A 55,839-nucleotide genomic window follows, 5' to 3' on the forward strand; every position below is an offset into this window, starting at 1 on the left:
GAGCTCGTCCCCCCCCTCGCGGGGGGGGGGGGGCTCCCCCCCCCCCAGGACACAACGAGATGAGCCCTGTTTGCGCCTTCCGCAAACAGGGCTCACCGCTGAATCTCGTGGGCGATACTGGGATCGAACCAGTGACCTCTTCGGTGTGAACGAAGCGCTCTCCCCCTGAGCTAATCGCCCGTCGTACGAACTTCCACGAGATCCCGGGGGTGGGCTCGTGGTGCGCGATACTGGGATTGAACCAGTGACCTCTTCCGTGTCAGGGAAGCGCTCTCCCGCTGAGCTAATCGCGCGCTGCGGAACTTCGTACTGGCGGAAGCATATCGGACGCGTTCGCGGGCGCGCGCGAGGGGGCCCCCTCCTCCAGGTTGCGGTGTGACCGGCCGCACGGGGGAAACCGCCGTGACACCGGGGTGCCGAAACGGGCAGACTGCAAGAGACAGCACGCCTTCGCGGCCGACCAGGAGAGCTCCCACCTCGATGACCGAAACCGTGTCCACCGAACCGTCCGAACTGCGGCCCCCGCCGGCTCGAGCGGGGCTGCTCATCGGCGTCCTCGTGCTGTCCGCGTTCGTGATGATCCTCAACGAGACGATCCTGAGTGTCGCGTTGCGCGACCTGACCGTCGACCTGCGGGTGCCGACCACGACCGTGCAGTGGCTGACCAGCGGGTTCCTGCTGACGATGGCGGTGGTCATCCCGACGACCGGGTTCCTGCTCGAGCGGTTCACGCCGCGGCAGGTCTTCCTCTTCTCGCTCTCGGCGTTCAGCCTCGGCACGCTGCTGTGCGCGCTCGCGCCCGGCTTCGGGATGCTGATGGCCGGGCGCGTCGTGCAGGCGTGCGGCACGGCGGTGATGCTGCCGCTGCTGATGACGACGGTGATGCGGCTGGTGCCGCCGGAGCGCCGTGGCGCGACGATGGGCACGATCACGATCGTCATCGCGGTGGCGCCCGCGATCGGGCCGACCATCGGCGGGGCGGTGCTGTCGTCGCTGGGCTGGCGCTGGATGTTCTGGATCGTGCTGCCGCTGTCGGTGGCGGCGCTGGTGACCGGGGCGCTGCAGCTGAAGCTGGACAGCGAGCCACGGCGGGTGCCGCTGGACGTGCCGTCGGTGCTGCTGTCCGCGATCGGGTTCGGCGGGGTGCTGTACGGGCTGTCGTCGACCGGTGAGCAGGGGGTTCAGCCGCCGGTGCCGGCGTGGGTGTCGATCGTGGTCGGGGTGGTCGCGCTGGTCGTGTTCACCTGGCGGCAGCTGCGGCTGCAACGCCGTGACCGGGCCCTGCTCGACCTGCGGCCGTTCACGCACCGCAGTTTTGTGGTGGCACTGGTGCTGACGGCGCTGCTGTTCGTCTGCCTGATCGGCGCGGCGGCGATCCTGCTGCCGCTGTACCTGCAGACGGTGCTGCACACGAGCACGTTCGTCAGCGGCCTGGCGGTGCTGCCGGGCGGGCTGGTGCTCGGCCTGCTGGGCCGCCCGGTCGGCGCGCTGTTCGACAAGGTCGGCGCGCGCCCGCTGGTGATTCCCGGGGCGGGGGCCGTGGCGGCGGCGCTGTGGCTGTTCACGACGCTCGGGGCGGGCTCGCCGCTGATCGCGGTGATCGGGATCCACGTGCTGCTGATGGCCGGGCTCGGGCTGATGATGACGCCGCTGTTCACCGAGTCGCTCGGGGTGCTGCCGGACCACCTGTACTCCCACGGCAGCGCGATCCTGGCAACGCTCCAGCAGGTCGCGGGCGCGCTCGGCACGGCGATGTTCGTCAGCGTGGCGACGCTGAGGAGCTCGGACGCCGCGGCGGGCAGCCCGGACGCTTCGGGCCTGCGAGCGGCGTTCGTGGTCGCGGGCTGTGTGGGGCTCCTGGCCTTCGCGGGCACCTGGCTGATCCGCCGCTCCCCCGGCACGGCAGCCACCGCGCCGAAGCACTGAGCACCACCGTCCACTGAGGACAAAAGTCCCGCTTCCGCTCGGCGAAGGCTGGGGGGATACCTGCGAGCGGAAGCGGGAGTTCGAGGTCGGTACGGGGGTCGCCTCGCGGCGAATGGCGCTACACGGCTCCAGCCGGACTGGTTTTCCGTGAAGGCAGTGGGTGAGGCCCGGGGACTCCGCCGTACCGACACCCTCTACAACGCCTCACTCCCGCTGGTGTTCCCCGACGTGACCCGGCTCATGCGAGCAGCCGGCCCAGCAACACGCCGAGACGGCCACGCTCCGCTGTGTTGAGGTCGCCGGTGAGGGGGGTCATCAGCTCCGCCACCTCGGCCGCGACAACGGCGGCCAGCCGGCGCCCCTCCGCCGTCAGGCCGACACGCACCGAGCGGCCGTCGTCGCGGCTCGCGTGGCGCTCGACCAGGCCGCGGCGGACCGCGCGGTCGATCAGCCCGCTCACCGACGACCGGTCGAGCCCGAGGTAGTCCGCGAGCTCCGCCATCTTCGGCGTGCGGTCGCGCAGGATCGCCAGCACCCGCAGCTGCGTCAGCGAGAAGTCGTGCGCGGCCGCCGCCTGGCTCAGCAGCGCCATCACCCGGAAGGACACCTGGACCAGGCCGTCCAGGACGTCGTCGGGTTCGGTCATGGTGTCAAGCTACCTTGAACCAGTTGGTACTGCCAGCTAATGTAGTGGGTAATACCAACTAAAGGAGTCACTATGCGCGCAGCTGTCGTGACCGCGTTCGGCACCCCGCCGGCCTGCCGGGACCTCCCCGAGCCGACCCCGCGGACCCCGGACGAAGTAGTGGTCGACGTCCTCGCCGCGGGCCTGCACCCGCGGGTCCGCTCCCAGGCCGACGGCTCGCACTACACCGGCCGCGGGGAGCTCCCGCTCGTTCCCGGCATCGACGGTGTCGGTCGCGCCCCCGACGGCACGCTGCGGTACTTCGTCCTGCCGGACACCACGATGGGCGCGATGGCCGAGCGGACCGTCGTCGACCTGCGGCGCAGCGTCGTCCTGCCGGAAGACGCCGACCCGGTGCTCGTCGCCGCGGGCATGAACCCCGCGATGTCGGCGTGGGTCGCCCTGCGCCGGCGGATCGAGTTCACCGCCGGGCAGGACGTCCTCGTGCTCGGCGCCACCGGCAACGCCGGCCGGCTCGCCCTCCAGGTCGCGAAGCGCCTCGGCGCCGGCCGGGTCATCGCGGCCGGCCGCGACCCGGAACGCCTCGCCGCGCTCCCCGCCGACCTGGCTGTCACCTTCGACGACCTCGGCCAGGCCGCGGACGTCGACGTTGTCCTCGACTACGTCTGGGGAGCGCCGACGACCGAAGCGCTGCGCACGATCGTCACGCACCGCGCCGACCGCGGCCGCCCGCTGACCTGGGTCGAGATCGGCTCGGTGGCCGGGCCGGCCATCGAGCTCCCCTCGGCCGCGTTGCGCGCGGCCCGGCTGCAGCTCGTCGGCAGCGGCCAGGGTTCGGTCCCGGCCCGCGACATCGTCGCCGAGCTGGCCCACCTCGTCGCCGAGCTCGGCGGCTTCCGGGTCGACGCGCGCACGGTGTCGCTGGCCGAGGTCGAGACCGCCTGGAAGGAGACCGGCGACCAGCGGCTCGTGGTCACTCCTTGACCTTCGGCGTGGCCCGGACGCCCGTGTGCAGGTACTGCTCGCCCGTCGGCAGGGTGTAGAACGTCGCCGACACCCAGCCCCGCATGCCGGCCGGGCGGTACACGAACTGGGCGGGGCCGACCGGGACCAGCTCTTCCTCGGTCGTCGCCTCCGGCATCAGCTCCGCGATCGGGCCGGTGACCGTCTGGCGCATGCGGATCCCGGACTCGCCGGCGAAGACCTCGACCCGGATCGAGGCGCGCTCGTAGGTCCCGAAGAAGCGGGACGCGTCGACCGACGGCGGCTGGGCCGCGGGCTCGATCGGGCGGGGCATCGCGACCCCCGCGAGCTCGGCGAAGATCTCGCGGTACAGCTCTTCGTACAGGTCGTGGCCGCTGCCGCCGTTGGTGAGCAGGGTGACGGCGAGGTCCTGGTCCGGCAGGACCCGCAGGAACGCCGCCTGGCCGATCGTGTTGCCGTCGTGGCCGTACACGCGGTGGCCGTCCCAGTCGAAGCGGATCCAGCCGAGGCCCCACGAGTCGCCGAGCGTGTCCTTGTCCGGCATCTCGAACTGCTCCTCGGTCATCATCCGGGCCGAGTCCGCGGAGAGCACCCGGGAACCGTCCGGGCCGAGGCCGCCGGTCAGGTGCAGGCGGGCGAACGCCAGCACGTCCGCCGGGGACGCCGTGATCAGCCCGGCCGGGCCCGCCGAGCGCGGGAGGCTCCACGCCGGCGCAGGCTGCGGCTCGCCTTCCCCGGCCGCCACGTGTCCCATCGCCGCGCGGAAGAGCAGTGCCTCCTCCGGCAGGGTGCCGGTGCGGGTCAGGCCGAGCGGGGTGAACAGCCGCTCGCGCAGCGCCGCGTCCCACGTCTTGCCGGTCAGCTTCTCGATCACCCGGCCGACGAGGATGAACCCGGAGTTGCAGTAGGACAGCGTCGCGCCGAGCGGGTGCGTCTGCGCGGCCTGGTCGAGCAGCGCGACGTACTTCTCGACGCAGTCGTCGCCGCGGCCGGTGTCGGTGAAGACGTCACCGTCGATGCCGCTGGTGTGGGTCAGCAGGTGCCGCAGGGTCACCTGCCTGGTGACGTCGGGGTCGGCCAGCCGCAGCTCGGGCAGGACGTCGGTGATCGGCGCGTCCAGCCGCAGCAGTCCTTCGTCGACGAGCTGCATCGCGACGGTCGTCGTCCACACCTTGCTGATCGAGCCGATCTGGAACACCGAGTCGTCGGTGACCTCGACGCCGGTGGCCTTGTTCAGCACCCCGCTGCTCGCGACGACCTCGTCGCCCCCGCGCAGGATGCCCAGCGCCGCACCGGGAACGCGGTGCTTGCGCGCGAGCGCGGCCAGGCGGCGCCGCCAGTGCTCGGCGTCGAGCGGCACGCGGGCCGCCCGGCCCGGCTCCCCCGCGTGCTGCTCGACCCAGTCGACGACCCGGCGGTTGAAGTCGACGCGGTGCGATGGCCGGCCGTCGAGGATGAACAGGTGCGACGCGCCCGGGTAGCGCACCAGCCGGGCCGGCACCCCCTGCTCGCGCAGCGCGGTGAACCACTGCTCGGCCTGCCCGGCCGGGCACCGGTCGTCGTCGGCGCCGTGCACGACGAGTGTCGGCGTGCGCACCTTTTCCACCTGGGCCAGCGGGGAAAGCGCCGCGTAGTGCGCCTGGTGCTCAGCCGGTGTGCCGCCCAGCTCCGCGACGCCGAGGTAGTGCCCGCTGTCGGACGTGCCCGCCATGCTGACCACGTCGCTGACCACCCCGCCGGCGACCGCCGCGGCGAACCGGTCGTCCCGGCTGGTCAGGTAGCACGTCATGAAGCCGCCGTAGCTGTAGCCGGACACGGCGAGCCGGCGCGCGTCCGCCACCCCTTCGGTGACGAGCTGGTCCAGCGGCTCCAGGAAGTCCTTCGCGTCGGCCAAGCCCCACGCGCCGACGGCGGCGGTGTAGAACGCTTCGCCGTAGCCGTCGCTGCCGCGCGGGTTGAGCAGCAGCACCGCCCAGCCGCGCGTGACGAGCTCCTGGTGGTAGACGTGCACCGCGTCGGCGCTGCCGTTCCACGCGTTGTGCGGGCCGCCGTGGATGTCGAGCAGCAGCGGCAGCGGGCCGGTGCGGGCCGGGTCGCGCAGCAGCCAGCCGTGCACCACCGTGCCGTCGGAGATGGTGAACTCCCGCTCCTCGCGGGGGAACAGCTCGATTTCGGTGTCGCCGTGCGCGGTGCGCACCTCGAGCTCTCCCCCGGGCAGGTCGACCGTCACGACCTCGCCGAGCGAAGACGGCGTTGTCAGCACGATCACGGCGGTGTTCCCGGCGACGGTCAGCCCGTCCACGGTGTTCCCGGCGCCGCCGACGACCCGCCGGGGCTCACCACCCGCGACGTCGACCGCGTAGAGGTGGGTGCAGCCGCGGTCGCGGGCGCAGAACAGCACGGTCGAGCCGTCGCCGGTGAGCTGCGGCAGTGCGCCCGGGTAGCCCGAGCCGCCCGGCATCACGTTCCGGTCGAGCGAGGCGGCGAGGTTGGTGGTTTCCCCGCCGTCGAGCGGCACCCGCAGCAACCCGAGGTGGCCGGGCGCGGTGTCGGCCCGGCCGATGACGAGCAGCGCGGCGCCGTCGGCCGTCCAGGAGACCGCGCCGCACATGCCCGCGCCGGAGCCTGCCAGCCGCGGCTCGGAAGCGGTGTCGCCGGGGTCGAGGACGTAGGCGCCGGACCGGAAGGTCAGGTCGGCGTCGGCGTCCGGGCCGGCCGGGAACGCCAGCCGGGCGCCGTCCGGCGACCACGCCGGGTCGCCCGCGTGCCAGTCCCCCGACGTTACCTGCCGGACCTCGCCGGTGGTGACGTCGAGAACGTGGACGTGCTTGCGGAACGTCCGCAGCAGGCCGGCGCCGTCGGCCTTGAAGTCGAGCCGGTCGGCGACCACCGGGGCGGCCGCGCGGCGCGCCCGGGCCGCGTCGTCGTCGCCCTCCTCCGCGACGAGGTCGACCGGGGCGCTGAAGGCGATCTCGGCGCCGCCCGGGCGCCAGACCGGGGTGCCCGCGCCGAGCGGGAGCGTGGTGACCTGCGCGGGCTCACCGCCGTCGGCGGGCAGCAGCCACAGCTGCGCCGGGCCGTCCTGGGCCCGCACGAACGCGACCCGCGTGCCGTCCGGCGACCACACGGGCGCGACGTCGCCGGTGCCGCGAGTGAGCCGCCGTGCCTCACCGCCGGCGGTGTCCACCTGCCAGAGCGAGCGGGTGACCTGGTCGGCGTCGCGGTCCGCGGTGCGCAGCACGTACACGATCCGGGCGCCGTCGGGCGAAACCGCGGGCTGTTCGGGGAGCGCGAGGGTGTGCAGGTCGTCGGTGCCCAGGCGTCGGGTCATGCGGATCTCCTTGGGGGATAACGGTCTCACGCGGCGAAGTGGCAGGCCGCGTGGTGCGGCCGGTGGGCGGCGTCGGCGGCCGGGTCTGTGCTGACGCAAAGCGTCCGTTCGGTGTGCACCAGCGGGCCGATCGGGCACCGCGGGTGGTAGCGGCAGCCGGGCGGCGGGTGGTGCGGGTCGGCGGGTTCGGTGTCGGCGAGCGGATCGTCGGTGTCGGCGAGCAGGGTGCGATGCGCCGAGGGTGCGGCGGCGAGCAAGTCCCGCGTGTACGGGTGCTGCGGGTCGGTCAGCACCTGTTCGGCGGGCCCGGCTTCGACGATCCGGCCGAGGTACATCACGGCGACGATGTCGCTGACGTACCGCACCACCGCGAGGTTGTGGGAGATGAACAGCATCGACAGCGACAGCCGCCGCTGCACGTCCCGGACGAGGTTGAGCACCGCGCCCTGCACCGAAACGTCGAGCGCCGAGGTGATCTCGTCGGCGATCAGCACCTTCGGCTGCCCGGCCAGCGCCCGGGCGAGCGCCACGCGCTGGCGTTGCCCGCCGGAGAGCTGCCCGGGCAGCATCGCGGCGCGGTCCGGGTCGAGCTGGACCAGGTCGAGCAGCCGGGCCACCTCGGCTTTCCGCCCGGGGCCGCGGGGCATCGCCTCGGCGATCGACTCGCCGATCGCCATCCGCGGGTCCAGGGAGGAATACGGGTCCTGGAACACCATCTGCAGCGGACGACGGCGAGGCAGCCGCCGCACGTCGACGCCGTCGAGAAGCACCTGACCCGCGCTGACCGGCGCGAGCCCGACCGCGGCCCGGGCGAGCGTCGACTTGCCCGAGCCGGACTCGCCGACCAGGCCGACCACCTGTCCGGAAGGGACGGTCAGGCGGACGCCGTCGACCGCGGTCAGCTTGCCGTAGCGGACGCTCACCGCGTCGAACTCGAGTGCGCTCATGCGGCACCTTCCTCCCGCGACTGTCCGGAAAGGACGCTCACCTGCGGGTGCCAGCACGCGACGCGGTGGCCGTCCGCGGCCGATTCCAGCACCGGATCTTCGACGCGGCAGCGGTCCGACGCCAGCGGGCAGCGGGCGGCGAACGCGCAGCCGTCCGGCACCTGGTCCGGTTCCGGCGGGCGGCCGGGGATCACGGCCAGCGGCTCGTCGCGGTCGGTGGCGAGGTCCACTGTGGTCGCCAGCAGCGCGCGTGTGTACGGGTGCTGCGCGGGGCTCCCGGTCGGCAGGTCCTCGACGACCCGCCCGGCGTACATCACCAGCATCCGTTCGCACGTCTGGGAAACGACCGCGATGTCGTGGCTGATGAGCAGGATCGCCGCGCCCTCGGTCTCGCGGGTGCGGGCCAGCAGGCGCAGCACCTGGCGCTGCACGGTGACGTCGAGGGCGGTGGTCGGCTCGTCGGCGACGATCAGCTTCGGCTCCCCCATCAGGCCCATGCCGATCATCGCCCGCTGCCGCATGCCGCCGGAGAACTCGTGCGGGTACTGCCGCGCCCGGCGGCGCGCGGCCGGGACGCGCACCGCGGCCAGCCGGTCGACCGCCCGGGCGAACGCCGCCCGCCGGGAGAGGCCGTGGTGCTGTTCGGACACCTCGGCCAGCTGCCCGCCGACGCGACGGGCCGGGTTGAACGACGTCATCGGGTCCTGGAACACCATCGCCAGAGAAGTACCGAGCTCGCGGTCCGACGTCCGGTCCACCGGGGTCCCGGCGAACTCCAGCCGGTCGGCGGTCACCACACCGGGCGCTTCGATCAGGCGCGACACCGCCAGCGCGGTCAGGCTCTTGCCCGAGCCGGACTCGCCGACCACACCGATCGCCTCCCCGGCGCGGACGCTGAAGCTGACCCCGCGCACCGGCACCGTCCACCCGTCCGGACGCGGGAACGCCACCTGCAGGTTCTCGACGACGAGCACGGCGTCGGCCGGGACCTCGGCGGCGACCGCGGGCCGCGGGACCGGCAAGGGTCCCGCCGCCCGCCGCGACGCGCGCGTCCGGACGCCGACCACCCCGGCCACCGTCTCGCCGACCAGGTTGAACGCCAGCCCGGCCAGCACCACCGCACCGCAGGGCGCGAGCGCGGCCACCGGGTTGAGGTAGATCCCGTCCAGGCCCTCGCGCAGCAGCCGTCCCCAGTCGTAGTCCGGGGCCTGCACACCGATCCCGAGGAACGACAGCCCGGCGAACGCCAGCAGCGCCGAACCGGCCCCGATGGTCGCGTTGACGACCAGCGGCTCGCCGATGTTGGGCAGCACGTGCCGGGCCAGCAGCCGGATCCGGCCGACGCCGGACACCCGGGCCGCGGCGATGTAGTCCCGCCCGGCCACCGACGCGGACAGCGTCTGCACCAGCCGGGCGAACGCCGGCGCCACCGCGAACGCGATCGCCAGCACCGCGCCGTGCGTGCCGACCCCGAAGATCACCGCGAGGAACAGCGCCAGCAGCAGCCCCGGGAACGCGACCGCGACGTTGACCGCCGCGGTGAGCAGCCGGCCCGCCCAGCGCGGCAGCACCGAAGGCAGCGTCCCGAGGAGCACGCCGGCGGCGACACCGATCGCCGTGGCCAGCACCGCGAGCCCGACCGAAAGCCGGGTCGCGACCAGGGTGCGGAAGAACAGGTCACGGCCGAGGGAGTCGGTGCCGAACCAGTGCGCCCCGGACGGGCCCTGGCCGATCGCGTCCGTGTCGATCGCCGCGGCGGCGTCACCCCACAGCAGCGGGGCCAGCACCGCGAGCAGGACGACCCCCGCCAGCAGGACCGCCGAGCACGCGCCGACCGGCGTGCGCACGGCCGCCACCCAGACCGAACCGCGTCGCGCCATCTCACGCCTCCCGAATGGCCGAGCGCGGGTCGAGCAGCCCGAGCACGACGTCGACCAGCAGGTTCACCAGCAGCACGCCGACGCCGTAGACGAGCACGATCCCCTGCACCAGCGGGTAGTCCTTCTGCAGGATCGAAGCGACGATCGTCGAGCCGAGGCCGGGCCAGGCGAACACGTTCTCCACGAGCACCGTGCCCGCCACCATCCCGGTCAGCATCAGCCCGCCCAGGGTGAGCGTCGCGGTCAGCGCGTTCGGCAGCGCGTGCCGGACGTACACCAGCCGCGCGGGCAGCCGCTTCGCCCGCGCGGTGCGGACGAAGTCGGCGCCCAGCACCGAAAGCAGCTCCACCCTGACCATCCGCGCGAGCACCGCCGCCGGCCCGACCGCCAGGGCCGCCACCGGCAGGACGTACGCGCTCACGTCGTCGCGGCCCGCCACCGGGAACCAGCCGAGGCCGACGGCGAGCAGCGCCACCAGCCCGACCGCGACCAGGAACTCCGGGACGGCGGCGAGGAACACGCTCACCGACGTGAAGCCCAGCTCCGCGCCCCGGCGACGGCCGCCGCGGGTCAGCACCGCGAAGACGACGCCGACGGGGATCGCGACGACGACCACGACCGCGAAGGCCAGGACCGCCAGCTGCAGGGTCGACGGCAGCCGGTCGCCGATCACCTGCGCCACCGGCTGCCCGCTCGCCATCGACGTCCCGAAGTCCCCGGAGAGCAGGTTGCGCACGTAGTGCCCGTACTGCACCCACAACGGGTCGTCCAAGCCGAGCGCCGCCCGCTTGGCCGCCACCAGCTCGGCCGGCGCGGTGAGGCCGAGCGCGGCCCGCACCGGGTCACCGGGGACGAGGTGGATCATCAGGAACGCCGCGGTGAGCAGCGCCCACAGCGAGACGGCGAACCGGGCGAGCCGTCGCGCGGCGAACGCCGGCCACGGGCTGCCCCGCAGGCCGGCGGGCGCCGCCGCCGTGGTCATTTCGCGTACATCCGGATCGACGACGGCGTCACGCTGCCCTGGCTGATCTCGAACTTCGCGCCGCTGGCGTAGGTCGGCACGACGGAGTCGAAGTAGGGCACCGCGTCCACCCGCTTCACCAGCGCGGTCTCCGCCGCGCTCCAGTCCGCGCAGCTCGCGTCGCCGGACTTCGACGCCGCCTGCTGCGCCGCCTGCTCGTAACCGGGGTTGCCGATGTGAGCGAAGTTCGTGCCGTCGGGCGCGGCCGGGCCCGAGACGAACGGCACCAGCTGGCTCGGCAGCGAGAACCCGACCGGGGCCAGCGACACCTCCCACTCACCGGTGCCGAACAGCACCTGGCTGAGGCCGGGGCTGTCGACCGCCTTGAGCGTCACGTCGGCGCCGAGCGCCTTCCACGTCTGCTGGACGAGCTCCGCGGTCGGCGCCATGGTCGGGCCGAGCTGCGTGCCGTAGAGGACGGTGAGGGAGAGCTTCTTCCCGTCCTTCGCGCGCACGCCGTCCGGACCCGCCTTCCAGCCCGCCGCGTCCAGCCCGGACGCCGCCGCGGCCGGGTCGTGGGCCGGCAGGTTGCCGGCGACGGTGTCGCCAGGGCACACCTTCGGCTCGTTCGTGATCATGCCCTGCGACGGCTTGCCGGCGCCGCTGGTCAGCACCTTGCCGAGCTGGGGCAGGTCGAGCGCCTGGGTGAGCGCCCGGCGGACGGCTTCGTCCTGCCCGGGCCGCCCGGCCACCTGGTTGTAGAAGACCTCGCCCATCGGGGCGGTGAAGTCGCCGTGGAAGAGCTTGCGCGCCTCCAGGCGCTGCCGGTCCGGCCCGTTGATCGCGGCCGCGCTCAGCTCGCCCGACAGCAGCAGGTTCGTCGCGGTCGTGGTGTTGGGGATGACCCGCACGACCACCTTGTCCGGCAGGCCCGGCTCGGCCTTCCAGTCGCCGGGACCCCACGTGTAGTCCTTGCGGCGGGTGAACGTGTAGTGGTCGTTGGGCACGGACTCGGTGACGGTGAACATCCCGGTGCCGGCTTCGCCCTTGGCGAGCAGCTTGCGGTCCGCGAGGCCCTTGGCGCAGGCGATCGGCACGCCGCCGACGTTGCGGGCCAGGAACGCGTCCGGCTTCCCGCTGGTGACGGTGATCGTGCCGGCCGCCGCGTCCGCGGTCGCCTTGGTGCCCGGGGCGATGTACAGCCCGGCGATGGGCGACTTGTTCGCCGGGTCGCCGATGAAGTTCACGTTGGCCGCGACGTCGGCGGCGGTCAGCGGGCTGCCGTCGGCGCAGGTGAGGCCCGGGCGGAGGGTGAACGACGCCGTCGTCGTCGACGCCTCCCACTTCGCGGCCAGCCCGGAGACCAGCTTGCCGTCGCCGTCGAGGTTCAGCAGCGTGTCGTAGAGGAAGCGGTCGGTCTGGATGGCCACCGACAGGACGGTCATGTGCGGGTCGAGGCTGCCGGGGTCGGAGCCGACGGCGAGGCTGAACGTCTTGCCGTCGACCGGGGTCCCGTCGCCGGCGCCGGCGCCGCCCGATCCCCCGCAGGCGGTCGCGCCCAGGGCGAGCACCCCGAGCAGGACCACCGCGGTCCGTGGTGTGGTCATTCAGATTCCTTCCGCAGGTGGGCCACGGCGAGGCGGGCGGCCTCGCCGATCGCGGCGTCGACGGCGGGTTGCCGCTCGGCGAGGGAGTCCGCGCGGGTGAAGACGGCGACGGCGAACCGGCGTCCGTCCGGAAAGGACACCACGCCGGCTTCGTTGCGGACCGCCGGCAGGGTGCCGGTCTTGGCCGCGACCGTGACGTCGGAGGGGAAGCCGCCGGAGATCCGGTGCGGCCAGATCTGGCGCGCCAGCATCGACCGCACCCGTTCGCACGCCGCGGGTTCCGCCGCGCGGTCGGTCCAGAGGGCGTCGAGCAGGGTGGTGGTCTCCCGGGGGGTGGACGCCGACGTGCGCTCGGGGTCGAGCACCGCGAGCTTCCACGTCTGCTCGGGGGTCGCACCGGCGAACACGGCGTCGAGATCGTCGTCTTCGCCGGCGCCGAGGTCGGCCGGCACCGAGGCGAACAGGTCTTCGCAGCAGCCGATCAGCCGGGTGCGGCGCAGGTCCAGGTCCGCGAGCACCCGGTCGACGGCTTCCTGGCCCACGCGGTGGAACACGACGTCGGTGGCGGCGTTGTCGCTCATCGTCAGCATGAACAGGGCGAGGTCGCGCCAGCTCATTTCGACGTCGTCGGCGCAGCCCGCGGTGCCGATCCCGCCGATGCGGTAACGCTTCCCGACCCGCGTCCGCTCGGTTTCGTCCAGCCGCCCGGCGACGACTTCACGGGCGTAGGCGACGGCGACCGCGATCTTGAACACCGACGCGAGCACGACCGGGTCGTCCGCGCCGAGCGCCACCTCCGGGCCGCCGCCGATCTCCTGAGCGTGCAGGAAACCCCGCGCGCCCGCGGCGGTGAAGACCCCGGCGATCTCTTCTTCGACAGCGCTCATGCGCTCACCCGCCGGTCGGCCCGGCCGGTGTGCAGGTACAGCGCGTGCCCGGCGCCGTCGTCGCCGACGAACGCGTGCGGCAGGTACATGCCCTGCATCGGCTCGGCCAGGATCAGCGTGTCGCCGTTCATGGCGACCAGCTCGGTCTTCTCCGGGCCGGCCAGCTCCGCCAAGATCCCCTTCGGGATCCGCTCGACCCAGATCCGGCCGTCGTCGTCCTGGCTGACCTTGATGTCCGCGACGGACGACGCGTAGTCGCCGACGTAGCGCGTGGCGTCGATGCGCGGCGCGGCCGGGTCCGGCACCGGCGGCACGGCGAGCGTGATCCCGGTGAGCTCCTTCAGCAGGTGGCCGACGACTTCGGTGTAGACGGCGACCGGGCTGCCGCCGTTGGTCAGCAGCGCCACGGCGACGTTGTGCTCCGGCGCGACCCGCAGGAACGCCGACTGGCCGATCGTGCCGCCGTCGTGGCCGACGACCGCGCCGCCCGGCCAGTCGAACAGCGACCAGCCGAGGCCCCACGCATCGCCCATCAGGCCGAGGTCGGGCAGCTCCACCCGGCGTTCCCGCATGGCGCGGGCGCTTTCCGCGCTGAGCACGCGGGTCCCGTCCGGGCCTTCGCCGTCCTTGAGGTGCATGCCGGCGAACGTCACGAGGTCACGCGGGCGCATCGCGAGCATCGAGCCGGCCGGGGCGTTGGACGGCGCCAGCGCCCACATGCCGGCGGGTTCGGGCTCGGCGCCGGGCTTCGGCGTGAGGTGCCCGAGCGCGGCGCGGAACCGGATGGCCTCGTACGGGCTCGCCGCGGCGTGCGTCAGGCCGAGCGGGGTGAACAGGTGCTCGGCCAGGCAGTCGTTGAAGCTCTTGCCGCGCAGGACCTCGATCACCCGGCCGAGCACGCAGAACGCGGCGTTGTTGTAGGAGAACATCTCCCCCGGCGGGAACAGCTGGGGCACGTCGCCCAGCGTGGCGACGTACTTCTCGACGCAGTCGGCGCCGCGGCCGGTGTCGGTGAAGATGTCGCCTTCGAAGCCGGACGTGTGGCACATCAGCTGCCGCACGATGATCCGGGCGGCGGCGTCCGCGTCGGCCAGGACGAACTCCGGCAGGTACTGGCGGACCGGCTCGTCGAGGTCCAGCGCGCCTTCGTCGACGAGCTGCATCGCCAGCGTCGTCGTCCAGACCTTCGTGATGGAGCCGATCTGGAAGAGCGAGTCCACGTCGGCCTCGACGCCGGTGCCCTTGTTGAGCACGCCGGCCGCGTGGTCGATGACCTCGCCGCCGGCGTAGACGGCGACGGACGCGCCGGGCACCTGGTGCTCGGCCAGCAGGGCGGGGAGCCGGCGTTCGAGCCAGGCGGCGAGTTCGGTGAGCTTCGACATGGTTGCCTCTCGTCCGACGATGGGGGAACCGGCGATGCCGGGATGCTAGGACGCGGACCGGGGCCGCCGATTCGTCGAAACCGACGAGACCCGGGGAAACTTTCATCCCGGCGGACGAATCACCGCCGGCGGCGCGAACGGAACCGCAGCGACGGCGCGGCGCGCACCGCCGCACCCCCGACCGCGAGCCGGATCCTGACCTTCGACGCGGCCACCGCGGCCCGGAGCGCGTACGCCCGGACCCGGGCGGTCACCGCGTCCACTGTGGTCATGACGCGAGCCAGGACCGGGCGGTGGTCACGGCAGCGAGCCGCTCCGGGATCGGGGTGACACCGAGGCCCGGCCCGGACGGCACCGGCAGCCGACCGCCTTCGAGCACGAACGGTTGTGTGATGTCCTCGGTGTAGAACCGGTCCGACGCCGAGGTGTCGCCGGGCAGGGTGAAGCCCGGCAGCGAGGCGAGCGCGACGTTGGCCGCGCGGCCCAGGCCGGTTTCGATCATCCCGCCGCACCACACCGGGACGCCGTGCGCGGCGCAGACGTCGTGCACGCGCCGCGCCTCGAGGTACCCGCCGACCCGGCTCGGCTTGATGTTGACGATCCGGCAGGCGCCGAGCTTGATCGCGTCGGCGGCCGAGCGGGCCGAGACGATGGACTCGTCCAGGCAGATCGGCGTCCGGATGTGCTTGGCCAGCTCGGCGTGGCCGAGCACGTCCTCCTCCTCGAGTGGCTGCTCGATCAGCAGCAGCTCGAAGGGGTCGAGCCGCTGCAGCTGCGGCACGTCCGACAGCGTGTACGCGGTGTTCGCGTCGACCTGCAGCAGGATGTCGTCGCCGAAGCGCTGGCGGACGGCGCGCACCGGCTCGACGTCCCAGCCGGGTTCGATCTTCAGCTTGATCCGGACGTACCCGGCGTCGAGGTAGCCGCCGACGACGTCGAGCAGCTTCGGGATCGTGTCCATGATGCCGACCGACACCCCGCACGGCACGGAGTCCTTTGTGGATCCGAGCGCGGTGGCGAAGGAGACGCCGTGCGCCCGCAGCTCGGCGTCGAGCACCGCCATCTCGAGAGCGGCCTTCGCCATCCGGTGGCCCTTGAACTTCGCGAGCAGCGGCGCGACCTTGTTCGCGGTGAGGTCGCCGGCCGCCAGCAGGGCGGGGACGAGGAAGGTCCGCAGCACGTGCTCGACACCGTCGACGTACTCCGAGGAGTACAGCGGGTCGACCATCGCGCCGCACTCGCCCCAGCCTTCGCCTTCGGAGGTCACCGCACGCAGGAGCAGCAGCTCACGCTCGGCCTGTGTGCCGAACGACGTCCGGAACGGCGCCACGAGCGGCATCCGCACCCGGCGGACCTCGACACCGGTGAGTTTCACGACGCCTCCCTCGTGACCACGTACCAGCCGGCCCGGTCGAACCCGGTTACCCCGGCGCCGCCGGCCATCAGGCCGCCCAGCACCTCCCGCAGCGCCACCCGCCACGCGCGGCCGCGCTCCGGGTCGGCCCGCCGCAGCGCTTCGATGTCCGGCGGCACGGCGACGAGCACGACCGGCGCGTCGGCGGGACCGGCGACCGGGCCGCCGTCGGGGCCCGCCGCGAGCGCGACCGCGGCCCCCTGGTTCTTCAGCGTCCCGGCATCGAGCCGGACCGGCTCGGCTCGCGCGGCCGCCCGCACCGGCGGGCTGGCCAGGTCCCAGACGGCCATCAGCCGGTCGGTGTCGCCCGCGCCGTTGATGCCGTCGTGCATGGGGCCGTAGAAGTCGGGCAGGTAGTGCTCGGGCCGCGCGGCGAGCTTGGTCAGGTTGAAGTGGGCGTTGCGCCGCACCAGCGGGTCGAAGGTCCACGAGATGACCGGGACGTCCTGGTGCAGCGCCCACGCGCGCTGGTGCAGCTTGAGCGCGAAGCCGATGCCGCGGCCGTGCCCGGCCGTCGCGACCCCGGCGATGTGGCTGTGCAGTCCTCCCTTGGCCGGCCCGCCGAAGAACCCGAAGCACGCGCCGAGCAGTTCGGGCCCGTCGAACGCGCCGGAGACGTAGTTGCCGGCCGAGACCATGGCCCGCAGCAGTTCGGACGTCACGGGCTGGTTTCCCGGCGCAGGGCGCCAGATCGACTCGAAGAGCCGGGTCACGGCGGTCAGGTCGGCGACCTCGGCCAGGGTCCGGACCTGGACCCCCGAGGCCGTGGCGGCGGTGGCCGCCGCGGCGGCCGCCTCGTCCCGCAGGAGCGGGGCTGTGTTCGTCACGACGTCTGTCACGCCCACCATCCTTTCCGGACTGCCGGGCCGGGTCACCGTTGTCCCGCAACGGATTCACCCGGCGCGTTCGTCGGCGCGGACGAACTCCGCTGCGCCAGCACCGTTTTGGTGAGCGCGGTGAGCAACGCGGTGCGCGCGGGCAGCTCCGCGACGAGGACGTGCTCGTCGTCGGCGTGGGCTCCGCCGCCGACCGCGCCGAGGCCGTCGAGCGTCGGAATCCCCAGTCCCGCCGTGAAGTTGCCGTCCGACGCGCCGCCGACCGCGGCCTCGGCGAGCGGGCCGCCGGCGAGCTCCTGCGCGAGCTTGAACAGGTCTCCCGACGCCTTCCTGTCCAGGGGCGGCCGGTTGATGCCGCCGGTGATGCGGATCCGCGCGCCGGCCAGCACCGGTTCGAGGCTCCGCACGGCGCGGTCGACGCGGTCCTGTTCGGCGGTGTCCCACACGCGCGCGTCGACGGCGACACTGGCGGCGGCCGGGACGGTGTTGGTCGTCGTCCCGGCCGTCAGCGCGGTCGGCACGACGGTGGTCCCGCGGCCGGGGTCGGCGAGCGCGGCCACCGCGAGGAGCTGGTGGGCGACCTCGATCCCGGCGTTGATCCCCTTTTCCGGCTCGAGACCGGCGTGCGCGGCGCGGCCGTCGACCTCGATCCAGTACCGGGAAACCCCTTTGCGGCGTGTCTTCAGCGCGCCGCCGTCGGCCGAGGCTTCGAGCACGAAGACCGCGTCGCAGCTTCGCGCCTCCTCCTCGATGAGCGGGCGGGACAGCGGTGAGCCGATCTCCTCGTCCCCGGTGACCAGGATCGACACGCCGGCGCGGTCGGGCAGCGCCGCGACGGCGTGCAGCGCCATCACGACACCGGCTTTCATGTCGAAGCAGCCGGGCCCGCGCAGGACGCCGTCCCGGACCTCGAACGGGTGAGTGCGCAGGGAACCCAGCGGCCACACGGTGTCGTGGTGGCCGAGCAGCAGGACCCGCGGCGGGCCTTCGCCGAACCGCCAGCGCAGGTGCGTGCAGCCGTCGGTGACGAGGAAGTCGGGTTCGGCGCCCAGCAGACGCCGGCCGACCCCGGCGACCACTTCGGCACTGCGTGCGACGGCTTCGTGGTCGTCCGACGGCGATTCGCAGCGGACGAGCGTCTCGATGTCGCCGATCACCGCGGCTCACCTCGCAGCGGCCGACCGGGCAGCGCCTCGGTGTCGAGTTTTCCTTCACTCACCACGGGAACTCCCGCGACGAACAGGTGCCGGACCCCGGCCGAGGGCCGCGTCGGGTCGGCGTACGTGGCGGTGTCGGTGACCGTCTCCGGGTCGAGGACGAGGATGTCCGCGTCGGCACCGGCGCCGAGATGGCCCTTGCCGCGGGCCGCGGGCGCGACGTCGTCGAGGATCCGGGACGGCAGGGAGGAGCAGCGGCGGAACGCTTCGAGCCAGCTCCAGGCGCCGGTTTCGCGGACCATCAGCCGCAGGGTCTTGGTGAAGGTGCCCGCGGTCCGCGGGTGCGTCGTGCCGCGCGGCGGCAACGGCCACTCGGGGCTTTCGGAACGGCCGTCCGGCCAGAACACCGGCATCGCGTCGCTGGCGACCACGGCGTCGGGGAACGCGAGAGCCTGGTGCAGCAGGCCGCGTTCGCGGGGATCGGTTTCGTCGAGGAACTCCAGCAGGCACGGCGCCCCCGGGTCTTCCCGGCGCAGCTGACGGAGACGGGCTTCGTCGCGGACGCGCTCGCCGGTCTCCAGGATGACCACGCTGGACGGCTTGAGCCCCTTCATCCGCAGGCGTTCCGGGTCGATGAACGCGGCGCCGACCGCGGTGCTGCCCGCGCCGTACGGGTAGGCCTCGACGGTGACGCGGGAGCCTTCGCCGCGGGCGGTTTCGAGGGTGGCGAGCACACGGTCGATGTGCTGCCCGGACGTGCTGTTGACGTGGCAGTGGTGCATCGCGGCGCCGGTCTCCCCGGCGGCCGCGACGACCTCCACCGAGCCGTCGACCGGGATGGCCGGGTCGACCTCGACCAGCTCGCGGACGTGGGTGTAGGTGGGCACGCCGGCCTTCGCGGCGAGGTGCGCGACGGCGAGGAACTCCCCCGGTTCGGTCGCGGGCGCGTAACCCATGAGGATGCCGATGCCCAGGGCGCCGTCCGCGAGCTCGGCTTCGAGCAGCGAGAGCCACGCGGCGAGCTCGGTCTTGCTGGAACTGCGTTGCCACCGCGGGTTTCCCAGCACGGCCAGCCCGCTGGCGATGCTCGCGTCGGGCGCGATGTCCGCGAGGACCTGGGCGCGGGCGGCGCCCCAGGAGGCGGAGAAGCCGTAGTGCAGCGGCCGCCCGGCCGCGGCGGCCTCGGCGTAGGCCCGCTCGACGGGCATCAGCCCGGCTTCGAGGTCGAGGGCGGTGGTGACGCCGTCCATGGCCTGCAGCCGCTGCCCGGCGATGGAGTGCACGTGGCTGTGGAGGTCGACGAAGCCCGGCCCGACCACGAGCCCGGTGACGTCGACGACGGTGGCGTCCGGCGCTTCGAGATCCGGGCCCACGGCTTCGACCCGGTCGTCGTTCAGGAGGACGTCGGCGATGCCGTCGAAGCCGCTCCCGGGGTCCACGACCCGGCCGCCCCGCAAGAGTGTCCGCATCGGGCTGACGTTAGGAGGATTCCGGGCGGCGCCGTTCGTGCGCGCCGACGAACCGCGGCGGCGGGATTGATCCGCGCGGACGAACCCGGGCTCAGGAAGCCGGGGTCACCGGGGCCAGCAGCAGGCCGGTGATCGCGTCGATCAGCCCCGAACCCGCCTCGTCCCAGCTCGCCCGGGGAGTCGCCATGCCCTCGGCCAGCGCCCGCTCGCGCTCCGCCGTCATGTGGATCATCAGCTGGCGGGCCATGTCACCGCGCTCCGCCCGGACATCCGCCGGGAGGCCGTCGAGACACCGGTCGAGCCCCTCGACCGCGCGGGACAGCGCCGGTGACGACAGCGACTCCTCCGCGATGATCTCCCGCAACGCCGGGTCGGTCATCACCTGGGCGCTGAAGCGGGCGAACCACGTCGGCGCGCCCAGCTCACGCAGGTACGTCGTGCTCGGGCGGACCAGGCAGGCCACCCAGTCGCGCAGGTCCCCGTCCCCCTCGATCGCCTCGACGAGGCCGGCGCGCAGCCGTTCGATCCGCTCGGAGTGCTTGCGGACGATCGCGCGGACCAGGTCGACCTTCGTGCCGAAGTGGTAGTTCACCGCGGCGTTGTTGCCCTGCCCCGCGGCCTCGCTGATGTGCCGGTTGGACACCGCGTGCACCCCGTGCTCGGCGAAGAGCCGCTCCGCCGTCACGAGGATGCTTTCCCGCGTGGCACTCGCGCGGTCCGCCTTGACGTTCATCCGAACCACCTGGTCAGCCTGGTCGTTTACCGGGCCTCACCTTAGGGGAGCCGTCCGCGGTGGCGGGAATCCGGTGGACCCTGGCCGGACAGCCACTGGCCGGTCCCGGCCGCGGTTCCTACCGTCGGAGCCCATGATCGCCATCCTGGCGCCGATCCTGATCGGCCTGCTCTACGTCCTGCTGAACTCCCTCGTCGCCGAACCGCACCGGCGAAAGCTCAACGCGGTGGTCGTCGCCGGCGCGGGCGCCGCCTACCTCTCCGGCGGCGCGCTCGGGCCGTGGGAGGTCGTGTTCTGCGCCGTCATGGCCTACCTCGGCTTCCGCGGGCTCGACTCGTGGACCTTCATCGGCATCGGCTGGCTCCTGCACACCGGCTGGGACGTCGTGCACCACCTGAAGGGCCAGCCGATCCTGCCGTTCGCCCACGACTCGTCGTTCGGCTGCGCGATCTGCGACCCCGTCATCGCGATCTGGTGCTTCACCGGCGGCCGCTCGGTCACGGCGGAGCTGCGCTCGCGGTTCCGGCGGGTTGGCGCGCCGGAACCGCGGGTACCCCGGTGAGCGCCGACCCGAGGAGCCACCATGAGCGCAGACGTCGAACGCGCCGCGCACGCCTTCTGCCCGCGATGCCACCCCGACCCGCAGCCGGGTGAGGTGCTCACCGCCCTGTGCGGGGCGCGGCACTCCTACTGGGGCCGCCGCGACCAGCGGGTGAACACCTGCCCGGCGTGCGTGACCCTGGCGGCCGCGAACGTCTACCGGTGCGGCCACCCGGGCGCGTAGCTACCCGGCGGACGCTCCCCGCACCGGGACCATGATCACGAACTCGCGGCGCGAGTGCCGGATCGTGTGCCGCACCTCGCCGGTCGCCGCGAACACCTTCGCCGCGCGGATGACCACCACCGAAACCGGGGCGGCCCGGAACTGCGGGCCGCCGGCCCGGCTCATCCCCGCGGGGACGACCCGGGCCCCCGCGAGGGGTCCGGCGGCGCCTCTTCGGACGCGGACCGCCCTCCCGGCACCACGGCCGACGCGAGCAGCGTGACGAGCGGAACCCAGGTCCGGATCGTCCTGCGCATTGTTGCCTCCCCTGTGACGTGACGCGGCACAGCGTCACCGCAGGGTCGTGTGCAAACCTTGCGGGTTTTCTGCATCACGCTGGTCCGGCGGCCGGAAACCGCCGTTTCGTCACGGTGCGTGTTCGCTCGGCAACGCGGTTTCCTGCCCCCACTGACCTGGCCGCGCTCTCGGCGTCCGCTACCTGAGCACGGCGCTCGGCACGTCCCTGTTCAGCGGCTAGCCCAGTGCGGACAGCGGCACCGCGAACACCGCCCGCCCGCACGTCTGGCCCTGCGCCTTGCAGTCGGCCGTCGACCACTCCGACTGCGACCACACCAGCCCGGTCGACCAGTCGTAGGTGAGCGCCTCCGGGTGGACCGCCCAGCAGGCCGCCGTGGACCCGCAGGTCGCCGACGTGCTCGCCGCGGTCGTCTGGGCCCAGAGCTGGCCGTTGAGCGTCGCCGAGCTGTGCGCGACATACCACTTGCCGTTGTGGGACAGCACGCCCTGCATGTTGCCCACGGAGCTGCGCAACGCCTCGGTCGCGGTCCCGGTCAGCAGGTAGTCCGTGCCCATCGGGTAGCGGTAGAGGCGGCCGTGGAGACTCTGGTCGGAGAAGTACTCCGTCGTCACGAGGCCGGCCGGGGTCGTGCTGCGGTCCAGGGAGATCGAGGAGAAGCACGGCACCCCGGTGTCGGAGGCCATGCTGCAGGTGCCGCCCGCGTAGCTGTAGTAGCCGACCTGCATCATCGCGTACTTGTAGGTCCACGCCGCGTACCCGCCGGCCGTCTTGCCGATCGTGTTCGACGTCGTGTCGGTCAGCTGCAGGATGTGCTTGGTGCTGAAGACCCGGATCGCGGTCGAGGTGTTGCCGACGGCGGTGACGTAGATCTTGTCGCCGTACCAGGCCATCCCGCCCATGTGCGCCTGCGCGCCGGAGAAGCTGCTGCCGGTGCTGTTCGGCACGGCCAGGTACATCATCCGGTGGGCGGCCGAGGCGGGGTCGTTGTAGTTGACCACCTGGATCCGGGCGTCGTTGTAACGGCCGAGCGCGTCGGTGCCGTGCCAGCCGGACAGGATGATCTTGTCCGCGCCCCACATCCCGTCGTCGTCGGCGTCACCGGAGGTCGTGATGCCCTGCGGGACCCAGGTGGTGCTGCCCGCGCGTTCGGCGTCCCAGCACAACGACTTCGTCGCCACCGGCGCCTTGGGCAGGGCGGCCTTCTCGGCGCTCGTGCAGCCGGTCATCGCGTAGCTGGGGTCGTTGACCACGGTGTTGAGGCTGACGTTCGGCAGCGCGTTGTCCAGGGCGGTCAGCGCGGCGGCCGGTGTCGCGTGCCAGACGAGGTTCTGCTTGGCCGTCGTGGTCAGCGGGTCGCTGTAGGCGGCGCTCGCCGTCCCGGGCAGCGCCAGCGCGCCGGCGACCACGGCCAGCGCGAGGAGGAGGACTTTCGGAGTTCGCATGGCGGCATTACGCCGGACTCGGGTCCAAAATCCGTACAACGATCGTACTAGTCGGCCAGCGACAGCACCGTCCGCGCCTGTTCGACCATGGCGACGTCGAGGAAGGTCCCGTCGGCGAGGGCGATCGCGCCGACCCCGGCGGCCGTCGCGCCCGCGACCCGTTCGATGACTTCGCGCGCCCGGGAAACCTCTTGCGGGGTCGGCAGGAACGCCGCGCGGATCGTCGCCAGCTGGACCGGGTGGATCGCCGTGCGGCCGCGGAACCCGAGCGCCCGGCCCGCCCGGCAGGACGCCGCCAGCCCGTCGAGGTCACGGACGTTCGCGTACGCCGACATCGCGGGCGGCGACAGCCGCGCCGCCCGGGCCGCGACGATCACCCGGCTGCGCGCCCAGGTCAGCCCGGCGTCGTCGGCCACGCCCAGATCCGAGCGCAGGTCCGCCTCGCCGAGCCCGATCGACGCGATCCGCGGGGACGCCGTCGCGATCGCCAGCGCCCGTTCGACGCCCAGCGCCGACTCGATCAGCGGGTGCAGCGCCCGGCCCGGCACCGCGGCTGCGATCGCCAGGACCTCCTCGGGCGACTCGACCTTCGGCAGCCGCACGCCCACGTCGAGCGGCAAGCGCGTGACCGCGGCCAGGTCGGCTTCGTGCCACGGCGTGCTGGGGTGGTTGACCCGCACCTGCACCGGCCGCGCCGGCGAGGCGAGCAGCTCCGGCACGTTCGCCCGGGCTTCGTCCTTGCGCGCCGGGGCGACCGCGTCCTCGAGGTCGACGAGCACGACGTCCGCCTCGGACGCCAGCGCCTTGCGCACCCGGTCCGGACGGTCGGCCGGCGCGTAGAGGAAAGTCAGCGGCGGGCTCACACCGCACCCCGGTCCCGCAGCTCGGCCACCCGCTCCGGCGAGAACCCCAGCTCGCCCAGTACCGCGTCGGTGTCGGCGCCGTGCGGACGTCCGGTGAAGCCGATGACCCCGTCGTGGCCCGAGAGCCGGAACAGCGGGCCCTGCATGAGCATCGGCCCCAGCTCGGGGTCGTCGATCTCGTGGATCGTGCCGAGCGCGCGGAACTGCGGGTCCGCCACGATGTCGGCGGCGTCGTAGATCGGCGCGACCGCCGCCTGCGCCGCCTCGAACGCGGCGACGACCTCGTCGCGCGTGCGCCGGCCGATCCACTTGCCGACGGCTTCGTCGAGCTCGTCGGCGTGCCGGGCGCGGTCGGCCCCGCTGGCGAACCACGGCTCGTCGGCCAGGTCCGGCCGCCCGACCATGCGGACGACCCGCTCGGCGATCGACTGGGCCGACGTCGACACCGCGACCCACTGCCCGTCGGCGGTGCGGTAGGTGTTGCGGGGCGCGTTGTTCGTCGACCGGTTGCCGGTGCGCGGCTGCACGGTCCGCAGCTGGTCCCAGCGCGTGATCTGCGGGCCGAGCATGGCGAGCATCGGCTCGATGATCGCGGTGTCGACCACCTGCCCGCGTCCGGTCTGCTCGCGCGATGCGAGGGCGACCATGACCGCGTACGCCGTGGCCAGCGACGCGACGCCGTCGGCGAGCCCGAACGGCGGCAGCGTCGGCGGGCCGTCCGGCTCCCCGGTGGTCGCCGCGAACCCGCTCATCGCCTCGGCGAGCGTCCCGAAGCCGGGCCGGGTCCGGTAAGGACCGAGCTGCCCGAAGCCGGTGACCCGCGCGAGCACGAGCCGCGGGTTCCAGTCCGCCAGCTCGTCGTACCCGAGCCGCCAGCGTTCCAGGGTGCCGGGACGGAAGTTCTCGATGACGACGTCGGCCGTGGCGGCCAGCGCGAGGAAGACCTCCCGGCCGCCTTCGCTGCCGAGGTCGGCGGTCACCGTGCGCTTGTTGCGGCCGAGCGTCTTCCACCACAGGTTGACACCGTCCTTCGCGGCGCCGTGCGTGCGTGACGGGTCGGGCTTGCGCGGGTGCTCGACCTTGATCACCTCGGCGCCCATGTCACCCAGGTGCATCGCGGCCATCGGACCGGCGAAGAGCGTGGACGCGTCGACGACCCGCAGACCGGCCAGCGCCCCGGCGGCGGGATCACGGGAGACCGTCACGCCGTCACCTCCCAGGCGCACCGGAAGCCGACGGTCGCACTGCGCGCGAGGCCGAAGCCCGGGAGCAGGAGCTTCACGGTGTAGTCCGGTTCGTGGCGGCCGCCTTCGACGTACCATTCGGAGCCTTCGGCCCGGTAGTCGCTGCCGCCCTTGAGCATCACGAACCGGGTCCGGCCGTCGGAGTGCTCACTTTCGGTCCAGTTCCACACGGCCGGGGTGCCGCGGCGGAGCCGCTCCCCCGCCAGCTGCCATTCGTCTTCGGTCGGCAGCCGGCCGCCGCGCCAGGTGCAGTACGCGCGGGCGTCGTCGAGGTCGACGTGGGTCACCGGCTCGTCCGGGGCTCCCGGCTGCCTCGGCTCCCGACCGGTGGCGGCCAGGAACTCCGCGTACTGCGCGTTGGTCACTTCGGTGACGCCGACCGCGACGGCCGTGGCCAGCTCACCCTCGCGCTGCAGCGTGCGGGCGTCGTGCAGGCGCGGCGGGAGCGGCTTCCATTCGTCCACATAGGGCGCCCCCTGGTACATCCCGGTTTCGCGGGCGCGGTACCGCACGGTCAGCACGTACGGCCCGGCCGGGACGACAACGGCGTCCGGCTCGGGTGTTCCGGTGGTCCTTTGTGGACTCACTCGGGTCGCGACCCGGTGCGGGAAGCCGGCGTCCGGGTCGTGGGGCAGCGCCGGGAGGTCGGGCCGCCACCCTTCCGCGGTGGCGCCGATCCCCCGCGCCGGTACGCCGCCCAGGAGGTCGATGCCGGGCAACGGCCCGTGGTAGTCGGTGTCACCGCGGTTGACGAACGTCCAGAGGACCTTGTCGTCGAGTTCCCACTTCGACGCGTAGACCCCGGCCGTCTCCGCTTCGGACGGCAGCTCGGCGAGCGGTGTCCAGTCGCCGTCGAGCAGCAGGTCCTCGGCGGCACGCTGGACGGCGACCATCCGGCGCACGGTGGCGGCGTCCCGGGGTGACCAGCCGACCCACACCCCGAAGACGACCTCCCACACCATGACCCCCACGCCGTTGAGCCACGCGGACTGCAGCTCTTCGGTGTGGTCGCGGTGCCAGCGGCGGACGTGGTGCTGCATGTGCCGCCGCTCGTACCAGTGCGCCCGCAGGACTCCGGGCACGGGCGAATCGGCGAAGAACTGGGCCCACGACGCCGCGTGGTCCTCGATCCGCTCGACCGCCAGCTTGGACTCGCCTTCGAGCACGATGCCCGGCCGGGCGGCTTCCAGGCGCTCGACGAAGTCCGGTTCGGCCTTCTTGAGCGTGTCGAGGAAGACGCCGTCGGCCTGGAGGTCGGCGACCAGGGACGCGAGTTCGGTGAGGTCGTCGCCGCCGCGGCGGGTGCCGACGTCCCAGGGGTTGTAGTCGACGAAGACGTGCAACCCGTTCTCGTGCAACGTGGCGACCAGCTCGGTCAGGCCGGGGACGTCGCGGTAGAAGTCCCACTGGTTGCGGTCGTCGAGGCCGATCACCGGGTAGGCGTGCCAGAGCACCACGGCGTCGAGCCCGCCGAAACGCTCCTGCGCGTCGGCGAGGAACCGCCCGGGGGTGAACTTGCGCTCCTCGAACGAGTAGAGCAGCTCGTCCCACAGCCAGACTTGGGCGACGGTGTGGCAGGTCGCGGCCCACGCCCCGCCGGGACGCTCGTAGGCCGCGCCAGTGTAGGCGTGCCGCTTCCGGGCGTCTTCGCGCCACGCGTGCAGCTTCTCCCGCCACGCGGGCCGATCGGCGGGATCGGCGGGCGCGGCGAAGATCTTGGCTTCGTCCAAATCGGACAGCGGGCCGCGCACTTCGGTAGGCCGGTCGATCGGCCGCGGGACGAGCGGGTCGAACGTGAAGGTCATCGTGGTTTTCCTCCGACCGCCAGCGCGGCGACCTCGACGGCGGTGGGCACGGCCTCCTGGGCCCCGGGCCGGGTGACGGCCAGCGCGCCGGCGGCCGACGCCAGCCGCGCGGCCTCGGGCAGGTCGCGGCCCTGCGCCAGCGCGGCCGCGAGCACCCCGCAGAACGTGTCGCCGGCGCCGGTGGTGTCGACGGCGTCGACGCGGATCCCGGGCACCCGCACCGGTTCGTGGTCCTGGCGGAGCACCACACAGCCTTCGCCGCCGAGGGTGACGACCACGGCGGGGACGCGTTTGAGCAGCGCTTCGGGCTCACCGGCGAGGTCGGCGGCTTCGTGCTCGTTGACCACGAGCAGGTCCACGGCCGCCCACAGCTCGTCCGGCAGCTCCCGGGACGGCGCGGCGTTGAGGATCAGGAGCGCGTTCGGCCGCCGCGCCGCGGCGGCCGCGGCCACTACGTCGAGCGGGATCTCCAGCTGGGCCAGGACGACGTCGGCTTCGGCGATCCGTTCGGCTTGCGCCGCGCCGATGCGGACGTGGTCGTTCGCCCCGGGGGCGACCACGATGGCGTTCTCGCCGTCCGGGGAGACGGTGATGAACGCGGTCCCGGTGGGCGCGTCGGCCCGTTCGATCAGATCGGTCCGGACGCCGGCCCCACCGAGCGAGACGAGGATGAGGTCGGCGGCTTCGTCTTCCCCGAGCGCGCCGACGAAGGTGGTGTCGGCACCCCCGGCCCACGCGGCGGCGACGGCCTGGTTCGCGCCTTTGCCACCGGGACTGCGCCGGAGCCGGCCACCGAGGACGGTCTCCCCGGCCTGGGGCGGCCGAGGAGCGTCGACGACCAGGTCGACGTTCGCCGACCCGACAACCACAACCTTGCCGGTCATGACACCTCCGCCAGCGCCGCCGTGCGGGCCGCCAGATCCTCGATCCGCCGCTCCCCTCCCGGCAGCGACGTCGCGATCCGGCCGTCCAGCGGCTTCGCCCAGTACTCGTCCACCCCGCTCAACGCACCCACCACGCCGCCGACCGTCGCGGCCGCGGAGTCGGTGTCCCAGCCCGCCGTCACCGCGATCGCGATACTCGGCCCGAACTCCCCCGCGCCCTTGGCCAGCGCGTAGGCGACCACCGCGGCGTTGTTGAGCACGTGCACCCAATGCAGCTCGCCGTAAGCCGCGTGCAGCCGGTCGAGTCCACTTCGGACATCACCCGAAACCGCCGCGTCCCGTCCCAGCTCGACGGCCGAAGCCAGCGCGCTGCCCGACGGGATCACCGACGCCGCCGCGTCGAGCACCTCGTCCACCGTGTCGCACACCATCGCCGCCGAAGCGAGGCCCGCCGCCCACATCGCGCCGTACACGCCGTTGCGCGTGTGGCTCAACCGGGCGTCCGTCCACGCCAGCCGCGCCGCCGAGCGGACGTCGCCGGGGCAGATCCAGCCGAACACGTCCGCGCGGATCAGCGCGCCGATCCACTCCCGGAACGGGTTGTGAAAAGTCGCGGTGTCCGGACGCGCGTCCAGCAGGTTCCGGTACGCCGCCCGCTCCGCGGTGAACACCCGGCCCGCCGGGAGGTTGTCCAGCCACAGCTGCGCGACGTCGCCGGTCGTGAAGTCCCGGCCTTGGGACTCCACCAGGGACAGTGCGAGCATCGGATAGTTGAGGTCGTCGTCCTCGGGCATCCCGGCGATGTTCTCCTCGAGCGACGTCGGGGCCGAGCGCCGGTTCCACGGCCACCGCGCGGCCACCTCGGCGGGCAGACCCACCGCCGTGAACCAGCCCGAAAGCGGCCAGCGGCCGGTCGCGCGGAGGATCTCCTCGATGCCGTCGCGCGGGATCTTCTCCACCGGCTTGCCGAGCAGGCACCCGGCCGCCCGGCCGGTCCACGCCCCGAGCTCGCGGTCACGGGAGCCACGCGGCAGCGAAGGCGCGACCGGCAGCTCCAGCTCGTCCCACGGCGGCTCGGCGGAAACCACGGAAAGCTCGTCGAGCAGCTCCCGCGCCAGCGCCCGCAGCTCGGGACGCGCCGGGCCCGCGCCGCTCACCGCCGGTGTGGGGTCACCGCCGGCGGCGACCCACCGGTCCCGCGCCGCGGTGACGTCCTTGCCCTCCGCCCGGGACTGCACCAGCTCGTGCGGGAGCAGGTCCTCGGGCTGGGCCCAGGTCAGCCTCACGCCGTCTCCTCGAGGAACGCGGCACGCGCCTGCGCGCGCTTCCGGTCGGCCCGCAGGATGTCGGCTGCCGCCGAGGCCAGCAGGTGCCCGGTCTCCCGCAGGTCCATCCGGCTGGCGTCGCCGACGTCGTCCACCCAGTCCTTCGGCACGACGGCGGTCCCGCCGAGCCCGGCGCAGACCGCCGCCGCCATGACGGCGATCGAGTCGGCGTCACGGCCGTAGTTCACGGCGGCGAGCACCGCCCCGCGGAAGTCGCCCCGGTGCGCGAGCACGAACGCCAGCGCGGCGGGCAGCTCCTCGATGGACTTCGTCCGCGACGGCCGCCGCGCGTCGAGGGACATCTGCCGGTAGTGCGGTCCCACCGAGTCGAACGGCGCGACCGTCTCCCGGACGAGCGCGGCCAGCTCCCGTTCTTCGGTGTCGGTGGCCGGGGGGACGGCCCGGCCACCGAACTCCGCGACGACGGCCCGCAGCGCCGCCGCGGTCCCGTCGTGGGCGACCTCCAGCGCCGCCGCGACGACGTCGTCGAGCGACGCGCCCGGCGCGACCGCGGCCGCCACCATCGCGGCCAGCACCCCCGCCGCCTCCCGGCCGTAGCTCGACTGGTGCGCGGCGGTCAGGTCGATCGCCTCGGCGTACGCGGCCCGCGGGTCACCCGCGTTCACCACGCCCACCGGGGCCACGTACATCGCCGCACCGCAGTTGACCACGTTGCCCACACCCGCTTCCCGCGGGTCGACGTGTCCATAGTGGAGTCGGGCGACGATCCACTTCTCCGCGAGGAACACCCGCTGCAGCAGCAACGCCGTCGACTCCAGCTCCGGCACCCAGCGCGGCTCGCCGATCATCAGCGGCACCAGGTCTTCGGCCATCGCGTACGCGTCGAGGTGCTCACGGCGCTTCGCGTAGACCTCGACGAGCGCGCGCGTCATGAGGGTGTCGTCGGTGACGTGCCCGTCGCCCTTGTGGTACGGCGCGATCGGGCGGGCGTCGCGCCAGTCGGCGTACCACGGCCCGACGATGCCGGTCACCCGGCCGCCGTGCCGCTCTTCGATCTGCTCGGGCGTCCACCCTTCGGTGGCGCCACCGAGGGCGTCCCCGACGGCCGCGCCGGTGATCACCGCGACGGCCCGGTCTTCCAGCCAGGTCAAGAATCCGCTCCTGTCACTTGCTGACGCTCTTCCAGCCGTCTTCCAGCTGCTTGGCCAGGCCGGCCGCGTCGATCTTCTGCCCGAGGAACTGCTGGTACGCCGGGGTCGCGACGGTGTCCTTCCACTGCGCGTACTTGCCGGCGAACAGGTAGGGCGCCGAGGTCAGGTACTCCCCCGACGCGAGGATCGCGTTCCAGCCGTTCTTCGCGCCGAGCTTGGCCGTCAGCGCCTGCCGCGCGGACGTCGTCGGCGGGATCAGCGCGTCGGCCTCGTTGATCGCGGCGAGGTTTTCGGTGCCGGTGAAGAAGTCCACGAACTCCGCGGCCTCCTTGACGTGCGCCGAGTCCTTGTTCACCGAGAGGGTCTGCGGGTTGGCCGCCTGCGCGGGCCCGGCCGAGCCGGCCAGCGGCGGCAGCACGACCCAGTCGAAGCCCTGCGGCGCGTCCTTCGCGATGTTGGCCGCCTGGTAGGAACCCTGGACGGTCATGGCGACCTGACCGGCGTAGAACGGCGCGAGCGCCTTGGTGCCCGACTGCGTCAGCGTGACCGGCAGGATCGACTTGTCCTGGTGCGCCATGGCGTCCACGAGCTGCGGCAGCGCCTGCTCGCCCTGGCCGACGCTCAGGTTCGCCTTGTCCCCCGTGCCCTCGAAGTACTTGCCGCCGAACCCGGGCGCCAGCGCGACGAACGCCGCCGTCGGGCTCGACAGGCCCCAGCCGAGGCCGAACCTGCCGTCCTTGGTGGTCGCCTTGGCGATCTGACGCAGCTGGTCCCAGCTCATCGTGGCGCCGGTCGGGACCGTGACGCCGGCCTGCTGCAGCTGGGTCTTGTTCGCGAAGACCACATAGGACTGCAGCTCGGTCGGGGCGGCGATCACCTTGCCGTCGACGGTCACCGAGTCGAGCACCCCCTTGGGGATGTCGCTGCGCTTCTGCTCCGGCAGGTACTGCGTGAGGTCCGCGAGGTAGCCGTCGGTGGCGAACGGCGCGATGCCCGCGGCCTCGTAGTGCACGATGTCCGGCGCGGTGCCCGCGTTGAACTGGGTGATCAGCTTGTCGTAGACGCCGTCCCAGCCCGCCTGGACGATCTTGACCTGCGTGTCCGGGTGGGCCTTGTTCCAGTCCCCGACGATCTTCTGCGTCGCCGCGATCGCGGCGGGCTGGTCGGACAGGGACTGGAAGGTGAGGGTGACGGGGCCGTCCCCGCTGTCGCCGCTCCCGCTGCCGCACGCGGCGAGCAGCAGGCCGGTGACCGTCAGTGCGGTGGCTGCGAGCAAACGTCGTGTCTTCATCGACCGACCTTTCGGACTTTTCTTCGGGGGAAGGAGGGTCATCCCTTCACCGCCCCGGCCATCAGGCCGCTGGTGAGCTTTCTCCGCAGGATGCTGAAGAAGACGATGCTGGGGATGGCCGCGAGCGCGGCGCCCGCGGCGAGCGGGCCGAGGGCGACCTTGCCCTCGCCGCCGACGAACATGTTGAGCGTGATGGGCAGGGTGTAGTTCTCCGGCGACTGCAGCAGCACCAGGGCGAAGAAGAACTCGTTCCACGACGAGACGAAGCTGAACATCGCCGTCGCGACCACCCCGGGCGCCAGCAGCGGGAACACGATCGTGCGCAGCACGGTGAGCCGGCTCGCGCCGTCCATCGCGCCCGCTTCCTCGAGCTCCACCGGGATCGCCGCGACGTACCCCTGCAGCATCCAGAGCGCGAACGGCAGCATGTACGTCGTGTGCACCAGGGTCAGCCCGGCCAGGTTGTCGGCCAGCCCGAGCGTCCGCAGGATCAGGAACAGCGGCAGGATGATCAGCACCACCGGGAACACCTGGCTGACCAGGATCCAGCCGACGCCGGCGGCGCGCACCCGGCCCTTGAGCCGCGCGAGCACGTAGGCGGCGGGCACGGCGATGAGAACCGACAGCGCGGTCGACGCGAGCGCGACGACCAGGCTGTTGGCCGCGGACCGGACCAGGCCCTGCTTCTCGAAGGCCTCGGTGTAGTTGTCCCAGTGCCATTCGCTCGGCAGCAGGCTGACCGTCAGCGAGTTCAGCTCACCCGAGGACTTCACCGACGCGGAGATGAGCCACAGCAACGGAAAGCCGAGGAAGAGGATGTAGAGCGCGAGGGCCGCGTACTGGGCCGGGCGGACGAGGACCCGCATCAGCGCCCCTTTCCGGCGCGGTCGTCGCGGAACTGCGACCGCAGGTAGACGGCGAGGATGAGGACGACCACCACCACGAGGACCAGCCCCATCGCGGCGGCGTAGCCGATCTCCCGGTTCTTGAAGGCTTCGAGGTAGATGAACAGCACCGGGACCATCGTCTTGCCGCCCGGCCCGCCCGCGGTGAGCACGTAGACCAGCGAGAACGAGTTGAAGTTCCAGATGAAGTTCAGCGAGGTGATCGAGGTGACGATCGGGCGCAGGCTCGGCCAGGTGACCGCGGTGAACCGCCGCCACGCGCCCGCGCCGTCGACGGCCGCGGCTTCGTGCAGCTCGGCCGGGATCTGCTGCAGGCCGGCCAGCAGCGTCACCGTCGTCTGCGGCATGCCGACCCAGACCCCGACGACGATCACCGCGGGCAGCGCCGTGGAGAAGTCGCCGAGCCAGTTGACGTCGTCCGGGAGGCCGACCCCGCCGAGGAAGGCGTTGAGCGGGCCGCCGTTGGCCGAGTAGATCATCTGCCACATGATCGCCACGACGACCGGCGGCATCGCCCACGGCACCAGGGCGAGCACCCGCGTCAGGCCTTGCAGTCTGAGGCCCGAGTCGAGCAGCAGGGCCAGGCCCATCGCGGCGGCGAGCTGGAGCAGGGTGACGCCGACGGTCCAGATCATGCCGATCCGCAGCGAGTCCCAGAACAGGGTGTTGCCGGCGAGCTTGGTGAAGTTGTCGACGCCCGCGAAGCCGTAGTCGGGGTGGCGCACCAGGCGCGCGTCGGTGAAGGCCAGGAAGATCCCGACGACCAGTGGCGCGACGCTCAGCACGAGGATCGGGATCAGCGACGGCAACACGAGCGCGATCGCCTCGCGGCGGCGGGTGCGGGCCATGGCCGGCTTCCGCCGCGGCGGCGCGGGCGACGGGCGCGTCAGGGTCGCGGTCATCGGGCGCCTCCGGTCGACTCGCGCACCATCAGCTCCGGGCCGACGGTGACCTGCTGGGCCTCGTGGTCCGGGTCGTCGGCGAGCTGCAGCATGATCCGCGCCGCCGCGCGCCCGCGTTCGGTCGAGCCGAGGGACACACTCGTCAGGCTGGGCTGGAAGACCCGGCCGAGCTCGGTGTCGTCCATCCCGGTGATCGCGACGTCTTCCGGCACGGACAGCCCGAGCTCGCGCACCGCCCGGATGGCCGCGATGGCGAGCAGGTCGTTCGCCGCGACGAGCGCGTCCAGCCGGCCGCGGGCGAGCAGCCGCCGGGCCGCTTCGAGCCCCGCGGTGACCGTGAAGTCGGCGGCGGTCTCCTTGTCGACGCGCTCGGCGGCGATTTCGGCCGCCACGGCGTCGAAACCCCGCTGCCGCGACGCGCCCGGCGTGGTGTCGACCGGGCCGTTGAGGAACCCGATCCGGCGACGGCCGATCGAGTGCAGGTGGCGGACCGCCTCGCCGATCCCGCCCGCCGAGTCGGTGGAGACCGAGCTGATGCCCTGCTCGTCCAGCGCCCGCCCGATCACCACGACCGGCACCGGCGCCTGCTGGATCTCACGGATCAGCCGGTCGTCGGTGCGCAGCGGGCTGACGATCATGCCGTCGACGAACCCGCTGTTGAGGCTGCGGACCAGCTCGGTCGTCGACGTCGCGGTGTCGCCGGTGCTCATCACGACGACCCGGTAGCCGTGCGGTTCGAGGACCTCGTGGATGGCCCGCATCATCTCGACGTAGACGGGGTTGCCGATGTCGGCGACCGCGAAGGCGACCTGGAAGGTCTTCTTCAGCCGCAGCGACCGGCCGATCGCGTCCGCGCTGTAGCCGAGCTCGGCGGCGGCGGCGCGGACCCGCTCGACCATCGCGGGGCTGGCGCCGGTCCCGTGCAGCGCGCGCGAGGTCGAAGCCAGGGAGACCCCGGCCCGATCGGCCACCTGCAGCAGCGTGGCGCGTGTTGACGTCATCGTCGCCTCAACCTCGGGAGTACGTTCTGGAAACGTTTCCAACTTCGGAAGCCGGAACTGGAAACGTTTCCAATCGGATTAATCCTGATACTGACACCCGTTCGGCGGTCGTGTCAACACGCCCGCGGTGCGCGCCTGGGCGGTCACGCCCAAACCGCGCAAGGGGCGCACAACCTCCCGCATCCTGATACGGCTCGACCCTCGCCGCCCCGGGTGCCGATAGTGGTGACGTGCTCGCCTCCCGTGCCCCCTTCACCCTCCCCCGGGCCGAGCGGACCGGGACGCGGGTGTCCTATCGCGACGCGCTCGTGGCGCCCCTCGCCGGCTACCGGCCGCTGCTGCTCGACCTCGTCGTGCCGGCCGGGCCGGCGCCCGCCGAGGGCCATCCCGTCGTGGTGTTCCTCTACGGCGGCGCGCCGGCGGCCGGCTCCCACAAGCACAGCCGGCTGGGCGACCAGGTGACGGACCGGCTGGTGGCGGCCGGGTTCGCCGTCGCGCGGGCGCAGTACCGGCACGGGCGCGAAGCTCCTTTTCCCGCGCAGCTCCACGACGTGAAGGCCGCCGTCCGGTGGGTGCGGCACCACGCGGACGAGCTGGCGCTCGACGCCGGGCGCGTCGCCGCCTGGGGTCATTCGGCGGGCGGGTACCTGTCCGCGATGCTCGCGGTCACGGCGGACGAGCCCGATTTCGACGGCGACCTCGGCATCACCGGACCGTCCAGCTCCGTGGGCGCGGCGATCGTGTGGAGCGCGCCGACCGACTTCACGCACATCCCGCCGCCGCCGGAGGGGTTCGCGCTGCACAACAGCGGCCACGACCCGCACGACTGGCGGCCCGGCACGACGGCGAGCCCGCTCTTCCACGCGTCGGCGGGCTCGGCGCCGCTGCTGCTGGTGCACGGCACCGACGACGTCGGGATCCCCATCGCCCACAGCGAAGCGCTGGTGGCGGCGTACTGGCGCGCCGGCGCGGACGCCGACCTGATCCGGCTCGACGGCACCGGCCACTTCTACGGCGAGCGGAAGCTGCAGCAGGTCACCGGCGACGGGATCGCGTTCCTCCGCACCCACCTCGGCTGAAGGTCAGCGCAGCCGCCCGATCACCTCGGCGAAGTAGGGCATGTCCGGCTCGAAGACGCTGAAGTAGCTGATCCCGAACCGGTCCCGAAGCTGCCGCAGCCGATCCGCCGCCTCGTCCGGCGAGCCGAGCAGGACGCAGGGCAGCCGGGTCGCCTGCTCGTCGTCCGTCACGCCGGTCGCGCCGCGGACCCTGCCGAGGGCGAGCTCGTCGCGGTTCCGGGCCGCCGCGACCAAGAGCAGGTTGAGCTCGACGTCGCGGTCGCCGGCGGCCTCGCGCACCACCTCGATCCGCCCGGCGAGCAGCTCCTCCGAGCCGCTCGTCTCGGGCGGGAGGCTGACGATGTCGGCCTCGCGCCCGGCCAGCCGCAGCACGCGGTCGCCCGCGCCGCCGACCATGATCGGCGGGATGGGCTTGTCGGGCTGCTCGGCCAGCAGCGCCAGCGTGCCGGCGAGGGTCCGTTCGAGGCGCTGAACCCGCTCGGCGCCGGTGCCGAACGGCACGCCCGCCGCCTCGTACTCGGCTTCCAGGTACCCCGCGCCCAGCCCCAGCTCAAAACGGCCGTCGGTCAGGCGGTGGATGTCGGCGACGTCCCGGGCCAGGTAGCCGGGGTTGAGGACACCGGTGTTGAGCACGTAGGTGCCGACCCGCAGGCGCGTCGTCGCCATGGCCGCGGCCACCAGGGCCGGGAACGGCGCGGGGCAGCCGACGAGGTGGTCGACGACCTGGAGCACGTCGAACCCGGCGTCTTCGACCGCACGCGCGCGGTCTTGCCACTCCTGCCGGGACTCGACGTTGAACAGGCTGACACCGAAGCGGAACGGGCGGTCACTCATGGGTACAGGCTGGCACACTCCGTCACTCCTCGCGCAGGTGCTCCAGGCTCGACGTCCGCCACAGCGCCGGAAGCGTCACCAGCGTGACGGCCAGGACCGCCGCGGCGGCGGTCGCCGAAAGGACGCCGATCATCCCCGCGTCGACGGCCATCGGGCGGTGCAGCACCAGGGTGAGCAGCGCCCAGTCGAGCCCGAGCCCGGCGAGCACCGCGACGACGACGGCCACCGCGACCGGGATCGCCAGCTGCCAGACCAGGGACCGGGCGAGCACCCCGTGGCCGACGCCGTTCGCCCGGAGCGTGGCGAGGCTGCGCCGCCGTTCCCGGAGCTGCTCGAACGCCGCGATCAGCAGGCTGCCCGCGGCGAGCAGCAGGACCAGGACCGAACCCACCGACAGCACGCGGGTGATCAGCGCGTAGGTGCCGTCCCGTTCGGTGCCCAGCGAGCTGACGTTCCCGTTCCAGCCCACGGTGTTGCGGATGGCTTCCACGAGCGCCGGGTCCGCGGCGGCGATCGTCGCCGACGCCGACAGCGCGACGGCCTTTGCGGTGGCGAGCGCGGCCGGGGTCACCAGCAGCTCCATCGGCCCGTCGCCGGGCGCCAGGTGGAAGCCGTCCACCGGAATCGTCCACTGTGGAGTGTCCGAGTGCCGGGTGAAGGAGACCTGCTCGCCCGGGGCCGGGCGGTGGCCGCCGGCCGCGGGTGTCCCGGCGGCGAAGACGTCACCGTCGTGGCAGTCCGCGAGACCCAGTTCGGCGCAGGTCCCGACCAAGACCGGAGTCTGCTGCCCGGCCTCGGTCCGGACGAGGCCGCGGGTCCGCACCGGCACGTCGCCGAGCCCGGGCAGGCGGTGGAGGGCGGCGGTGAAGGCCTGGGCGTCGGGGACGGTGGTGGCCTGGAAGGTCGCGAGGACGCGGACGGTGGTGGGCGGCGGCCGGTCGCTTTCGGCGCGGGCGTAAACACCTTGCAGGGCAATGGATCCGGTGAGCACCACGGCGATCCCGCTGACGAGCCGCGCGGCCGTCGCGGTGTCCAGCTGGATCCGGCGGACGGCCAGCAGCCAGGCCGGCGAACCGCCGCGGAGCCGGCCCGCGAGCCGCTCGACGAGCCACGGCAGCAGCGCCGGGACGGCGCACAGGACCAGGGTCACGCCGACGACGACGGCGGGGTCCAGGGCGTCGGGCTCGCTGCTGCCCACGCGGGTGGCCATGAGCCCGCCACCGGCGACCGCGGGCAGCAGCCGCCACCAGAACTTCCGGCGCAGCCGGGTGCCGCGCCGCACGACGCCCAGCGGCTCGATGACCACCCGCCGCAGCGCGAAGACCGCCGCCGCGGAGGCCAGCAGGGGAAGGAGAAGCAGGACCGGGATGCCGAGCCGCCAGTCGGGCACGACGTCGTCGCCGAAGATTCCGCCACGGAAGGCGGACACGGTGATCTTCGGGACGAGCAGCCGCACGAGCAGGAACAGCGCGCCGCCGACCACGAGCCCGGCGAAGGAGCCGAGAAGCGCTTCCCCGGCGGCGATCCGGCGCACCTGGCCACGATCGGCGCCGACCAGCCGGAGTGCGGCGAGCCGCCGGTCCCGGGAGGCCGCGGCCAGCCGGGTGCTCGTGACGACGAAGACGAACACCGGAACGAGACAGGTGGTCGCGCCCACAACGACGAGCAGCAGTTCGATCGCGTCGAAGCCCCGCCGGAAGGGCTCCCCACCGAACCGCCCCACGGCGGCGGCCTCCGGCTGCCCGGCGACGGTGTCGGAGCCGAGGTAGAAGTAGAGCTCGTTCGGCCCGGTGAGCCCCGCGTCGCCGATGGTGCCGATGACGCGCTGCGGGAAGCGAGGCCGCAGCAGCTCACCGTCCGGCGAGGCGAGAAGAGCGACGAGCGCCGGAGAAAGGACGGCTTCCCCGGGCCCGGGCAGCCGCTCGACACCGGGTGCGGCGGGTGGGTGCGGGCCGGTCGGCTGCACGAGGTAGCCCTCCAGGCCACGGCCGCGGAACTCGTCGTCCCGCTGGACGGCGAAGACCGGATCAACGCCATCGACGGCTTCGGCGATCGGCATCCGCGCGGCCCCACGATCGCCTCGAGCGCCGAGCATGTGCGGAAGGGAGGTGGCGGCGAGGAGAACGGCAACACCGAGCCCCACACCGACGGCGGTCAGGCTGAGGCGAAGGAGGGCGGTCCGGGCGCCTCCCCCGCCGAGGGCGAGGCGAACGCCGAGAAGAAGGTCGGCTGTCCAGCGGCGGATCATCGGGATACCTCGGGAGTCGGGGCGCCGGACGTGCGCGCCAAGCCTCCGAGCCGCAAGTCATTTGGGCTACGGCGGACCGCCGCGAACCTCCAGCCACCGCGCGGCAAGTCAACGGGCCGATGCCGAATCCCGCCGGCCCTCCGGCCGCCCAGCCCGCCCACCAACGCCACCTCGCGGCCGAGCCGCAGACCGCTCCTCCCCCACCCGGTCATCGGGTCATCTCCAACTCTCGAGTCCGGCCGTCGCGGACCACCACTTCACGATCCGAGTACGCCGCCACCCGGGCCTCGTGGGTCACCAAGACCACCGCCGTGTCGCGCTCGCGGGCCGCCGTCGTCAGCAGCTGCATCACCTGCTCGCCGTTGAGGGAGTCCAAAGCACCCGTCGGCTCGTCGGCGAACACCACCCGGGGATTCGTCACCAGGGCTCGGGCCACCGCCACCCGCTGGCCCTGGCCACCGGACACCTCACCCGGCCGCTTTCCCGCCACCTCCTCGAGATCCAGCTCCGCCAGCATCGCCCGCGCTCGCGGTGTTGCCGTCCGGGCGCGGTCACCGTTCAGGCGCATCGGCAGCGCCACGTTCTCCAGGCACGTGAGCTCCGGGACCAGCTGGCCGAACTGGAAGACGAACCCGAACTCCGTGCGGCGCAACGCCGATCGCCCGCGGTCGGTCAGCGCCGCCAGATCCGCGCCGTGGTAGCGGACCGTGCCGGCGTCGGGCCGGACGATGCCCGCCAGGCAGTGCAGGAGCGTGGACTTGCCCGCCCCCGACGGCCCCATCAGGGCCACGATCTCCCCCGCGCGCACCCGCAGGCTCGCGCCGCCCAGTGCGTCGGTGGGCCCGTACGCCTTCCGGACGTCCAGCGCCTCCAGCAGGACCTCGCTCACGCGATCTCCTTCGCCAGCTGGTCGAGCCGGGCCGCCGTCAGCTCCAGCCAGCGGAGGTCGGCCTCCAGGTGGAACAGCGCGTGGTCGCAGATCAGCTGGTCGACCAGGTCACCCGTGGTCTTGCGGCGGGTCAGCTCGCGCATGGCGTCGAGGTGGGCCGCGCGCTGGACGTCGAGGACCTCGGCCGCGGGGCGCCCGGACAGCAGCGCCAGCACCACCTTCGTGTACAGCGTGTTGTGCAGGTACGCGTCGGGCTTCTCCGGGGTCGCCAGCCAGCTGCCGACGTCGGCGACCCCGGCGTCGGTGATCGCGTAGCGCTTGCGCTCGGGACCGCCGTCCACCTCGACCCCGTCGGCCTCCACCAGGCCCTGCTTCAGGAGCCGGGCCAGCGTCGAATAGACCTGCCCGTAGTGCACCTGGCGGTCGTGCCCGAACCGGTCGTCATAGGCGCGTTTCAGGTCGTAGCCGTGCCGGGGGCCGTTCTCCAGCAGGCCGAGCAACGTGAGTCCGATCGACATGCCGAGGACTCTACACGGTGTGTATAGCCGGAGTTTATACACCCCGTTTATAGTGATCTTTTGCGCGTTTCGTGGGCATTTTCGGGTTCCGGCGTAACACCTTCCGGACGTCCGACGGCATATCGGACGGCTTCGACGCTTTTGTCCGGTCCCCGGCGTTCAGGAGTTCGTCATGCGTTCCTCGTCCCGAAGATCCCGGCGCGCCCTGGCGGCGGCTGTCGTGCTGCCGCTGGCCGGCGCCCTCGCGGTGGCCGTCGCGCCGCCCGCCACCGCCGTTCCCACCGGCTTCGTCGACACCGTCGCGATCGGCGGCCTCAGCTCGCCGACCGCCGCGGCCTTCGCGCCCGACGGGCGGGTGTTCATCGCCGAGAAGAGCGGGCTGCTCAAGGTCTTCGACTCCCTCGCCGACCCGACGCCGACCGTGTTCGCCGACCTCCGCACGCAGACCCAGGACTTCTGGGACCGCGGCCTGCTCGGGCTCGCCGTCGACCCCGCGTTCCCCGCGCGCCCGTACGTCTACGTCTCCTACACCCTCGACGCCCTGCCCGGCGGCGCCGCGCCGAAGTGGGGCGACACCTGCCCGACCCCGCCGGGCGCGACCGACCAGGGCTGCGTCGTGACCGGCCGTGTCTCGCAGCTGACCATGGGCCCGGCCGGCACCGCGGTCAGCGAGAAGCCGCTCGTCACCGGCTGGTGCCAGCAGTTCCCCAGCCACTCCGTCGGCGCGCTGGCGTTCGGCCCGGACGGCGCTCTGTACGCCGGCGGCGGGGACGGCGCGAGCTTCAACTTCGCCGACTACGGCCAGGTCGGGAACCCCTGCGCAGACCCGCCTTCGCCGGCCGGGACCAACCTCGCGCCGCCGTCGGCCGAAGGCGGCGCGCTGCGGTCGCAGTCACCCCGGCGCACCGCCGGGCAACCGGTGCTGCTCAACGGCACGCTGCTGCGCCTCGACCCCGACACCGGCGAAGGCCTGCCCGGCAACCCCTTCGCGAGCGGCACCGACGCCAACGCCCGGCGGGTCATCGCCTACGGCTCGCGCAACCAGTTCCGGTTCGGGTTCCGGCCGGGCACCGGCGAGCTGTGGGCCGGTGACGTCGGCTGGAACACCTGGGAAGAGATCAACCGGGTCGCCGACGCGGGCGACGCGGTGGCGGAGAACTTCGGCTGGCCGTGTTTCGAAGGCGCCGCCCGGCAAGCCGGTTACGACGGCGCGAACCTCGACCGGTGCGAGTCCCTGTACTCGGCCGGCGGGCAGAGCGCGCCGTTCTACGCCTACAACCACAACGCCAAGGTCGTCGCGAGCGACCCGTGTCCCACCGGCGGCTCCTCGATCAGCGGGATCACCTTCGAGTCGGGCAGCAACTACCCGGCCGCCTACGCCGGCGCGTTGTTCTTCGCCGACTCCTCGCGCGGCTGCATCTGGGCGATGCAGACGGCGAACGGTCAGCCGAGCCCGAGCCGGATCGTGCCGTTCGTGACCGGCGTCAACGCGCCCGTGCAGGTGCTCACCGGGCCGGGCGGCGACGTCTTCTACGTCGCCCTGGGCAGTGGTGAGCTGCGCCGGGTGAGCTACCCCGGCGGCACCAACCGCCCGCCGGTCGCGGCGGCCACCGCCACCCCGCCGGTCGGGCCGGCGCCGCTGGCCGTCCGGTTCGACGGCACCGCGTCCACCGATCCGGACGCCGGTGACGTGCTGACCTACGCGTGGGACCTCGACGCCGACGGCGCGTACGACGATTCGACGTCCCCGCAGCCCACCTGGACCTACACGGCCGCGGCGGCGGTCGACGCGGGGCTGCGCGTGACCGACTCCCACGGCGCGACGGCGACCACGACGGTCCGGGTGACCGTCGGGAACCCGGCGGGCCTCGACCCGGTGCCGGTCATCGACTCCCCCACCGCCGCGCTGACCTGGTCGGTCGGGCAGACCGTGCCTTTCGCCGGCCGCGCGATCGACGCCCAGGACGGCACCCTGCCGCCGTCGGCGTTGTCGTGGCGGCTCGCGATCCGGCACTGCGCGGCCAACAGCACCTGCCACACCCACAACGTCCAGGACTTCCCCGGGGTGGCTTCGGGTTCGTTCGTCACGCCGGACCACGAGTACCCGTCGTACCTGCAGCTGACCCTGACGGCGACGGACTCGACGGGCCGGACCGGCTCGAAGACCGTCGACCTGCAGCCGAAGACGGTGACGCTGAACTTCACGTCGAACCCGGACCAGGCGCTGCTCACGGTCGGCGGGACCCAGCAGCGCACGCCGTTCTCCCGGACGGTGATCGCCGGGTCGACGAACTCGATCAGCGCGGACAGCCCGCAGAACCTGCCGCCGCTCAACCTGAAGTACGCCTACACGAGCTGGGCGCACGGCGGGGCGCGGGCGCAGAACGTCGTCGCGCCGCCGGCGGGGGCGACGTATCAGGCGAAGTACCGGCTCTGCTGGCTGCTGCAGCCCTGCTGAGCGGATGACCCGGCCCCGCGGGGCCGGGTCATCCCTCCGGCTTCTTCGTCTTCTCGGGTTTTGCCGACTTGGACGCCTGCTTTTCGGCCTTCTTCGACTCTTTCGCCGCTTGTTTCGACTCTTTCGCGGCCTGCTTCGACTCCTTCGCCGCCTGCTTGTCGTTCGTGGCCGCACCGGTCTCCACCGCCGACTCCGACTCCGCCGCGGCGGCCGTCTCGTCGGGCGAGGCGGGCGGCGCCGTAGTCAGCTGCGCCGACGACGTGTCGCGCGGGCCCCCGTCAGCCGGCACCGCGCCGCCCGGCCGGGCCGGAACCGGTTGCACCGTCGTGGTTTCGCCGCCGGGAGCCGGGGGCGGCGCCACGACGGCGGTGCTCGCGCCGATGGTCACCGTGGTCGCCAGCGCCGCGCCGGCGGCGGCCACCTTCGCCGCGGTGACCCACGAGAGGGCGGACGCGCTCGTGGCGCCGGAGGAAGCCAGGGATCCGGTGGCGGACAACACTTGCGTCACGAGCGGGACGCCGAGGATGAGCGGCGCGACGGCGGCGGGCAGCTCTTCGTTCAGCTGCCGCAGGCCGCCGGCCAGCTCGCGGCACTCCGCGCAGCGGGCGAGGTGGGTGGTGATCCGGTTCGCCTTGTGGTCGCCGATCCCGTCCCGCACCCACCGCGCCAGCTGGCCGGAGACGTCCCGGCAGGTGCGCCGGCGGGCCACCGGGACGTGCTGGTCGAGATAGGCCTGGCGCAGCCCTTCCCGCGCGCGGTAGGCCAGCGCGGCGACGCTGTTCGGCGTCATCCCGAAGTCTTCGGCGATCCGGGCGGGCGACTCGCCTTCGATCTCGGTCCGCCACAGCACGGCGCGCCAGCGTTCGGGCAGGCTCGCGAACGCGTTCGCCGCGACGGAGGCGTGCATCCGGCTGCCCACACGGTCGTCACTGCCTTCGCCGGGCAGGACGTCCGGCACCTCGGCGACCACGGACACGGCGGAGTCGCGCCGGCGCCAGCTGATCATGGTGTTCCGGATGGTGGTGAGGAGATAAGGCCGGAAGTCCTCGTCCGGCCCCTCGCCGGAGCGCAGAATCCGCAGTACGCGGGTGAATCCTTCGGCGACCAGGTCGTCCCGCTCGGCCTCACCGTCCGCGATCGCGGCCGCCACCCGCCGCGCGGCGACGTAGTGCCGGTCGTAGAGATCCCCATACGCGGCAATGTCTCCGCCGCGCACGGCTTCGATCAAAGCCGCGTCGCTCGAACCGGTCATCGCCGGTGCCAAGTCGGTCACCACACATCCCCTCGCCCGTGCGCTTGCACGTGCAGAACATCGTGCATGGTGGCGTAACGGGTGGCCGGATGCAAGGTTCGGAGCCCGTCGAGAATGTGCACCGCGGTCGGCCACAGCAACGCCGGGTCACCGAAATCGTCGCCGAGGCGGCCACCGGACGCGCAGCTCGCGCTTTTTCCGCCGTCCGCCACCGGATTTCGGACTGACAACCGACTTCGCAACGGCTCGGCTCAGCTCGGCGGCCGGGTCAGGCAGGCGTTTCCGGCACAGGAACCCGTTCCACCGGGCCGCGGCGCGGACAAGTCTTGCGCGGGGCGGGTACAGTGTCAAAAACAGTAACGTGTTCTAGTTTGCGCCGTGGAGGGAACCGGGATGGACGAGCAGCCGATGCGGTATCCGAACCACCTCGGTCACCTGGTCGTCTCCGCTCTGAAACGCCACCGGGACGCCCCGGTGATGGTGCTGGGCGAGACCACGATGACCGGGGGCCGGACCGCCGAGCAGGTCAGCCAGTACGCCCAGGCCTTCGAAACACTCGGGGCCGGCACCGGCGCGGCGGTGGCGCTGCTGTCGCTGAACCGCCCCGAGGTCCTGCTGATCATCGCCGCGGGCCAGCTGCAGGGCTCCCGCCGGACGGCGCTGCACCCGCTCGGCTCACTCGACGACCACGCCTACATCCTCGGCGACGCCGGGATCACGACGCTCATCATCGACCCGGTGCCCGCGTTCGTCGACCGGGCGCTCGGCCTGCTCGAGAAGGTGCCCGGCCTGACGAAGGTGCTCACCATCGGGCCGGTGCCCGACGAGCTGGCCCACGTCGGCGCGGACCTGACCGCGGCCGCCGCGGAGTTCGAGCCGGGCCCGCTGGCGCCCGCCGACCTGCCGCCGGACCAGGTCGTCTCGATCACCTACACCGGCGGGACGACCGGCAAGCCGAAGGGGGTCATGGGCACCGCGCAGGCGATGGCGACCATGACCCAGATCCAGCTCGCCGAATGGGAGTGGCCCGAGGCGCCGAAGTTCCTCATCTGCACCCCGCTGTCGCACGCCGGCGCGGCGTTCTTCGCGCCGACGCTGCTCAAGGGCGGCTCGCTGGTCGTGGTGCCGAAGTTCGACCCCGCCGGCGTGCTGCGCATCATCGAAGAGCAGCGGATCACCGCGACGATGCTCGTGCCGACCATGCTCTACGCGCTGATGGACCACCCCGATTCGCGCACCCGCGACCTGTCCTCGCTGCAGACGGTCTACTACGGCGCCGCGTCGATCAACCCGGTGCGGCTGCGCGAGGCGATCGACCGGTTCGGGCCGATCTTCGCGCAGTACTACGGCCAGTCCGAAGCGCCGATGGCGATCAGCTACCTCGCCAAGGGCGACCACGACGACGCGCGCCTGGCCTCGTGCGGCCGGCCGTCGGCCTTCCTGCGCACGGCGTTGCTCGACGCCGAGGGCAACCCGGTCGCCCCCGGCGAACCCGGGGAGATCTGCGTGGCCGGGCCGCTGCTGGCCGGCGGCTACTGGAACCTGCCCGAGATCACCGCGGAGACGTTCCGCGACGGCTGGCTGCACACCGGCGACGTCGCCCGCGAGGACGAGGACGGCTTCTGGTTCATCGTCGACCGCGTCAAGGACATGATCGTCACCGGCGGGTTCAACGTCTTCCCCCGCGAAGTCGAGGACGTCGTCGCCGAGCACCCCGCGATCGCGCAGGTCGGCGTGATCGGCACGCCCGACGACAAGTGGGGCGAAGCCGTGACGGCGGTGGTGGTCCTGCGCTCGGACGCCGACTCCGGCGAGGCCGCGATCGAGAAGCTGACGGGCGAGATCCAGGCGTCGGTCCGGGAGCGCAAGGGCCCGGTGCACGTGCCCAAGCAGGTGATCGTCGCCGCGTCCCTGCCGATGACCGGGCTGGGCAAGCCGGACAAGAAGGCCCTGCGCGCCCAGTACGAGCCCCGGAGCGCGACTGTGTAGGGCGTTATACGGCCGAGGCGAGCTTGCCGGGGTTCATCATCCAGAGGACCTGGTCGATGCCTTCGGCCGACGCGGTGATCGTGACGACGGCGAAGACCTCGCTGTCGCGGGTGAGGCGCATCGCGTGCGCGCCGTTCACGTGGGTGGGGGTCACCTCCACGCCGGTCCAGAAGCGGTCGGCGAACGCGCGGACGTACTTCGCGACGGTGGTCGCGCCGCGGACCGGGATGCGCGACGCACGGGCGACGCCGCCGCCATCGGAGTAGCTGACCACGTCGGCGGCGAACAGCCGTTCCAGGGCGGGCAGGTCGCCGGCCTGGGCCGCGGCGACGAACGCGGTCAGCAGCCGCCGCTGCTCGGGTGGCGCGGCCGGCGCGCGCCGTTCCGCCGCGAGGTGCTTGCGCGCGCGGCTGACCAGCTGGCGCGCCGCGACCTCGGTCGTCTGCACGATCTCGGCGATCTGGCGGTACGGGTAGTCGAACGCCTCGCGCAGCACGTAGGCGGCGCGCTCGGTCGGGGTCAGCTTTTCCAGCAGGAGCAGCACGGCGAGCTCCAGCGCGGCGCCCCGTTCGGCGCCGAGCTGGGGATCGGCCGAGGTGTCGACGGGCTCCGGCAGCCACGGGCCGATGTAGGTTTCGTGCCGTGCGTAAGCGGTCCTGGTCGCGTTGATCGCCAGCCGGGTGGCCGTCGTCGCGAGGTAGGCGCCGGGGTTGGTCACGACGGACCGGTCGCACAGCTGCCAGCGCACCCACACCTCCTGCAGGAGGTCCTCCGCGTCGGCGGCACTGCCCAGCATCCGGTAGGCGATCCCGAACAGCCGCGGCCGCACCCCGGCGAAGACGGCGGCCGCGTCGTCGAGATCCTCCATGCGCGCGGATTCCTTCCGGGGGCGGGGTTTCGGATGGGGTGACCGGACGGCAGCGTACGCGCCACCGTCCGGTTCCCGGGGCGGACGAGCCGGTGATCAGCCGTTGGGGCGAACGCCGCGCGGCGCCCGCCGGTCGCGGCGCCGCTCCAGCTCTTCCGCGCCGACCGGCACCAGCATCGGCTGCCCGGGCACGCAGAACATCGTCACGACGAACGCGGATTCCGCGTCGGGCAGGTGGTTTCCGTCCTGGTAGTGGATGACGTCGCCGCCTGGCTCCCAGAACGCTTCGCCCGCCTTGACGACCCGCTCGGGCTCCCCTTCGAGCTCGAACACGATCTCGCCCTTGACGACGTACCCGTAGGCCGGGCCGGAGTGTCGGTGCGGCGGCGCGCCCGGGCTGCCCGGCGGCAGCGTGACGAGGATCGTCATCGCCTCGGCGTTTTCGTGGATCTGCGGCGCGCCCGCCACGGTGGCGACCAGGTCCAGCTTCGGCGGCGGTCCGGCGGGGTGGGTGTAGGTGGTCATCGCTTCCTCCCTGAAGGTCGGCTCGACTACTCGGACAAGACGTGTGCCGCGGCTGTGACACGACCTGCGTCACACCCGGGCGGGCCGCCTTGTCGAAAGGGCGAGCCGAAAGGAGCGCCGCGCATGGCCGATCCCCCGCTGGCCGAGCTGCTCGCCGAACGCCGTCACCTGCTCGCCGTGGCGGACTGGCTGACCGGGCCGGGCGCCGGCCGGGTCGTCGACGAGGCGTACCGCGCGTGGTACGCGCTCACCGGGCCGGAACGCGCCGCCGTCGGTTCGCCGGGCGCGTGGCTGACCCGCACGACCGGACGCCGCTGCGTTCACTGGCTCGCCGCTCCCCCACGCCCCGAGCCACCGGTGTCCCGCGCGGCCGCCTGCCCACCGCCGTCCGACGAGTTCGCGAGCCGGGTGCGCGCCGCCTGCGAACACGGATCGGTGACAGAGCTGGGGGCGCTGCTGGCGGACGGTGTCACCGCCTGGTTCGACGGCGGCGGGAAGGTGCGCACGGCGGACCGGCCGGTGCGGGGGCGCGCCGCCGTCACCGCCGCGGTCCTGGCGTTGCTCGCGCCCGCACCCGGCACGCGGGTGCGCGAACGAGCGGTCAACGGCGGCACGGGCCTGGTGGTGCAGGTGGCCGGCGAGGTCGGCGCGATCGTCCTGTGGCGGGCCGCCGACCGGGTGATCACCGAGCTGTGGGTGGTGCTCAACCCGGTGAAGGTGCGGAACTTCGTCACGAACGCGGACGCGGCCTTGTCGTAGTGGGTGCGCAGCCGTCCCGGGCCCACCGGGAGCGCGCCGAGCGGAGGGAACGGACATGAAGGTCGTCGTCATCGGCGGAACCGGTCTGATCGGCAGGAACCTGGTCGCACGGCTGGCCGAGCACGGCCACGAGGCGGTGCCCGCCGCTCCTAGCACCGGGGTGAACACCCTGACCGGCGAAGGGCTGAAGGAGGTGCTGCAGGGCGCGGACGTCGTCGTCGACGTGTCGAACTCGCCGTCGTTCGCCGACGACGACGTGATGGCCTTCTTCCGCACGTCGACCGGGAACCTCACCGAAGCCGCGCGGGAAGCGGGTGCCGGGCACTACGTCGCGCTGTCGGTGGTGGGCACCGACCGCCAGCCGGACGTCGGGTACTTCCGCGCGAAGGTCGCGCAGGAAGAGCTGATCACGGAGTCGGGCCTGCCGTTCTCGATCGTGCGCGCGACCCAGTTCTTCGAGTTCGCCGGCGGGATCGCCGACGGGTCGACGACCGACGGCAAGGTGCACCTGCCGGGCGCCGGGGTGCAGCCGATGGCGGCCGCCGACGTCGCCGCCGCCGTGGGCCGGGCCGTCGCCGGGAGCCCGATCGGCGGGGTCGCCGAGGTCGCGGGCCCCGAGGTGCTCGGCCTCGACGAGTGGGTGCGCCGGGTGCTGTCGGCCCGCTCCGACGCACGGGAGGTCGTCACCGACCCGGCGGCGCCGTACTTCGGCGCGGTCCCGGGGCCGGAGGACCTGCTGCCCGGCCCGGACGCGCGCCTCGCGGAGACCACGCTCGCCGAGTGGCTGGCCCACGATTCCCGGTCCTGACCCCGCCCTCTACACCACCACCGTGACGGTGGCCAGCGGTCCGCTCGCGCACGGCCGGGTGTCCGGTCGTGCGCGTTCCGCCGACGCGGGGCTGTGCGTCGAGCTGCGGCTTCCGCCCGCGCTCGGCGGCGCCGGCGACGGCACGAACCCGGAGCAGCTGTTCGCGGCCGGGTACGCCGCCTCGCTGCACGGCACGGTGAGCGTGCTCGCGCGCGAGGCCGGCGTCGACCCGGCCGCGGTGACCGTCGCGGTGACGGTGGCCGTCGGCCGTGACCCGGCCGGCGGCCACCGGCTGGACGCCGGTGTGGTGGTCACCGGCGTGGCGCCGCACCTGGTCGAGCGGGCGAAGACCCTCTGTCCCTACACCAGGCTGGTGGCCGGCGGGGACCAGCCGTATGCTCCGGGAGACTATTCAATTAGTTGACTATGCGAGGTGTGGGTATGAGCAGCTTCCGCAAGGCCGTCGAGGCCCGTGATCCCGACGCCATGGCCGCGGCGCTGGCGGAGAACGTGGTGTTCCGGAGCCCGGTGGCCTTCCGGCCGTACCCGGGGAAGGCGATCACCGCCGCGATCCTGCGGGGCGTGCTCCGGGTGTTCGAAGACTTCCGTTACGTGCGTGAGCTGACCGGCGGTGACGGCCGTGACCACGCGCTCGTCTTCGAGGCCCGGATCGGCGACGTGCGGGTCGAAGGCTGCGACTTCCTGCACCTGGACGACAACGGCCTGATCGACGAGTTCACGGTGATGGTCCGCCCGCTCTCGGCCGCGCAGGCGCTGTCGGAGGCGATGGCCGCGCAGTTCGGCCAGATCCAGCGCGAAGCGCTCAACTAGGTGAGTATGGCACTCCGGCACGCGCTGATGGCGGCGCTGCTCGAGGGCGAGGCGTCGGGCTACGACCTGGCGAAGGGCTTCGACGCCTCGGTGGCGAACTTCTGGGCGGCGACCCCGCAGCAGCTCTACCGCGAGCTCGACCGCATGGCGTCCGGCGGCCTGGTGCACGCCCGCCTCGTTCACCAGGAGCGGCGGCCGGACAAACGGCTGTTCGCCCTGACCGAGGCGGGCCGGCACGCCCTGCGTGAGTTCACCTCGCGACCGCCCCGGCCCGGCGTGATCCGCGACGAGCTGATGGTGCAGGTCCAGGCACTCGACGCGGGTGACGAGCCGGCGGTCCGGCGCGCCCTCGAGGAGCGGATGACCCGTGCGAAGGACAAGATCGCCCGCTACGAGCGCCTGCGCGCCCGGCTCCTGGACGGCCGCTTCGAGGAGGACTACCTCGCCGAGGCCGAGCGGATCGGGCCGTACCTGACGTTGATGCGCGGGCTGTCGTTCGAGCGGGAGAACCTGCGGTGGTGCGAGCAGTCGGCGAAGATCCTGGACCGCCGCGCGGCGAGGTAGGCCTCAGCTCAGCCCGGCGTCGTGGACGGCGATCGCCACCTGGGTCCGGTTCGCCGCCTCCAGCTTCGCCATGATGTGTCCGATGTGGACCTTCACCGTCGACTCGCTCACCACCAGCGCCCTGGCGATCTCCGCGTTGCTCAGCCCGCGTCCGATGTGGACGGCCACGTCGTGCTCGCGCGGGGTCAGCACCGCCAGCCTCGCCTGCGCCCGGGAGGTCCCGCCCCCGGAGGCGAAGTCGGTCAACAGCCGCTTCGTGATCTTCGGGGACAGCATCGCCTCGCCGCGGGCCGCGACCCGGACCGCCGTGACCAGCTCGCGGGGCGGGGTGTCCTTGAGCAGGAACCCGGCCGCGCCGTGCCGCAGCGCCGCGTAGACGTACTCGTCGACGTCGAACGTCGTCAGGACCACCACCGCCGGGGCCGCCGGGTGGCCGGCCAGGCGGCGGACCACCTCGATGCCGTCGACCTTCGGCATCTGGACGTCGGTGAGCACGACGTCCGGCCGGAAGCGGTCGGTCAGCTCCACCGCCCGCGAGCCGTCGGTGTCCTCGGCGACGACCTCGACGTCGTCGGCCGACTCCAGGATCATCCGGATGCCGCTGCGGACCAGCTCCTCGTCCTCCAGCAGCACGACCTTGACCGTCACGGGGCCTCCTCACCCACCGGGAACCCGGCCGCCACCCGGAACCGGCCGTCGCCGGTCGGGCCGGTCCGCAGCTCGCCACCCGCCAGCTCCACCCGTTCGCGCATCCCCACCAGCCCGTAGCCCGACCCCGGGACGGCGCTGCCGTGCGGGGTCAGCCGGTTGGTGACCTCCACCGCGAGCCGGTCACCGGTGACGGCCAGCCGGACGTCGACCGCCGCGTGCGGCGCGTGTTTGCCCGCGTTGGTCAGGGACTCCTGCACCACCCGGTAGACGGCCCGGCCGACCTGGTCCGGCACCACCGGCAGCGGGTCCGGCAGCGCCAGCTCGACCCGGCCCCCGGTCGCGGTGACCTCGTCCACCAGGTCCTCCAGCGAGGCCAGCACCCCCGGGTTCGCCTCGCCGGCGGGAGCGTCGTCGCGCAGCACCCGCAGGATGCCCCGCAGCTCGTCCAGCGCGGTCGCGCTGGTGGCGCGGATCGTCTCGGCGGCCTGCTCGGTCTTCTCGTCCGGAGCCCGCAGCGAAAGCGCGCCCGCCTGCAGCGCGACGGCCGTGACGCGGTGGGCGACGACGTCGTGCATCTCCCGCGCGATCCGCCGCCGTTCAGCGAACACGGCCTGGTCGGCCAGCAGCGTCCGGGTGCGTTCGGCCTCGTCGGCCCGCTCGCGCAGCACGGCCAGCAGCGCGGCGCGCTGGTGCATCCACAGCCCGGCCAGCACCGGCCCGAGCACGAACATGACCAGCGCGAGCGCGAACGTCGTGAGGTTCACCGGCTCGGTGAAGACCCGGAACAGCTTCCCGGCGACCGCGGCGGCGACGACGGCGACACCGGTCCGCACCCCGACGCCGTGCCGGGCGGCGACCGAGTACACGGCCACCGTCATCGGCAGCAGCGTCACCCCGGCCGGCAGACAGGCGACCGCGACGACCAGCACCACGAACGGGTACCGGCGGCGGGCCAGCAAGGCGAGGCCGGAGACGACCACCGCGGGCACGTACAGCGCCGGGTGCGGGTCTCGCGGGTCGCCGCCGGCCAGGCTCACCACGATCACGGCCGCGGCCACCGCGACGTCGAGCGCGAGCAGCACGACCCGGCCGTCCCACCAGCTCAGCCACCGCTTCATCGCGACCAGGGTAGAGCGCGCCCGCTCAGCCGGCACGACGTGCCAGGGTGAACGCCGTCGCGCCCAGGGCCACCACGACCAGCGCCGCGTACACCGCGGTCCCGGTGGCCGCCGACAGCGCCGTGCCGCTGAAGGGCAGCGCGGTCACCGGCACGCGGGCCAGCGCCGCCAAGCTCGTCTCCGCGACGAACACCCACACCGCGAACAGGCCGACGGCGAGCCCGGTGTGGCGCAGCAGCCCGCCGAGCGCCACGCCGGCGAGTCCGGAAAGGACGGTCAGCGACGGCACCGCGGCGGCCGCCCTGCCCGCCGCCCCCGCGTCGGCGGGCAGGGCTCCCCCGCCGGTCAGCACCCCGGCGGCGGTCAGCACCACCATCAGCAGGCCGGCGAGCAGCCCGAGCCCGGCGGTGACCAGGGCCCGCGCGGTGACGATCCGCGCCGGCGAGCGCAGCACCAGCCGGGTCGTCGCGAGCGTGCCGTGCTGGTGGTCGAGCCCGAACGCGGCGACGCCGACCGCCGCGACCAGCAGCGCGCCCAGCCGGTCGACGAGCCCGAACGCCGAGGTGAACGCGTCGAGGTCCCCGAGGTCGCGCTTGAGCCCCCAGTACAGGCCGGACGCGAACTGCAGCACCCCGGCGCCGACCAGCAGCAGCCACGTCGAGCGCAGCGACCGGACCCGGGCCCATTCGTAGGCCAGCGCGTTCTTCACGACGCCTCCCCCCGGTGTTCGACGGCGGCGGAGGTGGCGGCGAGGAAGGCGTCCTCCAGCCCGCTCTGCCGCACGAACAGCTCACGCACCCCGACGCCTTCCCGGCCGGCGATCGCCGCCACCCGGCCGGTGTCGGCGGTCTCGACAACGAGCTCGGCGGCTTCCTGCCGGACACGCAGCCCGTCGCGGGCCAGGGCGATCAGCAGCACGCTCGGCCGGTCGGCGCGGACGACGACGTCGGCGCGGGCGTGCCGGCGGACGAACTCGGGCAGCGGCCCGGCCGAGACGAGCCGGCCGGCGCCGATGACGATGAGGTCTTCGGCCAGCAGTGACATCTCGGCGAGCAGGTGTGACGACGCGAGGATCGTGCGCCCCTCCCCCGCGAGCCGGCGCAGCAGGTCGCGGATCCAGCGCACGCCCTCGGGGTCGAGCCCGGTGGCCGGCTCGTCGAGGATCAGGTACTCGGGGTCGCCGAGCAGCGCCGTGGCGAGGCCGAGCCGCTGCTTCATGCCGAGGCTGAACCGGCCCGCGGGCCGGCGGGCCACGGACTCCAGGCCGACGGTCGCGAGGACCTCGCGCACACGCCGGGCCGGCAGGCCGCCGCCCGCGGCGACCATCCGCAGGTGCGCCGCGGCCGTCCGCGCCGGGTGCACGGCCGCAGCGTCGGTGAGCACGCCGACCGTCCGCAGTGGACCGGGCACCCGCGCGTAGGGGCGGCCGCCGAAAGTGGTGTGCCCGCCGCCTCGGGTCAGGCCGAGCATCAGCCGGATGGTCGTCGACTTGCCGGCGCCGTTGGGCCCGAGAAAACCGGTCACCACACCGGGCCGCACGGTGAACGACAGGTCGTCGACACCGGCGCCGCCGCGGTAGGTCTTGGTGAGCCCCTCCGCGACGATCATCGGCGCACCGGGACGTACGCGTCGCGCCGGCCGACCGCGAACCACAGCAGGCTGCCCAGGAACGGCGCGCAGAAGGCGAAGATCACCCAGACGAGCTTCATGCCGCCGGTGAGCCGGGAGCCGAGGATGCTGACGAGCGCGGCCAGGAACAGCACGACGAAGGCCAGCACGACGGCGCCGGTCAGGCCGAGCACGAGCCACGACCAGGTCTCCTCGTGGCCTTGGATCAGGGCGGCCGGGTGCATGGGTCTCCTCCGGGGCTGCGGCCCGCCGGGTGCGGGCTCCTGACACCACGATCGCCGGTTCCGCGGGCACGCACATCGGATCTTCGGCGACGCCGGGATAGGCGGAAAGTACTAGGCTCACCCGCCGCCGTTGTACGGCTCTTGTACGGCGGCCGCCCACGATCCCTCCCGACATCCCGATGGAGGAAACGTGAAAACCACACTCAAGGCGGCGGTGGCCACGGTCGGCCTGGCCGTCGCGGTCACCGGGCTGGCCGCCGCGCCCGCGGCGCAGGCCGCCCCGACCTACCCGGTCACGACCACAGTGGACGGTCGCACCGTCAAGGACCCGGACGTCGCGGTGGGCGCGCAGCGCATCGCGAACATGTACCAGTCCGGCGCTTCGGTCACCCTCGCCTGCCAGGACAGCGGCCCGGCCTACGGCGGCAGCAGCATCTGGGACCTGACCACCGACGGCCTCTGGATCCCGGACGCCTACGTCAAGACCGGCTCGACGTCGATGGTCGCGCCGCAGTGCACCACGCCGCACGCGTACCCGGCGAAGGCGGACCTCAACGGCCGCGCGAAGAAGGGCGACGCGGCGGACGCGGCCGGCAGCGTGGCGGACAAGTACCTGACCGGCGCCTCGGTGCCGGTGGTCTGCCAGGCCACCGCGAAGGACGAGATCTGGGACTTCACCGCGGACGACCTGTGGGTGCCGGACGAGTTCGTCAAGACCGGGACCGAGGGCTTCGTGAGCGGCGTCCCGCACTGCGACACCGACGGCCTCAAGCCGGGCGGCTCGGCCAACCCCGCGGACCCGCGCGCCGACAGCGCGATCGCGTTCGCCAAGGCCCGCCTCGGCCACACCGACTGGAACAACCAGTGCGAGCTGTTCGTCGAACGCGCCTTCGGCACCAGCGGCCGGTTCGCCAGCGCCACGACGCACTACCAGTGGCAGAAGAACAACGGCCGCATCCACACCGGTTCGGTCGCGCCCGCCGGCGCCGCGGTGTTCTTCACCAGCACCACCAGCAACGGGCACATCATGCTCGCGCTCGGCGGCGGCGTGGCGATCAGCACCGGCCCGTCGGTGTACCAGACCAGCACCTACGCGCAGCGCTCCGACTACCTGGGCTGGGCGTACGTCCCGTCCGGCTGGTGAGCGCGGTCGTCCCCGTCGAGGTCGACCTGCCACCCGGCGAGCACCAGGGTGCGGCAGGCGCGCTCGAGGCACACCCGGTGCTCGTCACCCGGCGGCCCGGGCTCGGCGTCGTCGGCCATCAGCGTCTCCTTCCCGACGGATGTGATCACAGCACACCGCCCGGACCACACCGGTCTCAATGTGAGACGACGTGGAACGCTCTCACCACATCGGACTACTTGGGGGTCTCATGACATCGCGCCACCGATGGACCCAGGCGGCACTCGCCGCCGGGGTGCTCGCGGGCCTGCTCGCCGCTCCGGCGGCCGCCCAGGCCGCGGCCGGACCGGCCACCCTGCCGGCCACGCAGTACACACTGAACGCGAACTACCACCAGTTCGACGCCGTGAACTCGGCGCTCGTCTCGACACTCGGCACCGCCGCCGTCCACACCGTGATGGACAACGCGAACCACGACCGCACGGCCCTGCCGTCGTCGTTCTCGGTCGCCGGGCTCTCGACCGGGTTCCGGTTCGACTCGGGCGACAACTCCGACTGCGCGAACTACCCGCAGGGCATCACGACCAGCCGGGACGCGGTCGGCACCGCGAACAGCGGCAACTACGACGGGCACCAGCTCGTGCTGGTCAGCTGGTACACCAAGGACGGCTGCGACGGCGGCCAGGCGCGCAGCCGGATCACCCTGGCCGACTGGGACGCCACCTACCCGAACAAGTACCGCAAGGTGCTGCTGGTCGAGCCGACCGGCACGGCGGCGGCGCCGGACTTCAAGGACATCCCGATCCACGCCGGCGGGGTGTCCTGGTACGGCGACTACCTCTACGTCGCCGACACCGGGCGGGGCATGCGCGTGTTCGACATGCGCAAGATCCTCAAGACGGACTCCGGCGGCACGGCCGACCAGATCGGGCACGCCACCGGCAGCACGTACTACGCGCACAACTACGCCTACGTCCTGCCGCAGGTCGGCACGGTCACGTCGGCGACGACGTCGGGCACGAACCTCGCGTGGTCGTCGATCTCGCTCGACCGGGTGAGCAAGTCGATCGTCATGACGGAGTACACCTGCCCGTCCGGCTGCACCGACTACCCGAACCGCGCGCCGCGGGCGATCCGCTACCCGTTCGCCTCGTCCGGGACCTTCGCCGCCACGACGACGGCGAGCCAGGCGTTGCAGCTGCCCTGGTACAAGCTCAACGGCGTGGCGTCGCACAACGGGCGCTGGTGGTTCAACTCGTCCGGCCAGAAGCAGCTGTACTACTGGACGCCGTCGGCCGGCTCGTCGACGTTCCCGTGGGTCGGCAGCGGCGAAAGCCTCTCCTACTGGGAGGACGACACCAGCGCCGACCTGCTGTGGTCGCTGCAGGAGGGCGCGGGCAACCGCAACGTCTTCGCGGTGACCCAGGCCACCTACGGCGGCGGCTGAGCCCCCGGC

The 55,839-nt window shown here is 73.1% G+C and carries 52 protein-coding genes, 2 tRNA genes and 1 pseudogene; 14 read left to right on the plus strand and 41 right to left on the minus strand.

The genetic code is table 11. From position 1 onward, the window contains the following. Positions 1-108 precede the first annotated feature (108 nt). Together ACZ61C_RS11945 and ACZ61C_RS11950 are read right to left on the minus strand one after the other, a co-directional pair. Positions 109-180: transfer RNA gene (locus ACZ61C_RS11945), tRNA-Val, on the minus strand. A gap of 38 nt (positions 181-218) precedes the next feature. Further along, positions 219-293, minus strand: a tRNA-Val gene (locus ACZ61C_RS11950). Between the two features lie 187 nt (positions 294-480). Here ACZ61C_RS11950 and ACZ61C_RS11955 point away from each other — a divergent pair. Next, complete coding sequence (locus ACZ61C_RS11955) at positions 481-1,926, plus strand: DHA2 family efflux MFS transporter permease subunit (RefSeq protein ID WP_465305709.1); 1,446 nt, start codon at positions 481-483, stop codon at positions 1,924-1,926. A 238-nt stretch (positions 1,927-2,164) separates the two neighbouring features. On the opposite strand, the gene ACZ61C_RS11960 is transcribed toward ACZ61C_RS11955, so the two are convergent. Then, complete coding sequence (locus tag ACZ61C_RS11960; RefSeq protein WP_465305711.1) at positions 2,165-2,572, minus strand: MarR family winged helix-turn-helix transcriptional regulator; 408 nt, start codon at positions 2,570-2,572, stop codon at positions 2,165-2,167. A 72-nt stretch (positions 2,573-2,644) separates the two neighbouring features. On the opposite strand from ACZ61C_RS11960, the gene ACZ61C_RS11965 reads away from it, so the two are divergent. Further along, positions 2,645-3,556, plus strand: a complete 912-nt coding sequence (locus tag ACZ61C_RS11965; protein ID WP_465305713.1) for a quinone oxidoreductase family protein — start codon at positions 2,645-2,647, stop codon at positions 3,554-3,556. On the opposite strand, the gene ACZ61C_RS11970 is transcribed toward ACZ61C_RS11965, so the two are convergent. From ACZ61C_RS11970 to ACZ61C_RS12030, 13 genes and pseudogenes are all read right to left on the minus strand, one after another. Then, the gene (locus ACZ61C_RS11970; protein ID WP_465305715.1) at positions 3,546-6,887 is read right to left on the minus strand and encodes a serine hydrolase; all 3,342 of its coding nucleotides are present in this window, start codon (positions 6,885-6,887) and stop codon (positions 3,546-3,548) included. The genes ACZ61C_RS11965 and ACZ61C_RS11970 overlap by 11 nt on opposite strands. Positions 6,888-6,913: 26 nt before the next feature. After that, positions 6,914-7,834: an ABC transporter ATP-binding protein gene (locus ACZ61C_RS11975; RefSeq protein ID WP_465305717.1), complete on the minus strand. Its 921-nt coding sequence runs from the start codon at positions 7,832-7,834 to the stop codon at positions 6,914-6,916. After that, the gene (locus ACZ61C_RS11980; RefSeq protein ID WP_465305719.1) at positions 7,831-9,714 is read right to left on the minus strand and encodes a dipeptide/oligopeptide/nickel ABC transporter permease/ATP-binding protein; all 1,884 of its coding nucleotides are present in this window, start codon (positions 9,712-9,714) and stop codon (positions 7,831-7,833) included. The genes ACZ61C_RS11975 and ACZ61C_RS11980 overlap by 4 nt, the downstream gene beginning before the upstream one ends. 1 nt (position 9,715) lies before the next feature. Continuing rightward, complete coding sequence (locus ACZ61C_RS11985) at positions 9,716-10,696, minus strand: ABC transporter permease (protein ID WP_465305721.1); 981 nt, start codon at positions 10,694-10,696, stop codon at positions 9,716-9,718. Next, positions 10,693-12,282, minus strand: coding sequence for an ABC transporter substrate-binding protein (locus ACZ61C_RS11990; protein ID WP_465305723.1), 1,590 nt, complete (start codon positions 12,280-12,282; stop codon positions 10,693-10,695). The genes ACZ61C_RS11985 and ACZ61C_RS11990 overlap by 4 nt, the downstream gene beginning before the upstream one ends. After that, a complete protein-coding gene (locus tag ACZ61C_RS11995) occupies positions 12,279-13,169 on the minus strand; it encodes a serine hydrolase (protein WP_465305725.1) in 891 nt (296 codons plus the stop codon). Before ACZ61C_RS11995 ends, ACZ61C_RS11990 begins: the two co-directional genes overlap by 4 nt. Continuing rightward, positions 13,166-14,551, minus strand: coding sequence for a serine hydrolase domain-containing protein (locus tag ACZ61C_RS12000; protein WP_465305727.1), 1,386 nt, complete (start codon positions 14,549-14,551; stop codon positions 13,166-13,168). The genes ACZ61C_RS11995 and ACZ61C_RS12000 overlap by 4 nt, the downstream gene beginning before the upstream one ends. Positions 14,552-14,670: 119 nt before the next feature. Beyond that, on the minus strand, positions 14,671-14,823 hold the full coding sequence (locus ACZ61C_RS12005; RefSeq protein ID WP_465305729.1) for a hypothetical protein: 153 nt from the start codon (positions 14,821-14,823) through the stop codon (positions 14,671-14,673). Then, positions 14,820-15,926, minus strand: a complete 1,107-nt coding sequence (gene menC / locus ACZ61C_RS12010; protein ID WP_465305731.1) for an o-succinylbenzoate synthase — start codon at positions 15,924-15,926, stop codon at positions 14,820-14,822. The genes ACZ61C_RS12005 and menC overlap by 4 nt, the downstream gene beginning before the upstream one ends. Further along, a complete protein-coding gene (locus ACZ61C_RS12015; protein ID WP_465305733.1) occupies positions 15,923-16,813 on the minus strand; it encodes a GNAT family N-acetyltransferase in 891 nt (296 codons plus the stop codon). The genes menC and ACZ61C_RS12015 overlap by 4 nt, the downstream gene beginning before the upstream one ends. Before the next feature lie 23 nt (positions 16,814-16,836). Then, positions 16,837-17,958 carry a M20 family metallopeptidase gene (locus ACZ61C_RS12020; protein ID WP_465305735.1) on the minus strand — a complete coding sequence of 374 codons (1,122 nt, stop codon included), beginning with the start codon at positions 17,956-17,958 and terminating at the stop codon, positions 16,837-16,839. After that, a pseudogene (locus tag ACZ61C_RS12025) lies at positions 17,955-19,436 on the minus strand (amidohydrolase family protein); the annotation flags it as partial. The gene ACZ61C_RS12020 and the pseudogene ACZ61C_RS12025, both read right to left, overlap by 4 nt. Before the next feature lie 82 nt (positions 19,437-19,518). Continuing rightward, positions 19,519-20,160 (minus strand): TetR/AcrR family transcriptional regulator, encoded by a 642-nt coding sequence (locus ACZ61C_RS12030; RefSeq protein WP_465305737.1) that lies wholly within the window; start codon positions 20,158-20,160, stop codon positions 19,519-19,521. 133 nt (positions 20,161-20,293) lie between these two features. Between ACZ61C_RS12030 and ACZ61C_RS12035 the strand changes: the two genes are divergently transcribed. Both ACZ61C_RS12035 and ACZ61C_RS12040 read left to right on the plus strand, forming a co-directional pair. Beyond that, positions 20,294-20,722 (plus strand): DUF6010 family protein, encoded by a 429-nt coding sequence (locus ACZ61C_RS12035; RefSeq protein ID WP_465305739.1) that lies wholly within the window; start codon positions 20,294-20,296, stop codon positions 20,720-20,722. A 21-nt stretch (positions 20,723-20,743) separates the two neighbouring features. Continuing rightward, positions 20,744-20,944 (plus strand): hypothetical protein, encoded by a 201-nt coding sequence (locus ACZ61C_RS12040; RefSeq protein ID WP_465305741.1) that lies wholly within the window; start codon positions 20,744-20,746, stop codon positions 20,942-20,944. Here the strand turns inward: ACZ61C_RS12040 and ACZ61C_RS12045 are convergent, their stop codons facing one another. The 12 genes from ACZ61C_RS12045 to ACZ61C_RS12100 form a co-directional block, all read right to left on the minus strand. Continuing rightward, the gene (locus ACZ61C_RS12045) at positions 20,945-21,109 is read right to left on the minus strand and encodes a hypothetical protein (protein WP_465305743.1); all 165 of its coding nucleotides are present in this window, start codon (positions 21,107-21,109) and stop codon (positions 20,945-20,947) included. A gap of 348 nt (positions 21,110-21,457) precedes the next feature. After that, positions 21,458-22,684 carry a hypothetical protein gene (locus ACZ61C_RS12050; protein ID WP_465305745.1) on the minus strand — a complete coding sequence of 409 codons (1,227 nt, stop codon included), beginning with the start codon at positions 22,682-22,684 and terminating at the stop codon, positions 21,458-21,460. Positions 22,685-22,731: 47 nt separating this feature from the next. After that, positions 22,732-23,547 carry an HpcH/HpaI aldolase/citrate lyase family protein gene (locus tag ACZ61C_RS12055; RefSeq protein ID WP_465305747.1) on the minus strand — a complete coding sequence of 272 codons (816 nt, stop codon included), beginning with the start codon at positions 23,545-23,547 and terminating at the stop codon, positions 22,732-22,734. After that, complete coding sequence (locus ACZ61C_RS12060; RefSeq protein WP_465305749.1) at positions 23,544-24,752, minus strand: CaiB/BaiF CoA transferase family protein; 1,209 nt, start codon at positions 24,750-24,752, stop codon at positions 23,544-23,546. The genes ACZ61C_RS12055 and ACZ61C_RS12060 overlap by 4 nt, the downstream gene beginning before the upstream one ends. After that, positions 24,749-26,596 (minus strand): formylglycine-generating enzyme family protein, encoded by a 1,848-nt coding sequence (locus tag ACZ61C_RS12065; RefSeq protein ID WP_465305751.1) that lies wholly within the window; start codon positions 26,594-26,596, stop codon positions 24,749-24,751. Before ACZ61C_RS12065 ends, ACZ61C_RS12060 begins: the two co-directional genes overlap by 4 nt. Then, on the minus strand, positions 26,593-27,480 hold the full coding sequence (locus ACZ61C_RS12070; protein ID WP_465305753.1) for a ribokinase: 888 nt from the start codon (positions 27,478-27,480) through the stop codon (positions 26,593-26,595). The genes ACZ61C_RS12065 and ACZ61C_RS12070 overlap by 4 nt, the downstream gene beginning before the upstream one ends. Further along, entirely contained in the window at positions 27,477-28,766 is a 1,290-nt protein-coding gene (locus tag ACZ61C_RS12075) for an ADP-ribosylglycohydrolase family protein (protein ID WP_465305755.1), read from the minus strand. Before ACZ61C_RS12075 ends, ACZ61C_RS12070 begins: the two co-directional genes overlap by 4 nt. After that, complete coding sequence (locus ACZ61C_RS12080; protein ID WP_465305757.1) at positions 28,763-29,917, minus strand: ADP-ribosylglycohydrolase family protein; 1,155 nt, start codon at positions 29,915-29,917, stop codon at positions 28,763-28,765. The genes ACZ61C_RS12075 and ACZ61C_RS12080 overlap by 4 nt, the downstream gene beginning before the upstream one ends. Before the next feature lie 13 nt (positions 29,918-29,930). After that, positions 29,931-31,208: an ABC transporter substrate-binding protein gene (locus ACZ61C_RS12085; protein WP_465305759.1), complete on the minus strand. Its 1,278-nt coding sequence runs from the start codon at positions 31,206-31,208 to the stop codon at positions 29,931-29,933. A gap of 38 nt (positions 31,209-31,246) precedes the next feature. Continuing rightward, positions 31,247-32,074, minus strand: a complete 828-nt coding sequence (locus ACZ61C_RS12090; protein ID WP_465305761.1) for a carbohydrate ABC transporter permease — start codon at positions 32,072-32,074, stop codon at positions 31,247-31,249. Next, positions 32,074-33,015, minus strand: coding sequence for a carbohydrate ABC transporter permease (locus ACZ61C_RS12095; RefSeq protein WP_465305763.1), 942 nt, complete (start codon positions 33,013-33,015; stop codon positions 32,074-32,076). Before ACZ61C_RS12095 ends, ACZ61C_RS12090 begins: the two co-directional genes overlap by 1 nt. Continuing rightward, entirely contained in the window at positions 33,012-34,016 is a 1,005-nt protein-coding gene (locus ACZ61C_RS12100; RefSeq protein WP_465305765.1) for a LacI family DNA-binding transcriptional regulator, read from the minus strand. Before ACZ61C_RS12100 ends, ACZ61C_RS12095 begins: the two co-directional genes overlap by 4 nt. A gap of 230 nt (positions 34,017-34,246) precedes the next feature. On the opposite strand from ACZ61C_RS12100, the gene ACZ61C_RS12105 reads away from it, so the two are divergent. Next, entirely contained in the window at positions 34,247-35,095 is an 849-nt protein-coding gene (locus tag ACZ61C_RS12105) for an alpha/beta hydrolase fold domain-containing protein (RefSeq protein ID WP_465305766.1), read from the plus strand. Positions 35,096-35,098: 3 nt separating this feature from the next. On the opposite strand, the gene ACZ61C_RS12110 is transcribed toward ACZ61C_RS12105, so the two are convergent. The 4 genes from ACZ61C_RS12110 to ACZ61C_RS12125 all read right to left on the minus strand — a co-directional run bounded on the left by ACZ61C_RS12110 (position 35,099) and on the right by ACZ61C_RS12125 (position 39,584). After that, positions 35,099-35,929: a TIGR03621 family F420-dependent LLM class oxidoreductase gene (locus ACZ61C_RS12110; protein ID WP_465305768.1), complete on the minus strand. Its 831-nt coding sequence runs from the start codon at positions 35,927-35,929 to the stop codon at positions 35,099-35,101. A 22-nt stretch (positions 35,930-35,951) separates the two neighbouring features. After that, on the minus strand, positions 35,952-38,024 hold the full coding sequence (locus ACZ61C_RS12115; RefSeq protein WP_465305770.1) for an FtsX-like permease family protein: 2,073 nt from the start codon (positions 38,022-38,024) through the stop codon (positions 35,952-35,954). A gap of 361 nt (positions 38,025-38,385) precedes the next feature. Continuing rightward, complete coding sequence (locus ACZ61C_RS12120; protein ID WP_465305772.1) at positions 38,386-39,066, minus strand: ABC transporter ATP-binding protein; 681 nt, start codon at positions 39,064-39,066, stop codon at positions 38,386-38,388. Next, positions 39,063-39,584 (minus strand): PadR family transcriptional regulator, encoded by a 522-nt coding sequence (locus ACZ61C_RS12125; protein ID WP_465305774.1) that lies wholly within the window; start codon positions 39,582-39,584, stop codon positions 39,063-39,065. Before ACZ61C_RS12125 ends, ACZ61C_RS12120 begins: the two co-directional genes overlap by 4 nt. Before the next feature lie 172 nt (positions 39,585-39,756). Between ACZ61C_RS12125 and ACZ61C_RS12130 the strand changes: the two genes are divergently transcribed. Further along, entirely contained in the window at positions 39,757-42,042 is a 2,286-nt protein-coding gene (locus tag ACZ61C_RS12130; RefSeq protein WP_465305776.1) for a PQQ-dependent sugar dehydrogenase, read from the plus strand. A gap of 28 nt (positions 42,043-42,070) precedes the next feature. On the opposite strand, the gene ACZ61C_RS12135 is transcribed toward ACZ61C_RS12130, so the two are convergent. Further along, positions 42,071-43,315 (minus strand): RNA polymerase sigma factor, encoded by a 1,245-nt coding sequence (locus ACZ61C_RS12135; protein ID WP_465305778.1) that lies wholly within the window; start codon positions 43,313-43,315, stop codon positions 42,071-42,073. Positions 43,316-43,687: 372 nt separating this feature from the next. Between ACZ61C_RS12135 and fadD8 the strand changes: the two genes are divergently transcribed. Beyond that, on the plus strand, positions 43,688-45,283 hold the full coding sequence (fadD8, locus tag ACZ61C_RS12140) for a fatty-acid--CoA ligase FadD8 (protein WP_465305780.1): 1,596 nt from the start codon (positions 43,688-43,690) through the stop codon (positions 45,281-45,283). A gap of 4 nt (positions 45,284-45,287) precedes the next feature. Here the strand turns inward: fadD8 and ACZ61C_RS12145 are convergent, their stop codons facing one another. Both ACZ61C_RS12145 and ACZ61C_RS12150 read right to left on the minus strand, forming a co-directional pair. Then, positions 45,288-46,151, minus strand: coding sequence for an RNA polymerase sigma-70 factor (locus ACZ61C_RS12145; RefSeq protein ID WP_465305782.1), 864 nt, complete (start codon positions 46,149-46,151; stop codon positions 45,288-45,290). A gap of 96 nt (positions 46,152-46,247) precedes the next feature. Beyond that, positions 46,248-46,676, minus strand: coding sequence for a cupin domain-containing protein (locus tag ACZ61C_RS12150; protein WP_465305784.1), 429 nt, complete (start codon positions 46,674-46,676; stop codon positions 46,248-46,250). 123 nt (positions 46,677-46,799) lie between these two features. Between ACZ61C_RS12150 and ACZ61C_RS12155 the strand changes: the two genes are divergently transcribed. From ACZ61C_RS12155 to ACZ61C_RS12175, 5 genes are read left to right on the plus strand one after another with little or no spacing between them, the layout of a single operon-like run. After that, positions 46,800-47,435 (plus strand): sigma-70 family RNA polymerase sigma factor family protein, encoded by a 636-nt coding sequence (locus ACZ61C_RS12155; protein WP_465305786.1) that lies wholly within the window; start codon positions 46,800-46,802, stop codon positions 47,433-47,435. A 55-nt stretch (positions 47,436-47,490) separates the two neighbouring features. Further along, the gene (locus ACZ61C_RS12160; RefSeq protein WP_465305788.1) at positions 47,491-48,243 is read left to right on the plus strand and encodes an SDR family oxidoreductase; all 753 of its coding nucleotides are present in this window, start codon (positions 47,491-47,493) and stop codon (positions 48,241-48,243) included. A 22-nt stretch (positions 48,244-48,265) separates the two neighbouring features. Next, positions 48,266-48,667 carry an OsmC family protein gene (locus ACZ61C_RS12165; RefSeq protein WP_465305790.1) on the plus strand — a complete coding sequence of 134 codons (402 nt, stop codon included), beginning with the start codon at positions 48,266-48,268 and terminating at the stop codon, positions 48,665-48,667. A gap of 17 nt (positions 48,668-48,684) precedes the next feature. Next, entirely contained in the window at positions 48,685-49,074 is a 390-nt protein-coding gene (locus tag ACZ61C_RS12170; RefSeq protein WP_465305792.1) for a nuclear transport factor 2 family protein, read from the plus strand. 6 nt (positions 49,075-49,080) lie between these two features. Further along, positions 49,081-49,638 (plus strand): PadR family transcriptional regulator, encoded by a 558-nt coding sequence (locus ACZ61C_RS12175; protein ID WP_465305794.1) that lies wholly within the window; start codon positions 49,081-49,083, stop codon positions 49,636-49,638. Positions 49,639-49,641: 3 nt separating this feature from the next. Here ACZ61C_RS12175 and ACZ61C_RS12180 read toward each other — a convergent pair whose 3' ends face one another. The 5 genes from ACZ61C_RS12180 to ACZ61C_RS12200 are packed head-to-tail and all read right to left on the minus strand — an operon-like array spanning position 49,642 to position 53,260. Further along, positions 49,642-50,286, minus strand: a complete 645-nt coding sequence (locus ACZ61C_RS12180) for a response regulator (RefSeq protein WP_465305796.1) — start codon at positions 50,284-50,286, stop codon at positions 49,642-49,644. Further along, a complete protein-coding gene (locus tag ACZ61C_RS12185) occupies positions 50,283-51,407 on the minus strand; it encodes a sensor histidine kinase (protein WP_465305798.1) in 1,125 nt (374 codons plus the stop codon). Before ACZ61C_RS12185 ends, ACZ61C_RS12180 begins: the two co-directional genes overlap by 4 nt. Positions 51,408-51,432: 25 nt before the next feature. Then, complete coding sequence (locus ACZ61C_RS12190; protein WP_465305800.1) at positions 51,433-52,116, minus strand: hypothetical protein; 684 nt, start codon at positions 52,114-52,116, stop codon at positions 51,433-51,435. Next, positions 52,113-53,015 (minus strand): ABC transporter ATP-binding protein, encoded by a 903-nt coding sequence (locus ACZ61C_RS12195; protein WP_465305802.1) that lies wholly within the window; start codon positions 53,013-53,015, stop codon positions 52,113-52,115. Before ACZ61C_RS12195 ends, ACZ61C_RS12190 begins: the two co-directional genes overlap by 4 nt. Beyond that, complete coding sequence (locus tag ACZ61C_RS12200) at positions 53,012-53,260, minus strand: PLD nuclease N-terminal domain-containing protein (protein WP_465305804.1); 249 nt, start codon at positions 53,258-53,260, stop codon at positions 53,012-53,014. The genes ACZ61C_RS12195 and ACZ61C_RS12200 overlap by 4 nt, the downstream gene beginning before the upstream one ends. A 190-nt stretch (positions 53,261-53,450) precedes the next feature. Here ACZ61C_RS12200 and ACZ61C_RS12205 point away from each other — a divergent pair, with 190 nt between their 5' ends. Further along, complete coding sequence (locus ACZ61C_RS12205) at positions 53,451-54,404, plus strand: hypothetical protein (protein ID WP_465305806.1); 954 nt, start codon at positions 53,451-53,453, stop codon at positions 54,402-54,404. On the opposite strand, the gene ACZ61C_RS12210 is transcribed toward ACZ61C_RS12205, so the two are convergent. Next, positions 54,368-54,523 carry a hypothetical protein gene (locus tag ACZ61C_RS12210; protein ID WP_465305808.1) on the minus strand — a complete coding sequence of 52 codons (156 nt, stop codon included), beginning with the start codon at positions 54,521-54,523 and terminating at the stop codon, positions 54,368-54,370. The two genes, ACZ61C_RS12205 and ACZ61C_RS12210, sit on opposite strands and share 37 nt — an antisense overlap. 110 nt (positions 54,524-54,633) lie before the next feature. On the opposite strand from ACZ61C_RS12210, the gene ACZ61C_RS12215 reads away from it, so the two are divergent. Continuing rightward, entirely contained in the window at positions 54,634-55,830 is a 1,197-nt protein-coding gene (locus ACZ61C_RS12215; RefSeq protein ID WP_465305810.1) for a hypothetical protein, read from the plus strand. The last annotated feature ends 9 nt before the right edge of the window (positions 55,831-55,839 follow it).

It is taken from the genome of Amycolatopsis sp. NPDC104587 (assembly GCF_055583645.1).

Bases quoted from the DNA above. Each gene is read 5' to 3' on its own strand.
- ACZ61C_RS11955 (WP_465305709.1), top strand. From the start codon at position 481: ATGACCGAAACCGTGTCCACCGAACCGTCCGAACTGCGGCCCCCGCCG.
- ACZ61C_RS11960 (WP_465305711.1), bottom strand. From the start codon at position 2,572: ATGACCGAACCCGACGACGTCCTGGACGGCCTGGTCCAGGTGTCCTTC.
- ACZ61C_RS11965 (WP_465305713.1), top strand. From the start codon at position 2,645: ATGCGCGCAGCTGTCGTGACCGCGTTCGGCACCCCGCCGGCCTGCCGG.
- ACZ61C_RS11970 (WP_465305715.1), bottom strand. From the start codon at position 6,887: ATGACCCGACGCCTGGGCACCGACGACCTGCACACCCTCGCGCTCCCC.
- ACZ61C_RS11975 (WP_465305717.1), bottom strand. From the start codon at position 7,834: ATGAGCGCACTCGAGTTCGACGCGGTGAGCGTCCGCTACGGCAAGCTG.
- ACZ61C_RS11980 (WP_465305719.1), bottom strand. From the start codon at position 9,714: ATGGCGCGACGCGGTTCGGTCTGGGTGGCGGCCGTGCGCACGCCGGTC.
- ACZ61C_RS11985 (WP_465305721.1), bottom strand. From the start codon at position 10,696: ATGACCACGGCGGCGGCGCCCGCCGGCCTGCGGGGCAGCCCGTGGCCG.
- ACZ61C_RS11990 (WP_465305723.1), bottom strand. From the start codon at position 12,282: ATGACCACACCACGGACCGCGGTGGTCCTGCTCGGGGTGCTCGCCCTG.
- ACZ61C_RS11995 (WP_465305725.1), bottom strand. From the start codon at position 13,169: ATGAGCGCTGTCGAAGAAGAGATCGCCGGGGTCTTCACCGCCGCGGGC.
- ACZ61C_RS12000 (WP_465305727.1), bottom strand. From the start codon at position 14,551: ATGTCGAAGCTCACCGAACTCGCCGCCTGGCTCGAACGCCGGCTCCCC.
- ACZ61C_RS12005 (WP_465305729.1), bottom strand. From the start codon at position 14,823: ATGACCACAGTGGACGCGGTGACCGCCCGGGTCCGGGCGTACGCGCTC.
- ACZ61C_RS12015 (WP_465305733.1), bottom strand. From the start codon at position 16,813: ATGGTGGGCGTGACAGACGTCGTGACGAACACAGCCCCGCTCCTGCGG.
- ACZ61C_RS12030 (WP_465305737.1), bottom strand. From the start codon at position 20,160: ATGAACGTCAAGGCGGACCGCGCGAGTGCCACGCGGGAAAGCATCCTC.
- ACZ61C_RS12035 (WP_465305739.1), top strand. From the start codon at position 20,294: ATGATCGCCATCCTGGCGCCGATCCTGATCGGCCTGCTCTACGTCCTG.
- ACZ61C_RS12040 (WP_465305741.1), top strand. From the start codon at position 20,744: ATGAGCGCAGACGTCGAACGCGCCGCGCACGCCTTCTGCCCGCGATGC.
- ACZ61C_RS12045 (WP_465305743.1), bottom strand. From the start codon at position 21,109: ATGAGCCGGGCCGGCGGCCCGCAGTTCCGGGCCGCCCCGGTTTCGGTG.
- ACZ61C_RS12050 (WP_465305745.1), bottom strand. From the start codon at position 22,684: ATGCGAACTCCGAAAGTCCTCCTCCTCGCGCTGGCCGTGGTCGCCGGC.
- ACZ61C_RS12065 (WP_465305751.1), bottom strand. From the start codon at position 26,596: ATGACCTTCACGTTCGACCCGCTCGTCCCGCGGCCGATCGACCGGCCT.
- ACZ61C_RS12070 (WP_465305753.1), bottom strand. From the start codon at position 27,480: ATGACCGGCAAGGTTGTGGTTGTCGGGTCGGCGAACGTCGACCTGGTC.
- ACZ61C_RS12085 (WP_465305759.1), bottom strand. From the start codon at position 31,208: ATGAAGACACGACGTTTGCTCGCAGCCACCGCACTGACGGTCACCGGC.
- ACZ61C_RS12090 (WP_465305761.1), bottom strand. From the start codon at position 32,074: ATGCGGGTCCTCGTCCGCCCGGCCCAGTACGCGGCCCTCGCGCTCTAC.
- ACZ61C_RS12095 (WP_465305763.1), bottom strand. From the start codon at position 33,015: ATGACCGCGACCCTGACGCGCCCGTCGCCCGCGCCGCCGCGGCGGAAG.
- ACZ61C_RS12100 (WP_465305765.1), bottom strand. From the start codon at position 34,016: ATGACGTCAACACGCGCCACGCTGCTGCAGGTGGCCGATCGGGCCGGG.
- ACZ61C_RS12110 (WP_465305768.1), bottom strand. From the start codon at position 35,929: ATGAGTGACCGCCCGTTCCGCTTCGGTGTCAGCCTGTTCAACGTCGAG.
- ACZ61C_RS12115 (WP_465305770.1), bottom strand. From the start codon at position 38,024: ATGCTCGGCGCTCGAGGCGATCGTGGGGCCGCGCGGATGCCGATCGCC.
- ACZ61C_RS12125 (WP_465305774.1), bottom strand. From the start codon at position 39,584: ATGTCGATCGGACTCACGTTGCTCGGCCTGCTGGAGAACGGCCCCCGG.
- ACZ61C_RS12130 (WP_465305776.1), top strand. From the start codon at position 39,757: ATGCGTTCCTCGTCCCGAAGATCCCGGCGCGCCCTGGCGGCGGCTGTC.
- fadD8 (WP_465305780.1), top strand. From the start codon at position 43,688: ATGGACGAGCAGCCGATGCGGTATCCGAACCACCTCGGTCACCTGGTC.
- ACZ61C_RS12145 (WP_465305782.1), bottom strand. From the start codon at position 46,151: ATGGAGGATCTCGACGACGCGGCCGCCGTCTTCGCCGGGGTGCGGCCG.
- ACZ61C_RS12150 (WP_465305784.1), bottom strand. From the start codon at position 46,676: ATGACCACCTACACCCACCCCGCCGGACCGCCGCCGAAGCTGGACCTG.
- ACZ61C_RS12155 (WP_465305786.1), top strand. From the start codon at position 46,800: ATGGCCGATCCCCCGCTGGCCGAGCTGCTCGCCGAACGCCGTCACCTG.
- ACZ61C_RS12160 (WP_465305788.1), top strand. From the start codon at position 47,491: ATGAAGGTCGTCGTCATCGGCGGAACCGGTCTGATCGGCAGGAACCTG.
- ACZ61C_RS12170 (WP_465305792.1), top strand. From the start codon at position 48,685: ATGAGCAGCTTCCGCAAGGCCGTCGAGGCCCGTGATCCCGACGCCATG.
- ACZ61C_RS12175 (WP_465305794.1), top strand. From the start codon at position 49,081: ATGGCACTCCGGCACGCGCTGATGGCGGCGCTGCTCGAGGGCGAGGCG.
- ACZ61C_RS12185 (WP_465305798.1), bottom strand. From the start codon at position 51,407: ATGAAGCGGTGGCTGAGCTGGTGGGACGGCCGGGTCGTGCTGCTCGCG.
- ACZ61C_RS12195 (WP_465305802.1), bottom strand. From the start codon at position 53,015: ATGATCGTCGCGGAGGGGCTCACCAAGACCTACCGCGGCGGCGCCGGT.
- ACZ61C_RS12200 (WP_465305804.1), bottom strand. From the start codon at position 53,260: ATGCACCCGGCCGCCCTGATCCAAGGCCACGAGGAGACCTGGTCGTGG.
- ACZ61C_RS12210 (WP_465305808.1), bottom strand. From the start codon at position 54,523: ATGGCCGACGACGCCGAGCCCGGGCCGCCGGGTGACGAGCACCGGGTG.
- ACZ61C_RS12215 (WP_465305810.1), top strand. From the start codon at position 54,634: ATGACATCGCGCCACCGATGGACCCAGGCGGCACTCGCCGCCGGGGTG.